The organism is Streptomyces sp. NPDC101776 (genome assembly GCF_044766845.1).
Classification (GTDB): domain Bacteria; phylum Actinomycetota; class Actinomycetes; order Streptomycetales; family Streptomycetaceae; genus Streptomyces.
Genome location: NZ_JBIWMV010000021.1, coordinates 112,930 through 168,828 on the forward strand (window position 1 = coordinate 112,930; position 55,899 = coordinate 168,828).

A 55,899-nucleotide genomic window follows, 5' to 3' on the forward strand; every position below is an offset into this window, starting at 1 on the left:
CCCGCAAGAAGATCAAGGAGATCTCCGACCGCTACGGCCTGAACGTCCGCCCGGACCTGCTCGTCGAGAACCTCGGAGTCGCCGAGCGCCAGCGCGTGGAGATCCTCAAGGTCCTCTACCGCGGCGCCCGCACCCTGATCCTGGACGAGCCCACCGCCGTCCTGGTGCCGCAGGAGGTCGACGCCCTCTTCAGCAACCTGCGCGAGCTGAAGTCCGAGGGCCTCGCCGTCATCTTCATCTCGCACAAGCTGGGCGAGGTGCTGTCCGTCGCCGACGAGATCACCGTCATCCGGCGCGGCACCACCGTCGGCACGGCCGTCCCCTCCGCGACGACCCCCCGCCAGCTCGCCGAGATGATGGTCGGCAGCGAACTCCCCACCCCGGAGACCGCCGAGTCCACGGTCACCGACCAGCCCGTCATCGAGGTGAAGGGCCTCACCGTCTACGCGAGCGGCGGCGCCTCCCTCGGCGCCGAGTCCGAGCCCACGGCCGGCGGACTGCTCGGTGACCTCGCCCCCGCCACCGGCGCCGTCAAGCGTGTCCTGGACGACGTCACCTTCACCATCCACGCCGGTGAGGTCATGGGCATCGCCGGCGTCGAGGGCAACGGCCAGACCGAACTCATCGACGCGCTGATCGGCCTGAAGAACGCCGACTCCGGCACCATCGGCTTCCTCGGCGACGACATCACCCCCTGGGCCACCCGCAGGCGCCGCGAACAGGGCATCGGCTACATCCCCGAGGACCGCCACCGTCACGGCCTCCTCCTGGAAGCCCCGCTCTGGGAGAACCGCATCCTCGGTCACGTCACCGAGAAGCCCAACTCCTTCGGCCGTAGGGGCCTTTGGCTCGACATCAAGGGCGCCCAGGCCGACACCCGCCGGATCGTCGAGGAGTACGACGTCCGCACCCCCGGCATCGACGTCACCGCCGCCTCCCTCTCCGGCGGCAACCAGCAGAAGCTGATCGTCGGCCGCGAGATGAGCCACAAGCCGAAGTTCCTGATCGCCGCCCACCCCACCCGTGGTGTGGACGTCGGCGCGCAGGCCGCGATCTGGGACCAGATCCGCGAGGCCCGCCGCGAGGGCCTGGCCGTGCTGCTGATCTCCGCCGACCTCGACGAGCTGATCGGCCTGTCGGACACCCTGCGCGTGATCTACGACGGCAGGCTGGTCGCCGACGCCGACCCGGCCACCGTCACCCCCGAGGAACTCGGCTCGGCCATGACCGGCGCCGCGTCCGGTCACCTCGAACACGTCGAGGAAGAAGCGGACGGCGCGGAGAGCACCGTAGAAAACGGCGCGGACAGCACCGTAGGAAACGCGGACGACACCGCCGCCCCGGAGGACGAGGCCTGATGAAGAAGTTCGACAAGGAGCGTGTGCTCCTCGCCGTGGCCGGACCGGTCATGGCGCTGGTCGCCGCGATCCTGCTGACCTCGGTGGTGCTGCTCGCCTCGGGCAAGAACCCGATCGAGCCGTACAACCTGATGCTCCAGCAGATCGGGTACTCCGACGTCCAGGTGCTGATCATCAACCAGGCGTCGATGTACTACATCGCCGCCCTGGCGGTCGCCCTCGGCTTCCGGATGAACCTGTTCAACATCGGCGTCGACGGCCAGTACCGGCTCGGCGCCGTGATGACCGCGGTCGTCGGCGCGCACGTGGGCCTGCCGGCCGTCCTCCAGGTGCTGCTGCTGCTCCTGGTCGCGATCCTCACCGGCGCCTTCTGGGCCGGGATCGCGGGTCTCCTCAAGGTCACCCGAGGGGTCAGCGAGGTCGTCGCCACGATCATGCTGAACGCGATCGCCACCAGCCTGATCCTCTACCTCACGCAGACCAACACCTGGGGCGTGCAGGTCGGCAACAACATGACGACCGGCATCATGAAGAAGTCCGGCTGGATCCCGGGCATCGACATGGGCTCGGACGTCGGCGAGATCTACGGCCTGGTCTTCCTCGCCGCGATCATCGGCATCCTGTACTGGCTCGTCCTCAACCGCACCCGCTTCGGCTTCGACCTGCGCGCCACCGGCGAGTCCGAGTCCGCAGCCGCCGCCTCCGGCGTCGACGCCAAGCGCATGACGCTCACCGCGATGCTGATCTCCGGCGGTGTCGCGGGCCTCGCCGGTCTGCCGCTGCTGCTCGGCGACAGCCACACCTACAGCCTCACCTTCCCCGAGGGCCTGGGCTTCACCGCCATCGGCATCGCCCTCCTCGGCCGCAACAACCCGGGCGGCATCGCGCTGGCCGCCCTCCTGTGGGCCTTCCTCGACAAGGCGTCTCCCGCCCTGGACTACGCGACCCCGGTCGCGTACCAGAAGGAGATCGCGACGATCATGCAGGGCCTGATCGTCTTCGCGGTCGTCATCTCGTACGAGGTCGTCCGCACCTGGGGCCTGCGCCGCCAGCAGAGCCGCGTCGGCGCCGAACTCGCGGCCGCCGCCCGGAACAACTCCGAGAAGAAGGAGGTGGCGGCCCGATGAGTACCGCGACCATCGCCAAGCCGCAGGCGAAGCAGCCCGGCAAGGGCGGACGCCGATTCTCTCTCCCCGTGCTCCTGTTGATCATCGCGGGCGCGCTGATCCTCACCTCGATCGTCCGCCTGATCACCGGCGCGGACGGCATCACCTCCACCGGTCAGATGTCCACGGCCCTCAGGGCGGCGGTGCCGATCGGTCTCGCCGGTCTCGGCGGACTGTGGGCCGAGCGCGCGGGCGTCGTCAACATCGGCCTCGAAGGCATGATGATCCTCGGCACCTGGTTCGGCGCCTGGGCCGGCTACCAGTGGGGCCCGTGGGTCGGTATCGTCTTCGGCATCATCGGCGGCTGCCTCGGCGCGCTGCTGCACGCGATCGCCACGGTGACGTTCAACGTCAACCACATCGTCTCCGGTGTGGCCATCAACATCCTGGCACTCGGGACCACCCGCTATCTGTCGAAGTTCACCTTCGCCAACACCGAGCAGGGCTCCGCCAAGCAGTCCCCGCCGATCGACTCCCTGGGCACCTTCGACATCCCGGGACTCTCCAGCTGGCTGGACACGCTCAACGAGAAGCACTGGTTCCTGATCTCGGACCTCGCGGGCCTGATCGGCGGTCTGATCACCGACCTCTCCCCGCTCACCGTCATCGCGGTCGCCCTCGTACCGGCCACCTGGTGGGTCCTGTGGCGCACCGCCTTCGGCCTCCGCCTGCGCTCCTGCGGTGAGAACCCGGTGGCCGCCGAGTCCCTCGGCGTCAACGTCTACAAGTACAAGTACATCGCCGTGATCATCTCCGGCGGCTTCGCCGGCCTCGGCGGCGCCTTCCTGTCGATCGTCGCGTCCAACGTCTACCTCGACGGCCAGACCGGCGGGCGTGGCTACATCGGCCTCGCCTCGATGATCTTCGGCAACTGGATGCCGGGCGGACTCGCCCTCGGCGCGGGCCTGTTCGGCTACACCGACAGCCTCAACCTGCGCGGCGGCTCCACCAACGTGCACGCGCTGATCCTGCTGATCGGCTTCCTGCTGGTCGCGGGCTGCGCGTACATGGTCTGGAAGAAGCGGTACGTCCCGGCCGGCATCACCGCCGCCGTCGCGGCCCTGATGTTCGTCTGGTACGCCACCACCGACTCCGTCCCGACCCAACTGGTCGGCGCCAGCCCGTACATCGTCACCCTGCTGGTGCTCTCGCTGTCCGCGCAGCATCTGCGGATGCCGAAGGCGGACGGCCTGCCGTACCGGAAGGGACAGGGCAAGTGACCACGCCCGCCGCCGAGTTGGCCGTCGACTGGGACGAGCTGCGCGCGGAGGCGCGGGAGGCGATGTCCCACGCGTACGCGCCGTACTCGGGCTATCCCGTGGGGGTCGCCGCCCGCGTCGACGACGGCCGCACGGTCTCCGGCTGCAATGTCGAGAACGCGTCGTACGGCCTCGGCCTGTGCGCGGAGTGCGGGCTCGTGTCCGACCTCCAGCGCACCGGCGGCGGCCGGCTGACGCACTTCACGTGCGTCGACGGCAAGGGCGACACCCTCGTCCCGTGCGGCCGCTGTCGCCAACTGCTGTACGAGTTCGGGGGCCCGGGTCTGCTTCTGGACACGCCGGCGGGGATCCTCGCGCTCTCCGAGATGCTCCCGCAGGCCTTCGGGCCGGACCATCTCACCAGGTAACTCCCGTACGGCCCCGCCGAGTTGGTCCATTCCCCTCGGCGGGGCCGCACATTTTCTGAACGTTCGGAAGGAAAGCCAAGCCATGGCGCAAGTCTCGATGGACGCCATCTCCGTCATCCGCACCAAGCGGGACCGCGGTGAACTGAGCGACGAGCAGATCGACTGGGTCATCGACGCGTACACCCGCGGGGAGGTGGCCGACTACCAGATGGCCGCCCTCAACATGGCGATCCTCCTCAACGGCATGAACCGCCGGGAGATCGCCACCTGGACCGCCGCGATGATCGCCTCCGGCGAGCGCATGGACTTCTCGTCCCTCTCCCGCCCGACCGCCGACAAGCACTCGACGGGTGGCGTGGGCGACAAGATCACCCTCCCCCTGGCTCCGCTGGTCGCCGCGTGCGGCGCGGCCGTCCCGCAGCTCTCCGGCCGCGGCCTCGGCCACACCGGCGGCACCCTGGACAAGCTGGAGTCGATCCCCGGCTGGCGCGCCCTGCTCTCCAACGAGGAGATGCTGTCGGTCCTGGAGGGCACCGGCGCGGTCATCTGCGCGGCGGGCGACGGCCTGGCTCCCGCCGACAAGAAGCTCTACGCCCTCCGTGACGTCACCGGCACGGTGGAGGCGATCCCCCTGATCGCCTCGTCCATCATGTCGAAGAAGATCGCCGAGGGCACGGGCTCGCTGGTCCTGGACGTGAAGGTCGGCACGGGCGCGTTCATGAAGACCATTGAGGACGCGCGGGAGTTGGCGTCCACGATGGTGGGCCTGGGCACCGACCACGGCGTGAAGACGGTCGCCCTCCTGACGGACATGTCGACCCCCCTGGGCCTGACGGCGGGCAACGCCCTGGAGGTCCGCGAATCGGTGGAGGTCCTGGCAGGCGGCGGCCCCTCGGACGTCGTCGAGCTGACGATCGCGCTGGCCCGCGAGATGCTCGACGCGGCCGGCATCAAGGACGCCGACCCGGCGAAGGCCCTGGCGGACGGTTCCGCGATGGACGTCTGGCGCCGGATGATCGCGGCGCAGGGCGGCGACCCGGACGCGGAGCTGCCGGTGGCCCGCGAGCAGCATGTCGTCACGGCCTCGGCCTCCGGCGTTCTCACCCGCCTCGACGCCTACGACATCGGCATCGCGGCCTGGCGTCTCGGCGCGGGGCGTGCGCGCAAGGAGGACCCGGTGCAGGCGGGCGCGGGAGTGGAGATGCACGCCAAGCCGGGCGACGCGGTGACAGCGGGCCAGCCCCTGCTGACCCTGCACACGGACACACCGGAACGCTTCGACTATGCCCTGGAGGCGGTCGAGGGGTCGTACGACATCGGCGCCACGGGATCGCCGTTCACGGCTTCGCCGGTGGTGCTGGAGCGGATTTCCTGATCGGTGGTTGTGGGGGAGGGGGCTCAAGGGGGCCGGGACTTGAGGGTTCCGGCCCCCTTAAGGCTTTTCGGGGTGGCGGCCGAGCTCCAGGATCCCGGCCACCTGCGTCTTCTAGGGGCGCGGGGAACTGCGCGCCCAGCCACAGCGCACCCGCGGCCGAACAACAACCGCACCTACCCAAGCAGTGCCGCGATGACCACAAGCACAGGCACCGACAGCACCGTGGACAGCAGGATCGAGTCCCGGGCCAACCCCTCACCCACGCGGTAGCGACTCGCGTACGTGTACAGATTCTGCGCACCGGGAAGCGCCGAGGTCACCACCACGTCGAGCAACCCCGCCCCACGAATCCCGAACACCCCCATCGCCAGCACCCACGCGACCACCGGCTGCCCCACCGACTTCAGCGCGACCGACAACAACACCGGCCCCCGCTCAACCCCCCGCGCCGGCACCGAACTACCCCGCAACGAGATCCCGAACCCGATCAGCACCGCCGGTACGGCCATGTTCCCGATCAGGGTGAGCGGGTTCATCACCGGGCCCGGCACGTGCACTCCCGCGCCCGCCACCGCGACCCCCGCGAGAGACCCGAGCGCGACCGGATTGCGCAACGGCGTCAACACCCGCACCCACAGCGCCCGTCGCGCCCCCTCGCCCGACAGATCCAGCACCGTGAGCGCGAGCGGGGACACCACGACGAGCTGGAACAGCATCACCGGCGCCACGAGCGAGGCATTGCCCAGGACGTACACCGAGATCGGGATCCCGAGGTTGCCGGAGTTGACGTAACTCGAACAGAGCGCCCCGATCGTCGTACGGCCGACACCCCACCCGCGTACGACCCCGACCGCCACGAACACCCCCGCCACCGCCGCCGTACTCAGCACCGTCACGAGCAGCCCACTGGAGAAGACCACCGACAGATCCGCCCCCGCGAGGGTCGTGAACAGCAGGGCCGGGGACGCGACATTGAACGCCAGCTTGGTCAGCACGTCCCGCCCGTGCTCGCCGAGGGAACCCCGCAGCCCGATCACATACCCGACCGCGATGACCACACCGATCACCGCGAACCCGGTCAACACCCCCTGCACGGCACCTCCTCGGCGGCTGCCGCAGCACACGGGAGGGCGTCGAGGGCGTCGGGTATCCAGGGCGGGGCTGATCCATGGGGCATACAGCAAACCTAGGCGGTCGCCCCCGATGAGTTACGACCGCCCACCCGGTCTACCGATCGTGGACGCCAAGACACCCGCTGTACTCGTGCCGAACCGCCCCGTCACCCGTGACGAGGTGGTGCGACTGTGCGAGGAGGTACGGCGGCTGCTGGAGACGACCGGTGCCGGGGTCGTTCTCGTCGGGATCGAGACCGTGGGGCCCGGGCCGCCGGGGCTCGGTACCGTCGACCTCCTGGCCCGCCTCGAACTGGCCGCCCGGCGGGCCGGTGGCCGGATCAGGCTGCGTGGGCCCAGCCCCGGACTACGCGCCCTCCTCGACCTGGTCGGGCTCCGCTTCGAGATGGAGGGGCAGGTCGAACAGCGGGAACCAGCGCTTGGTGTCCAGGAAGAAGTGGAACCCGGTGAGCCTGCCGTCTGAGATCTCCAGGACCTGGACCGACCAGGGACTGAAACCGCCCGCCTCCGGGTCCGGCTTGTACTGGGCGAAGCCCGGCAGGCCGTTCACCTGCACCGGGATCAGGCGGGAGCCCTCGCAGGCGGCGCCGATCGTCGTCATGAAGCCCGTGATGTCGTCGTGGCCGGTGAGCCACAGGTCGAACGGCGGCATCGTCATGATGGCGTCCTCGTGCAGCAGCGCCGTCAGGGCGGCCATGTCGTAGCCCTCGAAGGCCGCGACGTACCGCTCCAGAAGCTTCTTCTGCTCCTCGTCCAGCGGGTCGGAGACGGCCGCGTCGGCCGCCTTCTCGTCCCGCTCGGCGAGGGTCGCCCGGGCCCGCTGCAACGCGCTGTTGACCGACGCGACCGAGGTGCCGAGCAGCTCGGCGACCTCGTTCGCCCGCCAGGCCAGCACCTCGCGCAGGATCAGCACCGCCCGCTGTTTGGGCGGCAGTTGCTGCAACGCGGCCATGAACGCGAGCCGTACGGACTCCTTGGCGACCGCCGCCTCCGCCGGGTCGGTGACGCTCGGCAGCACGCGCGCGTCCGGCATCGGCTCCAGCCAGGTGTTGTCCGGGCGGGGGGACAGCGCGGCCTGCGCGAGGGGGGTGGAGTCGCTGAGGTCGACGGGCCGCGCCCGCTTGTTGCCCGCGGACAGCATGTCCAGGCAGACGTTCGTCGCGATCCGGTACAGCCACGAACGGAGGCTGGACCGGCCCTCGAACTTCTCGTAGTTCCGCCAGGCGCGGACCATCGTGTCCTGCACCGCGTCCTCGGCCTCGAAGGAGGAGCCGAGCATCCGGTAGCAGTACCCGGTCAGCTCGACGCGGTGTTTCTCCAGCCTGATGTCGAGGTCCGTCGTAGTCACAGCGCTGTCCGTCATGGTCTCGCCCACCCACCCCTGTGGCCGTTCTTCCCTTACCCCGCAACGTAGCGCAGCCCACTGACAATGGCGCGAGGAGTGAGTGAACGCGCAGGTCAGGCTGGGGGGTGTTGGTGTGGGTGCCCCGTGCTGGAAAGCCCCCGGCACGACAGCCCCACCCCCCTCAAGCCGCCGCAGGCATCCTCGCCGCCCGAGACCCGAACACAGTGATCGTCACAACGCCGATCACCGCCAGCACCCCCACCCCGACCGTCCCCGCCCAGCCCCCCGCGTGGAACGCCATCGCGCCGACCGTACTGCCGGTGCTGGACCCGATGTAGTACGCGGACTGGTAGAGCGCCGACGCCTGCGCGCGCCCCGTCGTCGCCGTCTTGCTGACCGCCGAGGACGCGACCGCGTGTCCCGCGAAGAAGCCGGCCGTGATGAGCACCAGGCCCAGCAGGACCAGGGGGAGGGAGTCGGCGAGGGAGACCAGAAGTCCCGCCGCCGTCGTACCGCCCGCCAGGTACAGGGCCCCGCGCCGCCCCAGCCGGCCCACCAGCCGCCCGGCCGTGGACGCGGACACCGTGCCCACCAGATACACCAGAAAGATCGAGCCGATGATGCCCTGGGGGAGGGAGAAGGGGGCCTCGGTGAGGCGGTAGCCGATCACCGTGTAGACGCCGCCGAAGACCGTCATGAACAGGGCGCCGATCGCGTACAGCCGGCACAGCAGCGGGTTCGCGAGGTGGCCCTGGACCGTGCGGGCCAGGACGCGCGGGCGCAGCGAACCCGGCGTGAAGTGCTGAGGGGCGGGCAGCAGGAGGCGGAACGCGACCGCGCAGCCGACCGCGATCACGCCGATCACCGCCACCGCGACCCGCCAGCCCCACTCCTGCGCGACCCAGCCGGTGACGACCCGGCCGCTCATCCCACCGACGCTGTTGCCGGCCACGAACAGGCCGATCGCCGTGACCAGCGCCTTCGGCCGGACCTCCTCCGCCAGATACGCCGTCGCCGACGCGGGCAGCCCCGCCAGCGCGGCACCCTGCAGAAACCGCAACGCCACCAGCGCGCCCAGCGACGGCGCGAACGGGACCAGGACCCCGATGCTCACCGCGACCACCAGCGACGCCGTCATGACCGTACGACGTCCGAAACGTTCCGACAGCGCGCTCATCGGCAGCACGAACACCGCGAGTCCGCCGGTCGCCGCCGCCACCGTCCAGCTCGCCGCGCTCGCGCTCACCCCGAAACCGGAGGAGATCAGCGGCAGCAGCGCCTGCGTGGAGTAGAGCAGCGCGAACGTCGCCACACCCGCGAGGAACAGCGCGAAGCTCATCCGGCGATAACCGGGACCGCCCGGCGTCAGCCGTGAGTCGGAAACGGACGAGGGGGCGGAGGCGGCCACGATCGTGGACGCCCCGGTATCGACGGGAGCCATGCCTCGAAGCTACGTACGTCCCCGCTCATCCGTCCAATGCACGGAAACGCCATAATCGTTCCCATGGCGCATCAGTACAGCTCACAGGCTCATCTGTCACCGTCCGGTGACACAGAAGACATCGTCGCGCTACTGGCGCCCCGCCTCGCCTACTTCGCCGGCGTCGCCCGCACCGAGCACGTCACCCGGGCCGCGCAGGAGATGCAGGTCCCGCAGTCCACCCTGTCGCGCGCGATGGTCCGCCTCGAACAGGACCTGGGCGTCGACCTGTTCGCCCGCAGAGGCCGCACGGTGTCGTTGACCCCCGCCGGCCGCACCTTCCTCACCTCCGTCGAACGCGCCCTCGCCGAGATCGAGAAGGCCGCCGACGAGGTCCGCGCCGACGCCGACCCCGCCACCGGCAAAGTCGCCTTCGGTTTCCTCCACACCCTCGGCTCGGAAACCGTCCCCGGCCTCATCCGGGCCTTCCGCGCCGACCACCCCCGCGTCCGCTTCAGCCTCGTCCAGAACTATGGCGAGGCCATGCTGGACCGCCTGCGCGCGGGCGAACTGGACCTCTGCCTCCTGACGTCCCCCACCCTCGACGCCCCCGACGTCGTCTCCCACCGCCTCGACGTCCAGCGACTCCGCCTCGTCGTCCCCGCCGACCACCGCCTGGCCTCCCGCAAACGCATCCGCCTCGCCGAAGCCGCCGACGAAACCTTCGTCACCCTCGAACCGGGCTACGGCCTCCGCCGCATCACCGACGACGTCTGCAAGGAGGCCGGTTTCCGCCCGAAGATCGCCTTCGAGGGAGAGGAGGCGGAGACACTGCGGGGCCTGGTGGCGGCCGGCCTGGGCGTCGCCCTCCTACCCCCACCAGCCGTACCCCGCCCAGGAGTTGCGGAACTGACGGTCACAGCCCCGAGAGCGGTGAGAGAGATCGGCGTGGCATGGCTGGACGGTCACCCCGACACTCCGCCGGTGGCAGCCTTCAAGCAGTTCCTACTGGCGAGAAAGGGCAACCTGCTACCAACGTAGGCGCATACCCCCCCCAGGGGCGCGGGGAACTGCGCGACCAGCCCCCACCGGCCCGCACCCCGCAACGACCCCTCAACCCCTACGAAGCGACCGCCCAAACCCCGCAGCCAACGGCATCCTCAATCCCAACGGCGGCGGAGCCTGAAGCGCATCCTCGACAGGCCGAGAAAACGCCCGCCCGAACAACGCCCCCATCACGAAGTCCTCGGTCAACGCGTGCACTTCCTGCCGGTGTTGATGCAACCCGTGCCCATCGGAATGCACCTCGAACCGACAGATGTCCCGGTTCGCCTTCTTCGCCCGAGCCGCCAGCCGGAACGACAGTTCCGGATCGGTCCGTTCGTCGTTCGTGCCGTGCACGATCAACACCCGCCGCCCCGCGAGTTGCTTCACCGGTTCGGGTGGTGCGGCGACGTCCTGTTCGGGCAGCCAAGGAGCCAGCGCGACCACGGAGTTGACCGCCTCGTGCCCCGCGGAGCGCAACGCCGCGCGCCCGCCCATGTCGATCCCGGTGAGACACACGGGCACGTCCCCGTACCGCCGTACGACCTCGTCCACCGCCCAGGTCGCGTCGCGCGCGAGAGACGCCTCGCTGCCGTTCCAGCCGCGGCTGCGGTAGTGGACGACATGCGCGGCGAGGCTCTCGCCCTGGCCCGCGCGGGCCAACCTGCGCCCCAGCGTCCGTACCGAAGCCGTCGCCATCATGGGGGAGGGCCTACGCGCGGAGACCTCGTCGCCGCCGGGGAGCAGCAGCACCACGCCGCTCACCGAGGTCGGTTCGGGACCGAGCGCTCTCCCCAGCCGGGCCGTCCGAACCGGCGTCGCTTGCTGTGCCATGACAGAACAGTGTCAGAAGTGGGCGTGTACGCCATCCTTCCGCGCGGTCACCGTTACGTATCGACGGATTCGTACAACGGGTGATCTACGCGCGTAGGAGTTAGAGTGCGGAAATGACGAGCCAGAGCACCCCGAACACCCCGACGCCGGACCAGATCCGCCGGGCGCCGAAGGTTCTGCTGCACGACCACCTCGACGGCGGTCTCCGCCCGGGGACGATCGTCGGACTCGCGCGGGACGCCGGGTACACCGGACTCCCCGAGACCGACCCGGACAAGCTCGGCGTGTGGTTCGCCGAGGCCGCCGACTCCGGTTCGCTGGAACGGTACTTGGAGACCTTCGCGCACACGGTCGCCGTGATGCAGACCCGGGACGCGCTGATCCGGGTCGCGCGCGAGTGCGCGGAGGATCTCGCCGAGGACGGCGTGGTGTACGCCGAGGTGCGGTACGCGCCCGAGCAGCACCTCGACGGCGGGCTCAGCCTCGAAGAGGTCGTCGAGGCCGTCAACGAGGGCTTCCGGCAAGGGGAGTTGCTCGCGAGGGAGAGTGGGCGGCGCATTCGCGTCGGGGCGCTGCTCACCGCCATGCGGCACGCGGCCCGTTCCCTGGAGATCGCCGAACTCGCCAACCGATACCGCGACTTGGGCGGCGGTGGAGTTGTCGGATTCGACATCGCGGGTGCGGAGGCCGGGTTCCCGCCCACCCGGCACCTGGACGCCTTCGAGTATCTGAAGCGCGAGAACAACCACTTCACGATCCACGCCGGTGAGGCCTTCGGGCTGCCGTCGATCTGGCAGGCGTTGCAGTGGTGCGGTGCCGACCGGCTGGGGCACGGGGTGCGCATCATCGACGACATCCAGGTCAAGGAGGACGGTTCGGTCGAGCTCGGGCGGCTCGCGTCGTACGTCCGCGACAAGCGCATCCCGCTGGAGCTGTGCCCCAGTTCCAACCTCCAGACCGGTGCCGCCGACTCCTATGCCGAGCACCCGATCGGGCTGCTGCGCCGGCTGCACTTCCGGGCGACGGTCAACACCGACAACCGCCTCATGTCGCACACCAGCATGTCGCTGGAATTCGAGCACCTTGTCGAGGCGTTCGGTTATTCGCTCGACGACATGCAGTGGTTCTCCGTCAATGCTATGAAGTCAGCATTCATTCCTTTCGATGAACGACTCGCCATGATCAATGACGTGATCAAGCCCGGATATGCCGAGCTGAAATCCGAATGGCTGTTCCGGCAGACGGCTTCCACCAGCGGTTCTGTACCGGAAGAGGGCTGAACGAGGGGGAATGGGGCACGAGAGATGCGGGCGGACGTTCACAATCCGTCCGCATTTCGATGTTTGCGGCGGGCGCCTTCGCGTGTTTACGGTCTTGGACCGCTCACATCCCCGTCATCCATTCAAGGACGCATTCACCATGAAGCAGTCTGCTGCCAAGACCCTCGGTGTCGCCGCCCTCGGTGCTGCCTTCGCTGCCGTAGGCGCGGGTGCCGCGAGCGCGGCTCCGGCGGTGCCGGACGCCACGCAGGCGCTGGGCTCCGTGACCCACACGCTGCCCGCGGAGAACGTCGCCAAGGCGCTGCCGGGTGCCGGCCAGGCGCTGAGCTCGGCGCAGCCCGCGCTCGCGGGTGGCCTGTCCGCCGTGCAGCCGGCCGCCGAGAAGGTGCTGTCCGACGGTCCGACCGCGCCCGTCGCCGGGCTGCTGGGCGGCCTGCCGCTGTCGCAGACGGGCCTGCCCACGCACGGCCTGCCGCTGAACGGCATCCCGCTGGGCTGAGCATCCCGCTGGGCTGAGCCCACCCCGAACGCGCCGATGGGGCGCGCCCCCGGACGAGGGGTGCGCCCCATCGGCGTACCTGCGCGAGGGCCTCACCGGGCTCCGGTCCCTACCAGGCCTCGGTGCGCACCTTGTCCTCGGACGGGAACAGGATCCACAGCGCGATGTAGAGCAGGAACTGCGGGCCGGGCAGCAGACACGAGAGCAGGAAGATCACCCGCATCGTGGTCGCGGAGGTCCCGAAGCGCCGGGCCAGCGCTGCGCACACTCCGCCGATCATGCGGCCTTGGGTGGGGCGGGCAATGGCGGCCATGGTGGCTCCTTCGTGAGCGTCTCTCCGAGGCCTCCCCTGCGGCTGCCTCATCTGACGTCAACGCTACGGACCGGGAGCCGGCCCGGCGTCGCTCTACGGTGCGATGCCGACCCTGGGAATCGTCGGGGTTCGTCCCTGAGTCGCTTCCTCCTGGAGGACGGTCAGGGGGAGGGGGCTCTCAGTCCTGCGGCGGAGCCAGGCGCGGGCGGCGGGGACGAAGGCCGCGTGCGCGAGGGCGACGCCCACCGTGTTCATCAGCAGTGAGTCGATGTCGACGACCTGGCCGGGCACCCCGGTCTGCAGCAGTTCGATGCCCAGGGAGATCAGGGCGCCCGCCGCGACCGTACGGATGAAGGACGCGAGCGGGGAGACATGGAGCCGGCCGCTGACCATCGGGAGCAGGACGCCCAGCGGGGCCAGCAGGGCGAGGCCCTCGCCGATCCGCTTCGCGGCCTCCGGCCAGCCCAGGGTCAGATCGGCCCGGATACTGGCCAGTGGGTGCAGATTCGGGGGCATCACCCAGGGGACGTCCCGGGGACGCAGCGTGACCCAGGCGACGAACACGAGATGTGCGACGAGGAGGACACCTCCTGTCACACGGATGCGAATCGCGGCGCTGCCGCCGATGGAGCCTTGACGCTGCACGTCCCACAAGACGCCCTCTGCGGCACGATCGGTTCCGGGTGGATGCCGGGCACCAGGGTGAGGCCTGCGCCACACGCCCCTTTTCGCGCCCCGTTCACCCCCGAAGCGCCCGCGGCTTCAGCCGCCCGTCACCTCGCTGGACGGCGGTGCCTTGGTGCCGGGGTCGGAACGGACGTCGTCCGTGCACTCGTAGCGGCGCAGGGGCGCCTCGCCCGGGCCGCCCAGGATCACGGAGCCGTCGCCCTCGGCCGCGGCCGAGTCGGAGAACGTACAGACGATCTGGGCGAGCGCGTACGACGTGAGGTCGGCCGGCGAATTGCTCAGCCGCAGCGCGTCCTTGGGGTCCCTGGCGCGCGGCCCGCCGACCGTCATACCGCCGCGCACGTCGGTCGTGTAGCCGGCGTCCTTCTCACCCGAGGACGGCGACTGGGCGAGCTGGTCCAGCAGCCCCTGCGCGACGATCACGCGCCGCTGCACGTCCGCCGTGCCGTCCGGCACCTGTACGGCCCGGTCGACGGTCACCAGCGACGACCCGCACAGCAGGAACACCTGCACGGGCACCCCGCGCGCGGCCTGCGGCGAGGTGTCCGGGTCGGTGAGCGTGCAGGGCACCCGGGACGGCGCGGCCCCGAAGTCGGTCGGCACCTCGGTGGCCCGGATCCCGCACCCGGTGAGCAGCAGGCCGAGGAGCGGAAGGGCCAGGGGGACGGCGTAGCGGCGTCCTGCGGTCATCACGCGGTCTCCTCGGGGCCTGCGCCCTCGGCCTTCTCGCCGTTCTCGGCGCCGGGCTCCTCCGTGAGCGCGGAGGCGTCTCGTGGCAGCCGCAGGGTGAACACCGCGCCGCCCTCGGGGGAGTTGGCGGCGGTGATCTCGCCGCCGTGGATGTGGGCGTTCTCCAGGGCGATGGAGAGGCCGAGGCCGCTGCCCTCGGAGCGGGGCCGGGAGGCGCTCGCCTTGTAGAAGCGGTCGAAGACGTGCGGCAGGACGTCCTCGGGGATGCCGGGGCCGTGGTCGCGGACCGCGATGACGAGGTCGTCGTCCTCCAGCCGGACCGACACCCGCACCGGTGAGCCGCCGTGCTTGAGGGCGTTGCCGATGAGGTTGGCGAGGATGACGTCCAGGCGGCGCGGGTCGAGCACGGAGTGGATGCCGCGCTCGGCGTCCAGGTCCACGGCGTCCAGCCAGGCGCGGGCGTCGATGCACGCGGTGATCTGGTCGGCGAGGTCGACGTCGTCCAACACCAGCCGGGCGGTGCCCGCGTCGAAGCGGGTGACCTCCATCAGGTTCTCCACGAGGTCACCGAGCCGCTTGGTCTCGCTGACGACGAGCCGTACGGCGGGCTCGATCATCGGGTCCACGCTGCCGGTCTCGGCGTCGAGTTCCTCCTCCAGCACCTCCACCACGGCGGTGATGGCGGTGAGCGGAGTCCGCAGCTCGTGCGACATGTCGGCGACGAACCGGCGCGAGGCGTCGTCCCGGGCGGCCATGTCGGCGACCCGCTTCTCCAGCGCCTCGGCGGTCTGGTTGAACGTCCTTGCCAGCTCGGCGAGTTCATCGGTACCGGAGACCCTGAGCCGGGTGTCCAGCTTGCCCTCGCCCAGTCGGCGCGCGGCGATGCCGAGCCGGTGCACGGGCTTGAGGACGGTCGTCGCGGCGGCCTGCGCGAGCAGCGCGGAACCGATCAGCGCGAGCCCGGTGGCGATACCCAGCGACCAGGCAAGGGAGTTGAGGTCCTTCGCCTCCGGCTCAAGAGACTTGAGCATGTAGCCGGTCGGACCGCCGCCGATCATCCGCGTACCGGCCACCAGATACGGCGTGCCGTGCTCGGTGACCCGCTGCCAGTACAGGTGGTACGGCTCCTTGTTGCCGCCCGCGGACACCGACTGCTGCTTGTTCACCGCCGTACGCAGGGACTTGGGCACGTCCTCCAGCGAAAAGCCGTTCAGGCCGCCCGAGTTGCCGTAGACCGTCTTGGCGTCCGTGTCCTCGGCGACCAGCAGGACGCTGAAGCGCTGGCTGCTGTTGGCCATCTGGCCCGCCGTGCGCATCAGTTCGTCCTGCGTGGGGTGCACGGGCAGGGCGCCGGCGCGGTTCTGCATCTCCTGGCGGAAGTCGCGCAGGACGGCGTCCTGGGCGCGGGTGAGGACGGCCTCCCGGTTGAGCCAGTAGGCGATGCCGGACGCGGAGACGGCGGCCGTCAGCGCGACCAGCCCGAACACGACCACCAGCCGCAGCCGCAGGCTGGTGAACCGCAGCCGCCACAGGACTCCCTTACGGCCCGGGCGCCAGCCGCGGATCCCCCCTGGTGCGTCGGTCACTGAGGCGAGTCCAGGCGGTAGCCGACGCCGCGCACGGTACGGATGAGCGTCGGGGACGACGGGATGTCCTCGACCTTGGCACGCAGCCGCTGGACACAGGCGTCCACCAGCCGCGAGTCACCGAGATAGTCGTGCTCCCACACCAGGCGCAGCAACTGCTGCCGGGACAGGGCCTGTCCGGGCCGCCGGCTCAGTTCGAGCAGCAACCGCAGCTCGGTGGGCGTGAGTTGGAGGTCCTCGCCGTTCTTCGTGACGGTCATCGCGGCCCGGTCGATGACCAGCGAACCGAACGAGGCCGCGTCGTTGGCCTCCCGCTCCCCGCGCCGCAGCACGGCCCGGATACGGGCGTCCAGCACGCGCCCCTGCACGGGTTTGACCACGTAGTCGTCGGCGCCGGACTCCAGTCCGACGACGATGTCGATGTCGTCGCTGCGCGCGGTGAGCAGAATGATCGGCAGCTGGTCCGTGCGCCGGATACGACGGCACACCTCGAAACCGTCGATGCCGGGCAGCATCACATCCAGCACGATCAGGTCCGGCCGCTGCTCACGCAACAGCTTCAGACCGTCCTCGCCGCTGGCAGCGGTGGCTACCCGGTGTCCCTGGCGCGTCAGCGAGAGCTCCAGGGCCGTCCGGATGGCGTCGTCGTCCTCGATCAGCAACAGGGAAGGCACGGGGCTCATTCTGGCCCATGTGGGGGTGGGGTTTCGACACCTGTACGGGTACGTCCCCGCAGCGGGTCCGCGGACGTCCCCGTAGCGCCCCATTCTGTGACCGGACTGTCCGTTTTCTGAGGGCAGCCGCAGAGACCCACCCCTGTGACAGGTCTGTGACAGTCGGCGGACACGTCCATGAAGTGACCCCGGCAGGATTTTCGGCACGGGCAAGGAACCACGAGGAACCGAGCCGGAAGATCCGAACACCGGGCAAGTCCACTACGGGGGGCGCGAGATGAACACGCTGCACAGCACCAGCAACAACGCAGTCATCACGCGTCTGCACGACGTGACCCGGGGTTCAGAGAAGTCCGGTGCCGTGAGCGGGCGGGGGTGCGTTCGCGGTGCCGGGCGTCAGCACACCGGTTACATGACGGTGGTTGACGCACACACGGGGGAAGCGCACGGGGGAAGCGCGTACAGGGAGGACACGGGGGAGCGTCGCTCGCTGTCGGAGGCGGAGTTCACCGCCTACGTCCAGGAGCGCCGCGCCTCCCTGTACGCCACCGCGTACCACCTGACCGGCGACCGCTTCGAGGCCGAGGACCTGCTGCAGAGCGCGCTGTTCTCGACGTACAAGGCGTGGGACCGGATCAGCGACAAGGCGGCGGTCGGGGGCTACCTCCGCCGCACCATGACGAACCTGCACATCAGCGCGTGGCGCCGCCGCAAGCTGAACGAGTACCCGACCGAGGAACTGCCGGAGACGCCCGGCGACACGGACGCGATGCGCGGCACCGAACTGCGCGCGGTCCTGTGGCAGGCGCTGTCCCGGCTGCCCGAACTCCAGCGCACCATGCTGGTCCTCCGTTACTACGAGGGCCGCACGGACCCGGAGATCGCGGAGATCCTCGACATCAGTGTCGGCACGGTGAAGTCCAGCATCTGGCGGTCGCTCCGCCGTATGCGCGAGGACGAGGTCCTCAGCTTCGGCCGTGACGAGGAGGACGCCTTCGGGGAGCTGGTCGCCTGAGGGTTCGGGGGGAAAGTAGGTAACACGGGGGATGGTCCGGGGGGACCGCGGGGGATCGGTACCGGGGGGTGCCGACGGGGTCAGAGGGACCATGGGGGGAACAGCACGGGGGAAGCACCACGGGGGAACGGGAGAGCGGGACTGGAGGGCCGGGGGGTCCGTCCAGTCCCGCTTTTTCGTGCCTGCCGTCAGGTGGTGGGCGTGGGTGCGGGAGTCGCCGCCGGGCGCCTGCCCACCGCCGCCGCGGCCAGCCGGCCCAGCGCCTCGTCCTTGTCGCAGGCGTACGCGCCGAGGGTCGTCTGCCGGGCCACGATCGAGCGCTCCAGCCGCATCAGCCGCCAGCCGCGCCGCAACAGGAACGGCACGGACTTACGGCCCTCCCGGAGATCCCGCAGGAAACGGCGCCGGAACGTCCGCACCGGACCCCGGCTCAGGCACAGCGCGTCCGCGAGGACACCGAGCTCCTGGCAGCGGGTGATGACCTCGGCGGCGAAGATGCCCTCCGCTATGAACAGCGGGGTCCGGCCCACGTCGACCGCCTCCGTGCCCGTACGGGCGCTGAGCGAGATGTCGTAGACCGGCACGTCCGTACGGCCCGTGCGGCACAGTTCGACGATCGCGGTGACCGCGACCTCCGCGTCCCAGGACTCGGGGTGGTCCCAGTCGATGTCCGAACTCCCCGCCACCAGTGGCAGCGTCGGGTCGTCGCCCTCTTTGTAGAAGTCGTCGAGCCGCAGCACGGGCAGACCGGACCGGGCGGAGACGAGGGACTTGCCGGAACCCGAGGGACCGCACAGCAGCACGACACGGGCCGGTGACGGCGAAAGGATGCTCACGGGACACCAGTTTGACGTATTCCGTACGTCCTGCCGACCCCGCGGGTCGGCATTGGAACGCGCATCACACGTCAACTACCCTTCGTGCTGACCTGATTACCCTGCGCACCAGAAGGTGGCACCAGCAATGGCACGACACACGTCCCCCCAGCATCCGACCGCCCAGCGCGCCCTGGTCGCCCTCGCGACCGCCGGAGTCGCCCTGGGCGCGGGCGCGGCGACGGCCGCCGCGGACACCGCGCCGGTCGTCGACGTGATGCGGACGCGGCCGACCACGCTCGGCAAGGTCGATCCCGCGGCGGGGCTCGGCGCTTTGACCGGCACGGTCGGCTATGTGACTGGTCCTGTTGCCGGTCTCAAGCCGAATCCGCTGGCGGGTACGGGAGTTGACCCGCTCGACAATGGGGTTGCGACCCAGCTCGCGGACTTTCAACCGTTGGCCTCGCGGGCGTTGACGGGTCCGGTGGCGGAGGCGCAGTCGATCGGGAGCATGCCGGTGGTCGGGCAGGTGACGGGTCTGTTGGGGGGCTGAGCGATTGCGGGGGAGGGGCGGGGGACTCCGGTCTCGTTGCCGGGTGCTGGTCCGTTGTGGCTGGTCGCGCAGTTCCCCGCGCCCCTGAAGGCTCGGCCTTCGGCCTGCCTAGTACGAGGAGCCGCCTGCTCCCAGCGAACCCGTCGGGTGCCAGACCGTCTTCGTTTCCAAGAAGGCTGTCAGGCGGTCGGTGCCGGGAGTCTCCGCGTAATCCACAGGCTGTGGACGGAGGACTCGCTTGAGGTTGTCGGCCGCCGCGATCTCCAGTTCCTTCGCCAGTACGTCGTCGTCCGCGCCCGCGAGGTCGATCGCGTTGACGTCCTGGTGGGCGGCGAGGGGGGCCGCGATCTCCGCCGTCCTGCCGGAGAGGATGTTGACGACACCGCCGGGCAGGTCGGAGGTGGCCAGGACCTCGCCCAACGACAGTGCGGGGAGCGGGGAGTTCTCGCTCGCGATGACGACGGCCGTGTTGCCGGTCGCGATCACCGGGGCGACCACCGAGATCAGCCCGAGGAACGACGACTTCTGGGGGGCCAGGACGGTGACCACTCCCGTCGGCTCGGGGGAGGAGAGGTTGAAGTACGGGCCCGCCACCGGGTTCGCGCCGCCGACCACCTGGGCGATCTTGTCGGTCCAGCCCGCGTACCAGACCCAGCGGTCGATCGCCGCGTCGACTACGGCGGCGGCCTTCGACTTCGACAGGCCCTCCGCGTCGGCCACTTCGCGGACGAACTGGTCCTTGCGGCCCTCCAGCATCTCGGCGATGCGGTAGAGGATCTGGCCCCGGTTGTAGGCCGTGGCGCCGGACCAGCCGCCGAACGCCTTGCGGGCCGCCACGACCGCGTCACGGGCGTCCTTGCGGGAGGACTGCGGCGCGTTCGCGAGCCACTTGCCCTTTGAGTCGGTCACCTCGTACACCCGGCCGCTCTCGCTACGGGGGAACTTGCCCCCGACGTACAGCTTGTAGGTCTTGAAGACGCTCAGACGGTTCTGCTCAGACATCGAGGTACGCCTCCAGGCCGTGGCGACCGCCCTCGCGGCCGAAGCCCGACTCCTTGTAGCCGCCGAACGGCGAGGTCGGGTCGAACTTGTTGAACGTGTTGGACCAGATGACGCCCGCGCGCAGCTTGCTCGCGACGGCGAGGATGCGGGAACCCTTCTCCGTCCAGATGCCGGCGGAGAGGCCGTACTGGCTGTTGTTGGCCTTCGCCACCGCCTCCTCGGGCGTGCGGAAGGTCAGCACCGACAGCACCGGGCCGAAGATCTCGTCGCGGGCGATGGTGTGCGCCTGGGTGACGTTCGTGAAGAGCGTCGGGGCGAACCAGTAGCCGGAGGACGGGAGTTCACACTCCGGGGACCAGCGCTCGGCGCCCTCCGCCTCGCCCTGCTCGACGAGCGTGGTGATCCGGGAGAGCTGCTCGGCGGAGTTGATCGCGCCGATGTCGGTGTTCTTGTCGAGCGGGTCGCCGAGGCGGAGGGTGGAGAGCCTGCGCTTCAGCGAGTCCATCAACTCGTCCTGGATCGACTCCTGTACGAGAAGTCGGCTGCCCGCGCAGCACACTTGGCCCTGGTTGAAGAAGATGCCGGTGACGATGCCCTCGACGGCCTGGTCGATGGGGGCGTCGTCGAAGACGATGTTCGCGCCCTTGCCGCCGAGTTCGAGGGTGACCTTCTTGGTCGTGCCGGCCACCTGGCGCGCGATCGCCTTGCCGACGGCCGTGGAGCCGGTGAACGCGACCTTGTCGACGTCCGGGTGCGCGACGAGCGCGGCGCCCGAATCGCCGTATCCCGGAAGGATGTTGACGACACCCTTGGGGAGGCCGGCCTGGCGGCAGATGTCCGCGAAGAAGAGCGCCGAGAGAGGGGTCGTCTCGGCGGGCTTCAGTACGACCGTGTTGCCGGTCGCGAGGGCCGGGGCGATCTTCCAGGCCAGCATCAGGAGGGGGAAGTTCCAGGGGATGACCTGGCCCGCGACACCGAGGGGCTGGGGGTTCGACCCGAAGCCGGCGTGGTCCAGCTTGTCGGCCCAGCCCGCGTAGTAGAAGAAGTGCGCGGCGACCAGGGGGAGGTCGGCGTCCCTCGTCTCCTTGATGGGCTTGCCGTTGTCCAGGGTTTCCAGGACGGCCAGTTCGCGGCTGCGCTCCTGGATGATCCGGGCGATGCGGAACAGGTACTTCGCGCGCTCGGAGCCGGGCAGTGCCGACCACTTCTCGAAGGCCCTGCGGGCGGCCTTCACCGCGCGGTCGACGTCCGCCTCGCCCGCCTGGGCGATCTCGGAGAGGACCTCTTCGGTGGAGGGGGAGACGGTCTTGAAGACCTTGCCCTCGGCCGCCTCGGTGAACTCGCCGTCGATGAACAGGCCGTAGGAGGGCGCGATGTCGACGACCGAGCGGGACTCGGGCGCCGGTGCGTACTCAAAGGCGGATACGGATGCGGATGCAGATGTGGATGCAGATGTGGATGCCATGTGGGATCAGTCCACCGTCACGTAGTCGGGGCCGGAGTAGCGGCCGGTGGCCAGCTTCTGACGCTGCATCAGCAGGTCGTTCAGGAGCGAGGACGCGCCGAAGCGGAACCAGTGGTTGTCCAGCCAGTCCTCGCCCGCCGTCTCGTTGACGATGACCAGGAACTTGATCGCGTCCTTGGAGGTACGGATACCGCCCGCGGGCTTCACCCCGACCTGGATGCCGGTCTGCGCGCGGAAGTCACGCACCGCCTCCAGCATCAACAGGGTGTTCGCGGGCGTCGCGTTGACGGCGACCTTGCCCGTCGACGTCTTGATGAAGTCCGCGCCGGCCAGCATGCCGAGCCAGCTCGCGCGGCGGATGTTGTCGTACGTCGACAGCTCGCCGGTCTCGAAGATGACCTTGAGGCGAGCCGCTCCGGACGCCTCCTTCACGGCGACGATCTCGTCGTAGACCTTCATGTAGTGGCCCGCGAGGAACGCCCCGCGGTCGATGACCATGTCGATCTCGTCGGCGCCCGCGGCGACCGCGTCGCGCACGTCGGCCAGCTTCACGGCGAGCGCGGCACGGCCTGCCGGGAAGGCGGTGGCGACGGAGGCGACCTTCACGGAGGAACCGGCGACGGCCTCCTTCGCGGAGGCCACCATGTCGGGATAGACACAGACGGCCGCGGTCGAGGGACTCGTCCGGTCGGTCGGGTCGGGGCGGACCGCCTTGGCGCCGAGCGCCCGGACCTTGCCCGGGGTGTCCGCGCCTTCCAGCGTCGTCAGGTCGACCATCGAGATGGCGAGGTCGATGGCGTACGCCTTCGCGGTGGTCTTGATGGAACGGGTCCCGAGCGAGGCGGCGCGCGCCTCCAGGCCGACCGCGTCGACGCCGGGCAGCCCGTGGAGGAAACGGCGCAGCGTACTGTCCGACGCCGTTACCTCGCCGAGTGCGTATGCAGCAGGTGCAGTGGTGGGCATGGTCACCACCCGAGCATATCTACGCGCGTAGCGGCTGTATAGCCCGGGGCTCATCTTGGAGCACCGGTGAGCGACACCCACCGGGGCGCGAGGCTGTATCTATATGCGGCTCCGCCGCGTGGGCGCGACCAGCCCCACAGGGAACCGGCACTCGCAGACGAAGAGGTCCCCCACGGCGAGTAGGCGCACCTCTGAGGCAGAATCGGCACCATGACGACCCCGCAAGCCGAGCCCAAAGACCGCGACCGCACCTATCGATCGTCCGCGGGCATCGTCGGCGGTGTGCTCCTCCTGGCCATCGTCGGCTGGCTCGGTATCGACGCCCTGTTCACCGGCCACGGCCGCTCCCCGTGGCTCGCCCTCGCCGGCCTGATCCTCGCCGTCCCGCTGATCGTCGCGTTCACCCTGCGCCCGGCGGTGTACGCCGGCCCGGACCGCCTCCGGATCCGCAACCCGTTCAGGATCGTCGTCCTGCCCTGGGCCGAGGTCGCCACCCTGCGCTCCGGCTACTCGAACGAGGTCCTCACGAACACGGGCGCCAAGTTCCAGCTGTGGGCGGTCCCGGTCTCGCTGCGCGCCCGCAAGAAGGCCGCGCGGCGCGAGGCACGGGCCATGACGGAGGCGACCGGCGACCGGCGCGGTAGCAGGCCGGGGCTGCTCGGCTCCGGCGGCGGCCGGATGGGCACGTTCGGCGGCGGTGCCGTACAGGGTGGGCCCACGCGCGCGGAGTCCGACCAGATCATGACCGATCTGCGCGAGCTGCTGGAGAGCCGGGGGCAGCACGAGTCGGCGCAGGGCGAGGTCACCGTGCGCTGGGCGTACGAGGTGATCGCGCCGGCGCTCGCGGGTGCCGTAGTGCTGGCGATCCTGCTGGCGACGGGCTGACCGCACCGCACCGCGCCGCCCGCACCCACACCTCTTCTCCACCCACACACCTCTGGGATGTCATGACCACGAACGTCCAGGAGCCCCCACCGCTGCCCGTTTCCGCGATACCCGACGGATGCGTGGCCTGGAGCGGGGAGCACGCGCGCGTGTGGGCCGACGCGGCGGTGCCGTGGTGGGTGCCGGTCCGGCCCCGGCGATGGTCCCTCGAACTGGCCCTCTGGTGTGCCCTGTTGGTCGTCCCCGCTGTGCTGACGACAACAGATCTGCCCCCGGAGCTGATCGCGCTGCTGCCGCTCCAGGTCGTGTGGTGGCTGTGGCGCCCGGAGCTCGTACGACTCTCCGCCCCTGTCCTGGTCGTGCTGGTGGCGGTCCGCTGGACCGAGCTGTCGTGGCCGGTCCGGGTGTGCGCCGCCCTGCTGGTCCTGGCCTCCGTGACGGCCACTGAACTACGGGCACGCGCGCGTACCCGCCAGCGGCGGAGCGTCCTGGCGGCGGCCGACGGGGTCACCGCCCCGCTGCCGGACGCCGACGGTCCGGTACGGCGCGGCGGGCTGTTCCTCCGGTTCGGGGCCGTGGTGGCCGTACCCGGTGTCGTCCTGCTCGCCACCTCGGGTCTGTGGGCGGACCACCGCCGGGAGGCGGTCGCGATCGGCCTGTTCCTGGCCGGGCTGGCCCTCACCCTGCTCCTCTCCGGAGCCCTCGGCCGCCACCGCGCGACCGCCCTGCGCAAGGCACCCGCGCCCGTCCTGCGCGTTCTCGTCGGCAAGGACGACCACGAGGACGCCGTGGTCTACGCGACGGACGACACGACGGCGCTACGGCCCCTGTTCACGGTCGCGATGAGGTCGACAGCCGAGGACGAGGGCGACGACAAAGACAAGGGCGACGACAAAGACAAGGACGACGCCCTGGACGCGGCGGAGCTGGAGGAACTCCTCGACGCGGCGTCCGCGACCGGCGAGCGCACCCCCCTGCGCGAGGCCGTCCTCTACGGCACCCCCGCCGACGGCGCCGAGATCCTGCTGGTCGGCGCGCCGGAGGAGCCCGGCGAGCCGCCGGTGACGGAGTGGTCGACCGGGCCCGTACGACCGCTGGCGGGAGGCGCCGCGCGGCGCCGGACCGCCCGGGAGGCGCGGGCGGAGGCCCGGGCCGCGCGGAACAAGGCGCGGGACGAGGAGCTGGCCGCGACCGTGCGGGCGGGGACCACCGTGGTGCCGGTACGGCGCTGGCGGGCGGGGCCGGTGGACTGGCTGGCGGGCTTCCTGACGGTGCTGTGGTGCACGGGGTATTTCCTGCTGGGCATCGACAACAGCCTCTGGTTCCGAGGCCTGCTGCTCCTCTTCGGCCTGATGTGTGCCGTCCGTGTCCCCGTGAAACTGCGCTGGCGCATCACCGCCGACCGCACCGGCGTCTGGCTGAACCGGCTGCGCGCCCCGCGTCATATCCCCTGGGACGATCTCCGCGCGGCCCGCCGGGACTCCTTCGAACTCCGGCTGCGCGTGGGCGACGGTGACAACTGGGCGGTGGCCGCGCCCCGTTGGCCCTGGCTGCAACGCAGGCGCGGACTGATCCACCCCTACGACGCCCTCGCCGCCGAACTCTCCGCGATGATCGCCGACCCCGCCCTGCGCCCCACCGGCGAGAGCGAGGAGAAGGAGCGCGGGCGCCCGCTGTTGCCGTTCGCCGCGGTCCTCGGTATCGCCTGGATCGCTCTGCTCGTCACCCGGTGGCTGTCCTGACCGTGGTTGCGCGGCGGTGCCAAGGTCACGACGGCGGCCCGCCGGGGAGCATACGGAAGTCCAACTCCCGTTGAATCAGGGCGTATTCAGGCGAGAGTTGCAGATGCCGACCGCTCAGATACCAACCGCTCAGATACCGGCCGCCGCCGACAGGTCCCGCTTGATCGTCGCGAGGGTCTCGGCGGCCCGGGCGCGGGCCGCCGGGAGGTCGGCGTGCGCGGCGACCGGGACCACGACCTCCAGATAGCACTTCAGTTTGGGCTCGGTGCCGCTGGGCCGGACGATGACCCGGGCACCGTCGAGCGTGTAGCGCAGTCCGTCCGTGGGCGGGAGGGTCTCGGTCCCCTCGGTGAGATCCTCGGCCTTGGTAACAGCCAGTCCCGCGAGGTGAGTCGGTGGCCGCTCGCGCAACCGCCGCATGGCGTCGGCGATGACGGACAGCTCCTCGACCCGCACCGACAGCTGATCGGTGGCGTGCAGACCGTGCTCCACGGCGAGATCGTCGAGGAGGTCGAGCAGATCGCGCCCCTCCGCCTTCAGCTCGGACGCCAGCTCGGTGATGAGGAGGGCGGCGGTGATGCCGTCCTTGTCCCGCACACCGTCGGGGTCGACGCAGTAGCCGAGGGCCTCCTCATAGCCGTAGCGAAGCCCCTCCACCCGGGCGATCCACTTGAAGCCGGTGAGGGTCTCCTCGTAGGGCAGGCCCGCCTTCTCGGCGATACGGCCGAGGAGGGACGAGGAGACGATCGACTCGGCGAAGGTGCCCCGGGCGCCGCGCCGCACGAGGTGCGCGGCGAGCAGCGAGCCGACCTCGTCGCCGCGCAGCATGCGCCAACCACCGTTCTGCGTACGGTCTTTCACGGCCGCGGCGCAGCGGTCGGCGTCCGGGTCGTTGGCGATGATCAGGTCCGGGTCCGTGGCGCGTGCCCGGGCGAAGGCGAGGTCCATCGCGCCGGGCTCCTCCGGGTTGGGGAACGCGACGGTCGGGAAGTCCGGGTCGGGCTCCGCCTGTTCGGCGACGAGCACGGGTTCGGGGAACCCGGCGCGGGCGAACGCGGCCAGCAGCACGTCCTTGCCGACGCCGTGCATCGCCGTGTAGACGGTGCGGGCGGTGCGGGGGGAGCCGGGGGAGAGGACGGCGTCCGTGCGGGCGAGGTAGGCGTCCAGGACGGCGTCGTCGAGGGTCTCCCACCCGTCCTCCGGGCGGGGCACGTCGTGCAGGGAGTCGATCGCGTCGATCTCGGCGGCGATCTCCGCGTCGGCCGGGGGCACGATCTGGGAGCCGTCGCCGAGGTAGACCTTGTAGCCGTTGTCCCGGGGCGGGTTGTGGCTGGCGGTGACCTCCACGCCGGCGATCGCGCCCAAGTGCCGTATGGCGAAGGAGAGTACGGGGGTGGGAAGGGGGCGGGGCAGCACGGCGGCCCTGAGCCCCGCGCCCACCATCACGGCGGCGGTGTCGCGGGCGAAGTCGGCGGACTTGTGCCGGGCGTCGTAGCCGATGACGACGACTCCGTCGGCCGCGCCGTTCTTCTTGAGATACGCGGCGAGTCCGGCGGCGGCCCGGATGACGACCGCGCGGTTCATCCGCATGGGCCCGGCGCCGAGTTCGCCCCGCAGGCCGGCGGTGCCGAACTGGAGCGTCCCGCGGAATCGGTCGGTGAGCTCGGCGACGTCCCCGGCTTCGATGAGCTTCCCCAGCTCCTCACGGGTGTCCGCGTCGGGGTCCTCGGCGAGCCAGGTCCTGGCCCGCGCGATGAGATCGTCGTCGTGCACGTCGGGGATACCTCTCGTGGGGTAAGCGGGTGGGTGGGAAACTTCCGGGGGTTCCAGGGGGCGGGAGCCCCTGGGCACGGCGCCTACAGCCGGCCGAGCACCTGGGACAGCAGCGACCCCATCTGCGTGGCGGAATCCCGGCCCGCCTGAAGAACCTCCTCGTGGTTCAGCGGCTCACCCGTCATCCCCGCGGCAAGGTTCGTCACCAGCGAGATACCCAGCACCTCCGCACCCGCCTCACGCGCGGCGATCGCTTCCAGCACCGTGGACATCCCCACCAGGTCCGCCCCGATCACCCGGGCCATCCGAATCTCCGCCGGAGTCTCATAGTGCGGCCCGGGGAACTGCGCGTACACACCCTCCTCCAACGCCGGGTCGATCTCCTTGCACAGGGCGCGCAGCCGAGGCGAGTACAGATCGGTCAGGTCCACGAAATTCGCGCCGACGATCGGGGACGTGGCCGTGAGGTTGATGTGGTCGCTGATCAGCACAGGCTGCCCGGGCCGCATGCCCTCGCGGAGCCCCCCGCAGCCATTGGTCAGCACGATGGTCTTGCAGCCCGCGGCGACGGCCGTACGAACTCCGTGCGCGACGGCGGCGACACCCCGCCCCTCGTAGTAGTGGGTACGGCCGAGAAAGACCAGCGCCCGCTTGTCACCGATGCCGTACGAGCGGATCCGCCCGCCGTGGCCCTCGACGGCCGGCGGCGGGAAGCCGGGCAGCTCGGTGACGGGGAAGTCGGCCGCGGGGACGCCGAGGGCGTCGACGGCCGGTCCCCAGCCGGAGCCCATCACAAGGGCGACGTCGTGGGTCTCGGCGCCCGTCAGTTCGCGCAGGCGCGTGGCGGCGGCGTCAGCGGCGGCATGGGGGTCGCCCTGGATGTCGTCCGGAAGAAGAGATGCGTTCACGCCGCTGAGCGTAGCCGGTCCGGGCCTACGCGCGTAGATGACAGAGCGCACGGGATGGCGATCGTTGTCTTGTCGTTTCCAACGAGACCTGTGACGGGCGTTATGTGTGGGAAACCCTCAGCCCAAGCCGGCTGAACCCTCAGCAGGGCCGTTTCCGCAGCTCCATCACATAGTCGTGCGGCGCGCCCGCGGACTCCGCTGCATCCGCCAGCTCCCCGAGATAACGAGCGGACGGCAGTCCCCCCTCGTACCCGTTCAGGACGTACACCCAAGCGGGTTCCTCGCCCTCCAGGGTGTGCACCCGGACCCGCATGCGCCGGTAGACGTCGAGGCCGACGCCCTCCCACCGGTCCATGGACTCCTCGTCGGGCGGCGCGATCTCGTACAGCGCGATGAAGACCTGGGAGCGCGGCGCCTCCACGATCGTCGCGAGCGCACCCTCCCAGCCCATGTGCTCGCCGCCGAAGGTCAGCCGCCACCCGTTCAGCCAGCCCGTGGCGCGCAACGGCGAGTGCGGGGCGCGGCGGGTCATCAGCCGCGCGTCGAGATTGCCGGCGTACGCGGCGTAGAGCGACATGCTTCGAGAGTACGGCAGCGAACCCACCCGCCACTCCCGTAACCGGGGGTACCGGAACCCACCGCCGGCAGCACCCCCGAGGCCCTCGCCGACGGCACCCCCGTCGCCCCCGGGCGGAAGCACCTTGAAGCGTGCGAGACAATGGGGTACGTGACTCGGATCGTGATCATCGGTGGCGGACCCGGCGGCTATGAAGCGGCGCTGGTGGCAGCGCAGCTCGGCGCGGAGGTGACCGTCGTCGACTGCGACGGTCTGGGCGGGGCGTCGGTGCTGACCGACTGCGTGCCGTCGAAGACCCTTATCGCGACGGCCGAGGTGATGACCACCTTCGACTCGTCGTACGAGGAACTCGGCATCATCGTCGCCGACGACACCCCACCCCTGGAGCAGGCCGCCAGGGTCGTGGGCGTGGACCTCGGCAAGGTGAACCGGCGGGTGAAGCGCCTCGCGCTCGCCCAGTCGCACGACATCACCGCGTCCGTGACCCGGGCCGGCGCCCGTGTCATGCGCGGCCGGGGCCGGCTCGACGGCATGCAGGGGATCGACGGTTCCCGCAAGGTCATCGTCAAGGCGGCCGACGGCACAGAGGAGACCCTCGTCGCGGACGCGGTGCTCATCGCGACCGGCGGCCACCCCCGCGAGCTGGACGACGCCCGCCCCGACGGCGAGCGCATCCTGAACTGGACCCAGGTCTACGACCTCACCGAACTCCCCGAAGAGCTGATCGTGGTCGGTTCCGGTGTCACCGGCGCCGAGTTCGCCGGCGCCTACCAGGCCCTCGGCTCCAAGGTCACCCTCGTCTCCTCCCGCGACCGCGTCCTGCCCGGCGAGGACCCGGACGCCGCCGCCGTACTCGAAGACGTCTTCCGGCGCCGCGGCATGAACGTCATGGCCCGCTCCCGCGCCCAGTCCGCCAAGCGCGTCGGCGACAAGGTCGAGGTCGTCCTCGCCGACGGCCGCGTCATCACCGGCTCGCACTGCCTGATGGCCGTCGGCGCCATCCCGAACTCCGCGGGCATGGGCCTGGAGGAGGCCGGCGTCCGGCTGCGCGACTCGGGCCACATCTGGACCGACAAGGTCTCGCGTACGACCGCTCCGGGCGTGTACGCGGCCGGTGACGTCACCGGCGTCTTCGCGCTCGCCTCGGTGGCCGCGATGCAGGGCCGGATCGCGATGTACCACTTCCTGGGCGACGCGGTGGCCCCGCTCAACCTGAAGACGGTCTCCTCGAACGTCTTCACCGACCCCGAGATCGCGACCGTCGGCTACAGCCAGGCCGACGTGGACGCGGGCAAGATCGACGCACGCGTGGTGAAGCTCCCCCTCCTCCGCAACCCGCGCGCGAAGATGCAGGGCATCCGGGACGGCTTCGTCAAGATCTTCTGCCGCCCCGGCACCGGCATCATCGTCGGCGGTGTGGTCGTGGCGCCCCGCGCCTCGGAACTGATCCACCCCATCTCGATCGCCGTCGACAACAACCTGACGGTCGAACAGATCGCGAACGCCTTCACCGTCTACCCGTCTCTTTCCGGCTCGATCGCCGAAGTCGCCCGGCAACTGCACACGCGGAAGGCGACGGGCGAAGTCTGACGCCGAAGTGGACTCCCCGCTGGTCACGGGGAGTTGGCGACCATTCGTACGGCATAGGCGGCGAGACTAGGCTCTATACCACTTCCCGTCCTGCTGTACGAACAACTTCCGTTATTCGGCGCAAACACCTGAAAGCAGACGGTCGTTGGGGTTACTGTCAGTTTCGTGTTCGCTGCAGAACGTCGCCAATTGATCCTCGAAATGGTGCGAGCGAATGGGGCTGTATCGCTCCGTGAGCTCGCCCGCGTCGTCCAGACCTCCGAAGTGACCGTACGGCGGGACGTGCGCGCACTGGAGGCAGAAGGACTCCTCGACCGCCGGCATGGCGGTGCGGTATTGCCGGGCGGGTTCACGCGGGAGTCCGGCTTTCCGCAGAAATCTCATCTCGCGACCGCCGAGAAGACGGCCATCGCCGATCTCGCCGCCAGCTTCGTCGAAGAGGGCGAGGCCATCGTGGTGGGGGCGGGAACCACGACCCAGGAGCTGGCCCGCCGGCTCGCCCGGGTACCCGGACTGACGGTCGTCACCAACTCCCTGTTGGTGGCCCAGGCGTTGGCCCATGCCAACCGCGTGGAGGTCGTGATGACCGGGGGCACCCTGCGCGGTTCCAACTACGCGCTGGTGGGCAGCGGGGCCGAGCAGTCCCTCCAGGGTCTGCGCGTCTCCCGGGCCTTCCTCTCCGGAAGCGGGCTCACCGCCGAGCGTGGCCTGTCCACGTCCAACATGCTCTCGGCGTCCGTCGACCGGGCCCTGGTCCAGGCGGCCGCCGAGGTCGTCGTCCTCGCCGACCACACCAAGCTCGGCACGGACACCATGTTCCAGACCGTGCCCACGGACGTGATCACCCGCCTCGTCACCGACGAGCCCCCGGGCCACGACGACCGCGCGGCCACGGAGTTGCAGGCGCTGGCCGACCAGGGGGTGCAGATCGCCGTGGCCGGCGGCGCATCGGGAAACCAGGGGGGTGAACAGGCCCCGCCTCGGGACCAACGCCGCCGGGACGTGCCCCTGCCGGCCCCGCGACGGGGTCAAGTGCCGGGTGGGGGGCCGGGGTTGAGGGCGGCGGGTGTCCTGGGCGGGGAGTCTCCTGAGCGGGAGCGTGCGGCGAGGGTGGCGGATTTGCGCAGGCGTTGATCGGGGGTTCGGTTTTCGAGTGCAGGCCGGTGAGGGCTGGTCGCGCCCACGCGGCGGAGCCGCATATCGATACAACCCCGCGCCCCTTAAACGCAGGTCGGCTGAAACGGCCCGTCTTTTTGGGGGCGCGGGGAACTGCGCGACCAGCCACGACGGCGCGGCAGACGAAGTACTACGGCTTCAACCCGCGCAACGTCAACGTCAGCAACCGATCCGCCAGTTCAGGGTCCCCCGGGTTCCCCTCCGCCGCGAGGGCAATCGCATGGGTCAGCTGAAGCAGGTCGCCGATCTCGACATCACCCCGCACATCACCGGCGGCCTGCGCTCGGCAGAGCAACGTACCCCCCGCCTCCTGGATGGGACTGCTGCACCGGGCCAGCGCAGACGTCTCGTCCTGGCCCGCCGCCATCAGCGCCCGGGCCAGCCCCCGGTACTCACCCGCGTGCGCCACCATCTCGCGCAACCAGCTCACCAGTGCCACACACGGCTGCGGCGCGGACTGCAACTCCCGTGAGCGCGCGAGGAGTTCACCCACCGCGTCCTCGAAGACCGCGCTCATCAGGGCCTGCCGGTTCGGGAAGTGGCGATACAACGTGCCGATCCCGACCCCCGCCCGCCGCGCCACGTCCTCCAGGGACGTGTCCGTACCGTGCGCCGCGAAGCACACCCGGGCCTCGGTAACCAGCCGCTCGTAGTTGCGCCGGGCGTCGGCACGCAGCCCCGCCGGCGGCCCGCCCGCGCTGGCCATGGGTCCCACCCGCCCTCCTCGGCGCGCTACGGCATTGTCCCGTCACATTACAGAGGTGCCCGGCGGACAGGCTGTCCCTGTCGGCCGGGCACCTCTGGACGTGCGGTCGGATCAGTCCTTGATCTCGCAGATCGCCGCGCCCGACGTGACGGACGCACCGACCTCCGCGCCGAGGCCCTTGACCGTCCCCGACTTGTGCGCGTTCAGGGGCTGTTCCATCTTCATCGCCTCGAGTACGACGATGAGGTCGCCCTCCTTGACCTCCTGGCCCTCCTCGACCGCGACCTTGACGATCGTGCCCTGCATCGGCGAGGCGAGGGTGTCGCCGGAGGCGACGGGGCCGGACTTCTTGGCCGCGCGGCGCTTCGGCTTGGCGCCCGCCGCGAGGCCCGTGCGGGCCAGCGACATGCCGAGCGAGACCGGGAGGGAGACCTCCAGGCGCTTGCCGCCGACCTCGACGACAATCGTCTCGCGGTCCGCGTCCTCGTCCGCCTCGGCGTCCGTGGGGGCCGCGAAGGGCTTGATCTCGTTGACGAACTCGGTCTCGATCCAGCGGGTGTGGACCGTGAACGGGTCCGCCGAGCCGGTGAGTTCGGGGGCGAACGCCGGGTCCCTCACCACCGCGCGGTGGAACGGGATCGCGGTCGCCATGCCCTCGACCTGGAACTCGTCGAGCGCCCGCGCCGCACGCTGGAGTGCCTGCTCGCGGGTCGCGCCGGTGACGATCAGCTTGGCCAGGAGCGAGTCCCAGGCCGGACCGATGACGCTGCCCGACTCGACACCGGCGTCCAGCCGGACACCCGGGCCCGACGGCGCCGCGAACGTGGTGACGGTGCCGGGCGCGGGCAGGAAGCCGCGGCCCGGGTCCTCGCCGTTGATGCGGAACTCGAAGGAGTGGCCGCGCAGTTCGGGGTCGCCGTAGCCGAGTTCCTCGCCGTCGGCGATGCGGAACATCTCGCGGACGAGGTCGATGCCGGCGACCTCCTCGGTGACCGGGTGCTCCACCTGGAGGCGGGTGTTGACCTCCAGGAAGGAGATCGTGCCGTCCTGGCCGACGAGGAACTCGACGGTCCCGGCGCCGACATAGCCGGCCTCCTTGAGGATCGCCTTCGAGGAGGCGTACAGCTCGGCGACCTGGGCGTCGGAGAGGAACGGCGCGGGCGCCTCCTCGACGAGCTTCTGGTGCCGGCGCTGGAGGGAGCAGTCACGCGTGGACACGACGACCACGTTGCCGTGGGAGTCGGCCAGGCACTGCGTCTCCACGTGCCGCGGCTTGTCGAGATACCGCTCGACGAAGCACTCGCCGCGACCGAAGGCGGCGACCGCCTCGCGCACCGCGGAGTCGTACAGCTCGGGAACCTCTTCGAGCGTGCGGGCCACCTTCAGACCGCGACCGCCGCCACCGAAGGCGGCCTTGATCGCGATGGGCAGCCCGTGCTGCTCGGCGAACGCCACGACCTCGTCCGAGCCCGACACCGGGTCCGGCGTACCGGCCACCAGCGGGGCACCGGCGCGCTGGGCGATGTGTCGGGCGGCGACCTTGTCACCGAGGTCCCGGATCGCCTGCGGCGGCGGCCCGATCCAGATCAGGTCCGCGTCGAGCACCGCCTGGGCGAACTCGGCGTTCTCCGACAGGAATCCGTAGCCGGGGTGGATGGCGTCGGCACCGGACTCGCGGGCCGCGGCCAGGACCTTGCCGATGTCCAGGTAGCTGCTCGCCGGTGTGTCACCGCCCAGGGCGAACGCCTCATCCGCGGCGCGGACATGCAGAGCGTCCCGGTCCGGGTCGGCGTATACGGCCACGCTCGCGATCCCGGCGTCCCGGCAGGCCCGGGCTACACGGACAGCGATTTCGCCACGATTGGCGATGAGCACCTTGCGCACGATTGAGGCTCCCTCCTTGAAACAAGCCGAGTTTAGGGACTGCCGACACGGCGCATCGACCCGTCCCCAATGGTGAGCTTGCCCACACGGAGCGTGATTCGAGGCTCGCTCGACCCGCGAAATCCCTTGTCGCACCTAGGTACGCAGGACTCCTCGTGGAAACCCTAGTCCCCCGATGTGGTCAAGGTCTCTGTGAGAGCGTGCCGCGCCCCACTCCGTTTCTTTGTGGAGTCCCTACGAATGGCCCAACGATTCTTTGCCCCCATCACAACCCTTGTCCCGGGGTTTACCCGTTAGTAGCGTTCGGGTTGTCTCGAACGGAAGTGGGTGGGGGCGGGTGGTCCGCAGACCGGTGGCATGGATCGTGGCGATCGTCCTCTTCGTGGAGGCGCTCGGGGTGGCCGCGCTGAACTGGTTCCTCGGGATCGTCGTCGACCGTCAGCAGATGTCGCTGGCCGGGCTCGACCCGGACGCGATGTCCGTCGGTTCGAAGGCGGGCGGCATCGTCTTCGGTCTCTACTTCGCCCTGTGCGGCGTGGTCGCCCTGCTCGTCGCCCTGCGCGACCGGGCCCCGGCCGGCTTCGGCCGCATCCTGCTGATCAGCGTGGCCGTGGTGCACGCCCTGCTGGGCGCCTTCGCGTGGGGCCTGGTGGGCCCGGGAGCGTTCGCGTTCATGGTGGTGGTCCTCGGCCTGGTCGTCCTGCTCCTGATGACCTACGACCGCCTGGAGGGCCCTTCCGGGCAGAGCCCCGAGCCACCGCCCGGCAAGGACCCAGCACCGGCCCTCCCGCCGGCCGCCCCCAGCCCCTCCTGATCACCCGGCAGAGGTCACCCGTCAGAGGTCACCCCTCCGAGGTCGTCCTTCTGAAGTCATCCTTCTGAGGGTGTCCACAACTCCGTGATGCCGACGCCCAGTTGGGCCAGCAGTCGGCGAACGAGCGGCAGGCTGATGCCGATCACGTTGCCGTGGTCGCCGTCGATGCCCTCGATGAACGGCGCCGAACGGCCGTCGAGGGTGAACGCCCCGGCGACGTAAAGGGGTTCGCCCGTGGCGACGTACGCGGCGACCTCGGCGTCGGTCGGTTCGCCGAAGCGGACGACGGTGGACGCGGTCGCCGAGACGTACCGGCCGCTCGTCGTGTCGTAGACGCAGTGGCCGGTCCGGAGCGTGCCGGCCCGGCCGCGCATCGCCTTCCAGCGGGCGGTGGCCTCCTCGGCGTCGGCGGGCTTGCCGAGGGCTTCGCCGTCCAGGTCGAGCACGGAGTCGCAGCCGATCACCAACGCGCCCTTGACCTCTGGCTTCGCGGCGACGACGGAGGCCTTGGCCTCGGCGAGGGCGAGGGCGAGTTCGGCCGGGGTGGGGGCGCTGACGGCGTCCTCGTCCACGCCGCTCACGATCACCTCGGGGTCCAGGCCGGCCTGGCGCAGCAGGCCCAGGCGGGCGGGGGACTGGGAGGCGAGCACGAGGCGGCGGCGCGGGTGAGCTGTCATGCGGTCAGGGTATCGGCGTGGTCCTGGGCGTTCACGTCAGGCCGATCACGATCATCGCCAGGACCATCGCGAGTGCCATGAGGATGCCGAGCCGCCGCAACATGACCTGCATCTCCCGCATTTCCTCGGGAGGCTCGTTGTCGGGGTCGGACCACAGCATGCCACCAGCGTGGGGCTTGGCGGAGGGCGGCGCCTGAGTACGGGTACTTAAATTCGTGCCCGGAATTGTTCCTCTGTGCGCCGCTCCCCGCGCCCCTGAAGAACAACCCTAGCCCGGCCAGAAGGTGCGGGTCCACGCACTCGGGCTCGGGTGGGGCAGCCTCGCGCTCGCGATGCGGGACGGGTCGGACCACGCGTCGCGTTGCCTCGGTGCGCCGGGCGGGGTTGTCGTCGCCGCCGCGGCGCGGGCCCTGACCACTGCCAGGGCGGCGGCCAGCTCCTCCGGGGTCGGGTTGCCCCGGACTACCTTGATCGTCACAGCGGCTCCTCTAGAGGGGGATGTTGCCGTGCTTCTTGGGGGGCAACGACTCGCGCTTGGTGCGGAGTTGGCGTAGGCCCCGGACCACGTGGCGGCGGGTGTCGGAGGGGAGGATCACCGCGTCGATGTAGCCGCGTTCGGCCGCGATGTACGGGTTGAGGAGGGCGTCCTCGTACTCCTGGATGAGGCGGGCCCGGGTCGCGTCCAGGTTGCCGGCCGCCTCCGCCTCGGCGATCGTGCGGCGGTGCAGGATGTTGACCGCGCCCTGGGCGCCCATGACGGCGATCTGGGCGGTCGGCCAGGCGAGGTTGAGGTCGGCGCCCAGGTGCTTGGAACCCATGACGTCGTAGGCGCCGCCGAAGGCCTTGCGGGTGATGACCGTGATGAGCGGGACCGTCGCCTCCGCGTACGCGTAGATCAGCTTCGCGCCCCGGCGGATGATGCCGTAGTGCTCCTGGTCGACGCCCGGGAGGAAGCCGGGGACGTCCACGAAGGTGATGACCGGGACGTTGAACGCGTCGCAGGTGCGGACGAAGCGGGCCGCCTTCTCGGACGCGTCGATGTCCAGGCAACCCGCGAACTGCATGGGTTGATTGGCGACGATGCCCACCGGTCGGCCCTCCACCCGGCCGAAACCGGTGAGGATGTTCGGCGCGAACAGCGCCTGCGTCTCGAAGAACTCGGCGTCGTCCAGGACGTGTTCGATCACCGTGTGCATGTCGTACGGCTGGTTCGCGCTGTCCGGGACCAGGGTGTCCAGCTCGCGGTCCTCGTCCGTGAGGCTGAGGTCCGCCTCCTCCGGGAACACCGGGGGTTCGCTGAGATTGTTGGACGGGAGGTACGACAGCAACTGCTTGACGTATTCGATCGCGTCCTTCTCGTCGCCCGCCATGTGATGGGCCACACCGGAGACCGCGTTGTGGGTGCGCGCCCCGCCCAGCTCCTCGAAGCCGACGTCCTCGCCGGTGACCGTCTTGATGACGTCAGGGCCGGTGATGAACATGTGCGAGGTCTGGTCGACCATCACCGTGAAGTCGGTGATCGCGGGGGAGTAGACGGCTCCGCCCGCGCACGGGCCCACGACGAGGGAGATCTGCGGGATCACCCCGCTCGCGTGCGTGTTGCGGCGGAAGATCTCGCCGTACGCGCCGAGCGAGGCCACGCCCTCCTGGATGCGGGCGCCGCCGGAGTCGTTGATGCCGATGACCGGACAGCCCGTCTTCAGCGCGAAGTCCATCACCTTGACGATCTTCTGGCCGTAGACCTCGCCCAGGGCGCCGCCGAACACCGTGAAGTCCTGCGAGAACACGGCGATCGGGCGGCCGTCGACCGTGCCGTAGCCGGAGACGACTCCGTCGCCGTAGGGGCGGTTCTTCTCCAGGCCGAAGTCCGTGGACCGGTGCCGGGTCAACTCGTCGAACTCGACGAAGGACCCCTCGTCGAGGAGCAGCTCGATCCGCTCACGGGCCGTCAACTTGCCCTTGGCGTGCTGTTTTTCGACCGCGCGTTCCGAGCCCGCGTGCGTCGCTTCCTGGATGCGGCGCTGAAGATCCGCGATCTTCCCGGCGGTTGTGTGGATGTCGATCTCTTGAGGCGCTTCCGGCTCGGACATCGGGATTGCGGCTCCCTGCCTGCTCAAAAGGGGGGACGGTTACTCATTCGTAGAGTAGTGGCGGGCCTACCGATCGGCAGTGCGGCGTACAACACACCTAGGGTGGCTTGCATGACGCCGCGAGATGCCTCAGACGACAGCAGCCGTTGGTCCGATCTGGAACGGCCGCCCCTCAACGCGGGCGCGCTGCGCCGCGGACTGGTGCGGGCGGGCGGGCTGTGGACCGGCGTGGAGGTCGTGCAGTCCACCGGGTCCACCAACTCCGACCTCGTCGCCCTGGCCGCCGCCGGCAAGGCGGCCGAGGGCACCGTCCTGGTCGCCGAGGAGCAGACCTCCGGGCGCGGGCGGCTCGACCGGCAGTGGTCGGCGCCGGCCCGCTCCGGTCTCTTCTTCTCCGTCCTGCTGGAGCCGAGCGACGTCCCCGTGGCCCGCTGGGGCTGGCTCCCGCTGCTGACCGGCGTCGCCGTCGCCACGGGCCTGTCCCGGGCGGCCGGCGTCGACACGGCACTCAAGTGGCCCAACGACCTCCTGGTCACTGTGGGTGGTGAAGAGCGCAAGGCCGGCGGCATCCTCGCCGAGCGCGCCGGTGACAGCGCTGTGATCGTCGGCGTCGGCATCAACGTCACCCTGCGCGAGGACGAGCTGCCCGTGCCCCAGGCGGCCTCCCTGGCCCTGGCCGGAGCCGTCACCACGGACCGAGATCCCCTCCTGCGGGCCGTTCTGCGGTCCCTGGAGCACTGGTACGACAAGTGGCGCGCGGCGGGCGGCGACCCGGCCGCCAGCGGCCTCCAGGAGACCTACGCGGCCGGCTGCTCGACGCTCGGCCGGGTCGTGCGGGCCGAACTGCCCGGGGACCGGTCGATCACCGGGGAGGCCGTGGCGATCGACGGGGACGGGCGGCTCGTCCTCGCCACGGAGGACGGCGTGCAGGAGCCCGTGGGGGCGGGCGACATCGTCCACCTGCGCCCCGCGTGACCCCGACCGCTCTTGTGGCGGCTCGGTCCGTGTGACTCAGGGAGTGAGCTGGCCCACACCTGCCGTAGCATTGGGCCCGGTCGATACCTGACCGTGGCAGATCGGAAGGGCAGCAGGCGTGACCGTCGACGACACGGGCTCCGGCGCGGACGCGGACGGCCGGGTAGCCCCCGATGCCGCCGAGCCCGGTGAGAACCCGCTCGCGCTGCGGCTCGAAGGGCTCATCCTCGGCGCCGAGCGCCGCTACACCCCCTTCCAGGCGGCCCGCACGGCCGGCGTCTCCATGGAGCTGGCGACGCGCTTCTGGCGCGCCATGGGCTTCGCCGACGTCGGCCAGGCCAAGGCGTTCACGGAGGCCGACGTCCTCGCGCTGCGCCGCCTGGCCGGTCTCGTCGAGGCGGGGCTGCTGAGCGAGGCGATGGCCGTGCAGGTGGCCCGCTCCACCGGGCAGACCACCGCCCGGCTGGCCGGCTGGCAGATGGACTCGTTCCTGGAGGGCCTGACCGAGCCGCCCGAGCCGGGCATGTCCCGCACCGAGGTGACGTACCCGATCATCGAGCTGCTGCTGCCCGAACTGGAGGAGTTCCTCGTCTACGTCTGGCGGCGCCAGCTCGCCGCCTCGGCCGGCCGGGTCGTGCAGGCGGGCGACGACGAGGAGATGGTCGACCGGCGGCTCGCGGTGGGCTTCGCCGACCTGGTCGGCTTCACGCGCCTGACCCGCCGCATGGAGGAGGAGGAACTCGGCGAACTCGTCGAGGCCTTCGAGACCACCGCCGCCGACCTGGTGGCCGCGCGCGGCGGCCGGCTCATCAAGACCCTCGGCGACGAGGTCCTCTTCTCGGCGGACGACGCCGGGGTCGCCGCCGAGATCGCGCTGCGCCTCATCGAGACGATGGCGGGCGACGAGACGATGCCCGAACTGCGCGTCGGCATCGCCTTCGGCACGGTGACGACCCGCATGGGCGACGTCTTCGGTACGACGGTCAACCTCGCCTCGCGGCTCACCTCGATAGCTCCCCGCGACGCCGTCCTCGTCGACAGCGCCTTCGCCGAGGAGCTCATCCGCAGCGGCGAGGCCCCCGCCTCCGAGGCGGAGGCCGCCGAAGCCGCGGCCACCGCCGAGAAGGAGGGCGAGGAGCCGCCGACGTACCGTTTCGCGCTCCAGCCGATGTGGCAGCGGCCGGTGCGCGGTCTCGGCGTGGTGGAACCTTGGCTGCTGACGGGGCGGGGCAGTACGTCAGCCCCGTGATCCGGCCGCACGGACCGCCTCCCTCGATCGGTCCCGGGTCGTGGCGGAGCCGCTCGGACGCGACGGCGTAGGGAGCGGCCCACCACTCGGGGACATGGCCGTCGCCGCAGCACACGTAACGCGTGCCGTCCGGCAGCTCCACCTCGGCGCTCTCCAACAGGCCGTGGGCCACTTTCACACGGAGTCCCCGCGTCAGGGGTGTCCGGGGCGGCCCTTCACGGCGTTCCCACGCAGAGCCCGATGATCGGCACGCACAGATTCGGCCGACTCGGCGCCGGGGCGGGGGAGTTGGGGGTCCGGCTCGGGGGCGGCGTGGGTGTCGGCTCCGGGGCAGTGCTTGTCGTGGGTGCGTGGGGGGCCGGTGCGGTGGTCGGTGCCTGGGGCTGTGGGGTGTCGGCCCCTGTCGTCGTCTCCGGGACGGTCGTGGCGGTCTCCGTCGCGTACGGAGTCGGTACGACGCCGGAGGTCGTCGTCGGGGTCGGGCTCGCGGTGCCCATAGTCGAGGTCGCCGAGGGGATCGCGGCCGGGTTCGCGCTGATGGTGGCGGCGGCGTTGGCCGGGCGGTCGGCGCTCCGGCTCGCCTCCGCGCTGGGCTCGGCCTCCGCCGTGCCCAGGCCGCCGACTCCCGACTCGGGCGCCAGTCGTACGAGGCTCAGCACACCGGCGGCCACGGCGAGGCCACCGACGGCGAGCAGGATCTTGCGGGGCCGGGGGCGGCGGTGCCGGCCCCGGGGGAGCGGCGGTGCTATGTCCGGGGTGTCCTCGGCCGGCTCCGCCTTCGTGGTCGTCGTCACGATCCCTCCCCTGTGGTGTGGCGGACGCACGTTATGCGCTTCTGCGGGCGGTGCGGCGGGAGTTGGGCGGGATGTCACCCGAACGGGGAAGGCCCGTGCGATGATCGGGGCGAGTTCTGTTAACCCGCGTTAACCAGGAGGCTGTCATGGGCGAGGAGCGGTTCGGGGAGTTCGTGCTGGTGCGGCGGCACGAGCATGTCGCGGAGCTCGTCCTGGACCGGCCCAAGGCCATGAACGCCGTCTCCACCGCGATGGCCGGGTCCATCGCCGCGGCCTGTGCGGCGCTGGCGGCCGACCGGGACGTACGCGTGACCGTGGTGACCTCCTCGCACGAGCGGGCGTTCTGCGTCGGCGCGGACCTGAAGGAGCGCAACTCCCTCACGGACGCGGAACTCGTACGGCAGCGGCCGGTCGCCCGGAGCGCGTACACGGGCGTCCTCGAACTTCCCATGCCGACGATCGCCGCCGTGCACGGCTTCGCCCTCGGTGGCGGCTTCGAACTCGCCCTGTCCTGCGACCTGATCGTGGCGGACGGTACGGCTGTGGTGGGCCTGCCGGAGGTGTCGGTGGGGGTGATTCCGGGGGGTGGGGGTACGCAGTTGCTGCCTCGGCGGGTGGGGGCTGCTCGGGCGGCCGAACTGATCTTCACGGCGCGGCGGTTGGAGGCGGCGGAGGCGGCGGGGCTGGGGCTGGTGGACGTCCTGGTGGAGACGGGTCGGGATCGTGAGGAGGCGTTGGCGCTGGGGGCGCGTATCGGCGCGAATTCGCCCGTCGGGCTGCGGGCGGCCAAGCGGGCGTTGCGGTTGGGGCAGGGGCTGGATCTGCGGGCCGGGCTTGAGGTCGAGGATGCGGCGTGGCGGTCGGTGGCCTTCTCCGGGGATCGGGCGGAGGGGGTGGCGGCGTTCAATGAGAAGCGGGCGCCGGTGTGGCCGGGGGAGTAGCGGAGTAGGAAGAGGGGGCTTGGGCTGTCTGCGGGTGCGGGTGCGGGTGCGGGTGCGTTGTGGCTGGTCGCGCCCGCGCGGCGGAGCCGCAGATGGCATGGCCCCGCGCCCCTAGGGGGTTCGGGTTGGCGGTGTTGGTGAGCGGGCCTGTGCCGGTCGCGGTGGCGCGGCGGAGCCGCAGGCGGTGTTGGCGATTGGGCCTGTATTGGGGTGCTCTGGAAGTACCCGTTCGCCCCACTGATATCCCCATATGTTCCTAATGTCCCTAGCCTGGAGTGATGGGTGAGGACAGGCGGCTGGCGGCCGTGGTGGAGCTGGCGCAGGGGATGGCGGCGGCGCACACCCCGCGGGAGTCCTGGCGGGCGGCGGCGCTCGGCGCGTGTCGGGCGCTGGACGGGAGTTTCGCGGCGCTGTCGGTGTGGGAGCGGGAGCTGGGCCGGCTGCGGGTCCTGGTCAACGTGGGGGAGCGGGCGGCGGGCGAGGAGGAGTTTCCGGACGGCGAGACCTATCCGGTGCACCAGTTCCCGGAGATCACCGAGTTCCTGCACGAGCGCTGGGCCGGCGGCGGCGAACCGAACGCCTGGGTCGAGACCGCCGAGGGCCCGGCCGCGGGCAGCCCCGGGTACTGCCACCAGCGCGTGGCGGCGCTACGGCGTCGTAGGCGCGGATGTTGTGTGGTCGCCCCGATCGTGCTGCACGGGCGGGCCTGGGGGGAGTTGTATGTGGCGCGGCCGGTCGGTGCGCCCGTCTTCGATCGGGGGGACGCCGATTTCGCCACCGTCCTGGCCTCCGTCGTGGCGGCGGGAATCGCGCAGACGGAGCGGCTGGAGGAGGCGCGGCGGTTGGCGTTCACGGACGCGCTGACCGGGCTCGCCAATCGTCGTGCGGTCGATGTGCGGCTCGACGAGGCGGTCGAGCGGCATCGGCGTGAGGGGGTCGTGGTCAGTCTGGTTGTGTGCGATCTGAACGGGCTCAAGCGCGTCAACGACACCCGGGGGCATGCGGTCGGTGACCGGCTGCTGGAACGCTTCGGGTCGGTGTTGTCGCTGTGCGGCGCGATGCTCCCGGGTGCGCTCGCCGCGCGGCTCGGCGGTGACGAGTTCTGTCTGCTCGCGGTCGGGCCGCCCGCTGATGAGGTGGTCGACGCGGCTACCGAACTCTGCCGCAGGGCCGCCGAGTTGGAGCTGGGCGAGGGTGTGGCGTGTGGGGTCGCGTCCACCGAGGATCCGATCGGGGCGGTACGGTCCGGGCGGCGGCTGTTCCGGCTCGCGGACGCGGCTCAGTACCGGGCGAAGGCACTGCGGGCGGACCGGCCGGTGGTCGCCGGACGCGACGGGCCGGATGATCCGGTGGTGCGGCTTGCCGACTCCCCGACGCCGGAGATGCCTGCGGAGCGGCGGCGGTTCCGGGGGCGGCGGGCGTGATGGGTGGGGCGCCCGGGGTGCGTTGTGGGTATCCGTCCTCGAAACGGCGCGGAATCGGTCACTCGGGAATGTGGCGGCGTTGACGCGCCAACCGCCGCGGGCGGCCCCTGACGCGGCACCTTGCCGCCGTACGCGAGTGGCGGGTCGTACGGCTCCTCGACTCCGGCGCGGTGACCTATCTGTAAGGGGCTCAGTGGGTATCCGGTAGTGACACTGCCGCATTCAATGCGTACGCTCCTGAATATGGATATGCACACTGTGGTGGTGGGGACGTCCGGGGTCACCGCGTCCGACGTTCTTGCCGTGGCGCGTGGAGGCGCCCGGATCGAGCTTTCGGGCGAGGCCGTCTCGGCGCTCGCCGCGGCGCGGGAGATCGTGGACGCGCTCGCGGCCAAGCCGGAGCCCGTGTACGGCGTGAGCACCGGGTTCGGGGCGTTGGCGTCCCGGCACATCAGCCCGGAACTGCGGGCCCAGTTGCAGCGCAACATCGTTCGTTCGCATGCGGCCGGGATGGGGCCCCGGGTGGAGCGGGAGGTCGTACGGGCCCTGATGTTCCTGCGGCTCAAGACCGTCTGCTCGGGGCACACCGGTGTGCGGCCCGAGGTCGCGCAGACCATGGCCGACGTGCTCAATGCCGGGATCACTCCCGTCGTCCACGAGTACGGCTCCCTCGGCTGCTCCGGTGACCTCGCCCCGCTCTCGCATTGCGCGCTCACGCTCATGGGCGAGGGGGACGCCGAGGGTCCTGACGGGGGCGTACGGCCCGCCGGTGAGCTGCTGGCGGAAGCGGGGATCGCGCCTGTCGAGCTGCGGGAGAAGGAGGGGCTCGCCCTTCTCAACGGGACCGACGGCATGCTCGGGATGCTGGTCATGGCCCTTGCCGATCTGGACATGCTCTACAAGTCCGCCGATGTGACTGCGGCGTTGAGCCTGGAGGCGCTGCTCGGGACCGACAAGGTGCTCGCGCCCGAGCTGCACGCCATCCGCCCACACCCGGGGCAGGGTGCCAGCGCCGCCAACATGCTTGCCGTGCTTGCCGGTTCGGAGCTCACCGGGCATCACCAGGACGGTGCGCCCCGCGTTCAGGACGCCTACTCCGTGCGGTGTGCTCCGCAGGTCGCGGGTGCGGGACGGGACACCATCGCGCACGCCCGGCTGGTTGCGGAACGGGAGTTGGCGTCCGCCGTCGACAACCCCGTTGTGCTGCCCGACGGTCGGGTCGAGTCCAACGGCAACTTCCATGGCGCGCCGGTGGCTTACGTCCTCGACTTCCTCGCCATCGCTGTCGCCGACCTCGGCTCGATCGCGGAACGCCGTACCGACCGGCTGCTCGACAAGAACCGTTCGCACGGGCTGCCGCCGTTCCTCGCGGACGACGCCGGTGTCGACTCCGGGCTGATGATCGCCCAGTACACCCAGGCCGCGCTGGTCAGCGAGATGAAGCGACTGGCCGTGCCGGCGTCCGCCGACTCGATCCCGTCCTCCGCGATGCAGGAGGACCACGTCTCGATGGGGTGGTCGGCCGCGCGCAAGCTGCGTACCGCCGTGGACAACCTGACCCGGATCATCGCCGTCGAGCTGTACGCGGCCACGCGCGCCGTGGAGTTGCGCGAGGGACTGGCGCCGGCGCCTGCCTCCCGTGCGGTCATCGACGCCGTACGGGCGGCGGGAGTCGAGGGTCCGGGGCCGGACCGGTTCCTGTCGCCCGACCTCGCCGCCGCGGACGCGTTCGTGCGCGGCGGGCATGTCGTCGAGGCCGTGGAGAAGGTCACCGGGCCGCTGCGGTAAGGCAGTTGGGGCCCGGTCATGGCAACGGCCGGGCCCCGTACGTCACTTCAGCTTGGCGGACTGCGCGTCGATCACGACGGACGGAATCGTGTAGGCCTTCTGCGACATCAGGGCGCCGAGGTTGACCGTGTAGTACGTGACGAGCGTGGAGCCGTGCCGCACGACCTCGGTGTGCACGGTGCCCGTCTGGCCGTCGGTGTCCTCCATCACGGCGGTCGCGCCGAACGCCACCGACTCGTCACCCGTGTTGGAGGCCTTCTCGGCCGCGACCTTGGTGTACTTCGTGCCGTCGGAGCCCGGGACGAGAGTGAAGCCGCCGGCGCAGCTCTTGACCGCGTCGGAGATGGTCCTGAACGTCTTCTCGGCGCCGTCGCCGTCGTACGAGGACAGCCCGACGACGGTGGTCGTACGGTCCAGCGCGGCACCGAACGCGTCGGCGAACTCGTCCTCGGTCAGGTCCTCCACGGACTTGGACGGGGTGGCTGAGGTCTTCTTCGCCTCGGTGACCAGCTTGTTCGTGGCCGCGGCCGCGTCACCCGGCGCCTGCCCGGCCATCGCCCAGGCCAGCGGGCGGCACTGCGCCTTGTCGACGGTGACGGCGCTCTTGGTCGCGGGGTACGTCTTGCCGACCGACCCGACCTCGTAGCCGACGACATCGCCCTTGGCGATGGCCAGCTTCGTCAACTCGGCGGCGCCGAGCGCCTTCGCGGAGTTCTGGGAGGTGCCTTCGGCGTCGCTCTTGCCGCCGGTGCTCTTCGCGTCGTCCGAACCGCCGTCGGAGCAGCCGGTGATGAGGGCCAGCGACAGGGCGCTCACCGCGACGGTGACGCACAGCCGTATGCCCGATGATCTCTTCATGAGCGGACTATGAAGCTTAAGTCAAAGAAACGTCAAGCGAGTTAAAAGCCGAGCCTTTCCCGTCGTACCGAATACGCCACGAAACCGGCGCCGAGGCCGAGGAACACCGTGCCGCCGATGATGTACGGAGTGGTGTTCGGGCTGCCGGTGTCGGCGAGTTGGGTGTCGTCGGAGTAGGTGGTGACGGCCGTCGACGTCACCCGTGCCTGCTGGGTGACCTGGGAAGTCGGGGTCGCCGAAGTCTCCACTCTGGCCTGGTCGGTCACCGTCGCGTTGGCGGAGGGGACGAACCAGAGAGCACCCAGCAGGGTGCCCGCGGCGGTGGCGGTCAGCATCGTTCGGCGAGCGGTTGACACGGAATATCGATCCCCTTGTGGCGCTGGCGAATTGGCCGTGTGGAGCGATGCTAATGAACTGTGCGGGTCGCGGGAAAGTCACGGGAGCCGTGGGCCGTACGCTCCCGGCATGAGCACTCCAGAGACATCACGTTTTGTACGCCTTCGTGTCGAACTCGTTCTTGAAGTGGAGAACGAGGACGCCGTGACCAAGGCCGCGCTGGCCAAGATCGCCGACGATCCCGAGCTGCCCGGCGACGAGCGCGGGCATGCCGAGACCGCTGTGACGGAAGACACCGCCGAGGCGCTCGCCTATCTCGTGGACCCGTTCGACCTGGTCGGCGAGATGCCCGGGGTCGAGCTGGCCCAGGCCTCGTGGAGCAGTGAGGAGATCGACTACGACCCGGATTCGCCGGATTGGGACCTCGACGAGGATGATGTCGACGGCGATGAGGAAGCGGACGGGGTGGCCGTGGTCGGCTGAGCCGTGCTGGGGAGAACGTGACCCCGGGCGGCAACCGCTGCCCGGGGTTTCGTCGTCTCATCTGTTCCACGGGGCACGGTGGACGTGGTGTGCCCCACATCTGGTGGGTAGGCGGAACGGGACGCCCCGGTCGTAGCGTTGGTTTCTTAAGAAACTGGTTAACGGGGTGCTCGGGTTTTTCGGGGATTCGGCAACGATGGAGAAACGTGTGATGACGGACAGTAAGCGGCGCAAGAGCCTCATGGCCGCGTCCGCACTGCTCGGCGGTGTGCTCGTGCTCACGGCGTGTTCCGGCAGCGACGACAAGTCGTCCGGCAGCGACTCGAGCCAGAGCTCACAGTCGAAGGCCGACGAGGCGGCGGCGAAGAAGTCGTCCGAGGCCCAGATCAAGATCACACCGGCGGACGGTTCGGACAACGCCTCCATCAACAACTCGGCCGCGGTCACCGTCAGCAAGGGCACGCTCACGGCCGTGACGATGACGACCGCGGACGGCAAGGCCGTCGCGGGCACCATCGCCGCCGACAAGCTCAGCTGGAAGCCCAGCGCCCAGCTCGACCGCTCCACCACGTACAAGGTCGCCGCGACCGCCAAGGACTCCGCGGGCCTCGCCGCCCACGAGAACGCGTCCTTCACCACGGTCTCCCCGACGAACAGCTTCATAGGGAACTTCACGCCCGAGGACGGTTCGACGGTCGGCGTCGGCATGCCGGTCTCGATCAACTTCAACAAGGCGATCAGCAACAAGGCCGCCGTCCAGAAGGGCATCACGGTCACCTCCACCAGCGGCCAGGAAGTCGTCTGCCACTGGTTCAACACCCAGCGCATGGACTGCCGCCCCGAGGACTACTGGAAGGAGAACTCCACCGTCACGCTGAAGCTCGCGCTCGACGGCGTCGAGGGCGCCTCCGGGGTCTACGGCGTGCAGCAGAAGACGGTCACCTTCCACATCGGCCGCAACCAGGTCTCGTACGTCGACGCGAAGTCGAAGCAGATGAAGGTCGAGCAGGACGGCAAGGTCGTCAAGACCATCCCGATCTCGGCCGGTTCGCCCGAACACACCACGTACAACGGCCAGATGGTGATGTCGGAGAAGTTCACGCAGACCCGGATGAACGGCGCGACGGTCGGCTTCACGGACGACGACGGCAAGGGCGAGTACGACATCAAGGACGTCCCGCACGCCATCCGTCTCACCAGCTCCGGCACGTTCATCCACGGCAACTACTGGGGCTCGCCCTCGGTCTTCGGCAGCGTCAACACCAGCCACGGCTGCGTCGGCCTCCAGGACGTGAAGGGCGCGGGCGACAAGAACATGCCGGCGGCCTGGTTCTACAACAACTCCATCGTCGGCGACGTCGTGGTCATCTCCAACACCGGCGACAAGACGGTGTCCCCGGACAACGGCCTCAACGGCTGGAACATGGACTGGACCCAGTGGAAGGCCGGTTCGGCGGTCTGACCTGACCTGTCAACCCTGGCTTACCTGAAGGCGGTTGCCCCTGACCGGGGGTGACCGTCTTTTCGTTGCCCTGCCGGCAGGTGACGCGGACCACAGGAACTCCCCCCGCTCCGTGGAGAGAAGAGAGTGTGGACGAGGGTGTGAGGGATTCAGAGGACGACGTGCGTCGCCGCGTCCGTGAGGGCGACCGCGCGGCGTTCGCCGAGTTGTACGAGGAGTTCGCCCGGGCCGTGTACAACCACGGGTTGCGGCTGACCGGGGACTGGTCGACGGCCGAAGAGGTCATGTCCGAGACGTTCCTGGCCGCTTGGCGGACACGTGCGCGGGTGCGGGAGGACGGTGGGTCGTTGCTGCCCTGGCTGTTGGGCATCGCCACGCACAAGGCGGACAACGCCCGGCGGAGCGTGCGCCGGCGCCAGTCGTTCCTGGCGCGGCAGCCCCGGCCGCCGAGCGTGGAGGACTTCGCGCCCCAGCTGGCCGGACGCATAGACGACGCGGCCCGTCTGCGTGCCGTACAGGCCGCCCTGGACCGGCTGAGACGCCAGGAGCGGGAGGTGCTGGCCCTCTGCGTGTGGTCCGGTCTTGACTACCGGCAGACGGCCGAGGCGCTGGGCATCGCGGTCGGGACCGTACGTTCCCGGCTCTCGCGGGCCCGCAAGAAACTCGCCCGGCTCGCGGAGGAGAACCTGGAACCGGGCGCCGCCCGCGGAGAGATGACAAGTGCGGCCGCGATCGCGGCCCTGCCCGTGCGGGAGGAGCTCACATGAACGACAGGACCACCTCCGCTTCCCCGGAGTGGCGCGACGACCGCGAGGAGATCGCCCGTCTGCTGCCGCCCCCGGCCGACCGCGACGTCCCGCACGAGCAGCACCTCCGTCACAAGGATCTGCTGATGCACACCATCGACCGCGAACAGGCCGAACAGGCCGCGCGTATCCCGCTGGCCCGCCGGCTGCTGCGGCCCGCGCTGCTGGCGCCGGCCACCGCGCTGGCCCTGGCCTGCGCGCTGACCGCGGGAATCGCCCTGACCGACAGCGGCGACAAGGGGTCGCACGGCGCGGCCTCGGACATGCGGCCCGCCGCCGCCCTCCTCGGCCGGATCTCCGCCGCCGCCGGGGAACACCCTGCCCTCACCGTGCGGGACGACCAGTTCGTCTACACCAAGGAGAAGACCCAGGGCGCCGACGTGACCACCGGCAAGGCCGTCCTCGACCCGCTGCTGGACCGCGAGGTCTGGTACGCCCAGGAACCGGGGCCCATGCTCAAGCTCGGCCTGATCCGGGAGGACGGTGAGACCCTTCCCATCAACGCCGAACTCGGCGACACACATGGCACGGCGGCCGGCATCAGCCGCCCCACCTACCACTGGCTCAGCTCCCTCCCGACCGACCCCGACAAGCTGCTGACCTACCTGTACGCGAACACCCCGTTCGCCACCGGCCGCGAGCGCGACCAGGCGGTGTTCGAGCAGATCGGCTCGCTGCTCGGCGGGCTGATGCCGCCCCGCACCGCCGCCGCCCTCTACCGGGCCGCGGCGAAGATCCCCGGCGTCACCCCGGCCCCGAAGGCCCGCGACGCCATCGGCCGCCAGGGCCTCGGCATCGCCCGTGACGACACCCGCTACGGCGTCAGGACCGAGTGGGTCTTCGACAAGAAGGACTACGCCTTCCTCGGCTCCCGCAGCTACCTGACCAGGGACGGCTCCTACGGAAAGTCCGGCACCCTGCTGTCCAGCAGCGCGGAGCTGGCCCACGCGGTCGTCGACAAGGCAGGCGAGTCGCCCACGGCCGGGTGACGGACGCGACGCGTACCTGACGGGCGGGTCCGGCACTGTCGCCGGGCCCGCACGGCGACACAAAAGCCGTGAAAGCCCTTAACCCGCAGCCGCGTTGACAGCCCCGCGCATGGCCATTCTTTGGCCACGGACAGCCTTCTCATCGTTCTCTTATGTCGGCCTTATGGCATCATCACGCGCTGTACCTAGCTTGCGGGCCATGTTCTTCACCTACCTGAGGCGCGAGTTGCGCCGCCGCAGAAAAGCGGCCCTCGTCGTCGCCTCCGGCCTCGCCCTGGGCATCGCGCTGGTCATCGTGGTCAACTCCGTGTCCTCCGGCATGGGGAAGGCCCAGGACAAGGTCCTCCAGTCGCTGTACGGACTCGGTACGGACATGACCGTCACCAAGGCGGCCACGCCCACCGCGAGCAGCTCGCAGCAGCCGCGGTTCCAGTTCGACGCGAACAACAACGACGACAGCAAGACGCAGAGCAGTGACCGCGTCATGGTCCAGGGCTTCACCACCCTGGCCTCCACCACCGTCACCAAGGTGGCGGGGCAGAAGGGTGTTTCCGACGCCGTCGGCGGGCTCAGCCTCAACGTCGTCAAGGTCGATGGCCAGTTCACCCGCGGCCAGTTCCAGCAGGACCAGGGGAGTGGCACCGGGGGCGGCAACCGCGGCGGCGGCACGGGCGCGCCGCAGGGCTCGGTCACCGGTGGTGGCGCCAACTTCAACATCAACTCGTACTCGGTCTACGGCACGGACGTCACCAAGCCCGCGCTCGGTCCGCTGACCTCCTCGAAGATCACCAGCGGCCGGACCTTCACCACCGCCGAGGCCAATTCCAAGGTCGTCGTCGCCGACTCGGCGTACGCCAAGGAGAAGAAGCTCAAGGTCGGTTCGACCGTCACCATCAAGAGCGTCAAGTACAAGGTCATCGGGATCGCCACCGCCACCAGCGGGGACGCCGCGGCCAACCTGTACATCCCGCTGACGCAGGCGCAGACCCTGAGCGGTGACAAGAACAAGGTCACCACGATCTACGTCAAGGCGACCGACTCCAAGCAGATCTCGGCGGTCAAGAAGACCATCACGAGCAATGTCTCCGGTACGACGGTCACCACGTCCGCCGATCTCGCCGACACCGTCTCCGGGTCCCTGTCCACCGCCTCCTCCCTCGCCACCAGCGTCGGCAAGTGGCTGTCGATCGCGGTCCTGATCGCCGCGTTCCTGGTCGCCGGTCTGCTCACCTCCTCGGCGGTCTCCCGCCGGGTGCGGGAGTTCGGCACGCTGAAGGCGCTCGGCTGGAAGTCCGGCCGGGTCACCCGGCAGGTGGTCGGCGAGGCCGTCGTCAACGGTCTGGTCGGTGGTGTCCTCGGCATCGCGCTCGGCCTGGCGGGCGCGTACGTCGTGACCGCGATCAGCCCGACCCTCTCGGCCTCCCTCGGCAACACCGCCGCCGGTGGCCGCGCGGGCGGCGGACCCGGTGGTGGCGGCGGCTTCGGCGGCGGCCGGCAGGCCGCGGCCAAGACGCTCGACGTCGCCCTCACCGCACCCGTCAACGCCACCACCATCGGCCTCGCGGTCGGCCTGGCCGTGGCCGGCGGGCTGATCGCCGGCGCCTTCGGCGGCTGGCGCGCTTCCCGACTCCGTCCCGCGGACGCCCTCCGCAGAGTCGAGTAGCCGATCGAATCGTCGGAGCGGGTCCGCCGTGGTGGGCAGCAGCGGTACTGCAACCCCCCAAGGGGCGCGGGGAACTGCGCGACCAGCCACGACGGACCCACAGACGACTGACGGCGTAACGGGCCATGTCCAGCGCAGCGCACCGGCCCCAACCCCCTTTACTTCTCCAGGAGTTGGACCATGTACGAACTAAGAGGCGTCACCAAGCTCTACTCCCGAGGCAAGGAAACCGTCCACGCCCTGGACGGCATCGACCTCACCATCGGCGACGGCGACCGCCTGGTCATCCAGGGCCCCACCGGCGGCGGCAAGTCCACCCTGCTCCAGATGATCGGCGCCCTCGACCGCCCCACCGCCGGCGAAATCGTCCTGGACGGCGTCGACTTGGCGAAACTCTCCGAGGCCAAGCTCACCAAGGTGCGCAGCGAGAACATCGGCTTCGTGTTCCAGTCCTTCAACCTGATCCCGACGCTCACCGCGCAGGAGAACGTCGAGACCGCCCTCGTACCCCTGGGCATGAAGGCGAAGATCCGGCGGGAACGGGCCGCCGAGGCGCTGGTCTCGGTCGGCCTGGGCGAGCGGGCCAACCACCTCCCCGGCGAGATGTCCGGAGGACAGCAGCAGCGCGTCGCCATCGCCCGCGCGCTCGTGAAGCAGCCCAAGGTGCTGCTCGCCGACGAGCCCACCGGCAACCTCGACGAGTCGATGCGCGACGAGATCATGGACGTACTGGAGCGCATGTGGAAGGAGCACGGGCTGACCTTCATCATGGTCACCCACGACTCCGCCATCGCGAAGAAGGCGCCGCGTCTCGCCACCATCCGCAAGGGCAAGATCACGGTGAAGGAGAACGCGGCATCCAAGTAACTCGGTTGCCGCACAAGGGAGTTCGGCGGGTCCGGCGGCCCTCTACCCGAGTTCTCGCGGGCTGCACCCGACGACTGCGTAACGGAGTTCGTGCGGCCGCGTAACATTCCGCGGCCGTGCGTTCTTACCCTCCTCTCATCTCTTGAGAGGGTGATCGCCCCTCGGCATACTGCGTATTCCGGGGGAGATCACGTACGGCTGTGCGGGCAATCCCCCGGCCGGGTGAACGGGGAATTCGCCCGGTACTTCAGCTCCAGGGGGAGTCTTGCGCAGACACGTCAGAAGAGCGTGCGTGGCCACCGTGGCCGCGTCCGCCGCCGTCGCCCTCGCCGCAGGCATGACCAGCCCGGCGTCGGCGAAGTCCGAACAGAGCGCGGGCAGTTCGGCGGGGAGCGCGGCCACCGCCGCGAAGGCCCGGCTCGCGGGCAGCCACCACATCACCCTGATCACCGGCGACCGCGTCACCCTCGACGCCAAGGGCCGGGTGGTGGGCTTCCAGGCGGCAAAGGGCCGTCAGCACATACCTGTTCAGGTGCGAAAGGCCGACGGGCACACGCTCGTCGTACCCGCCGACGCGGCTCGACTGGTCGCGTCCGGCAAGCTCGACCAGCGGCTCTTCGACGTCACCGAGCTCAACAAGTCCGCCGAGCGCGCCGCCCAGAAGTCCGGCCTGCGGGTCATCGTCGGCTACCAGGGTGCCGCCACCGCCGCCAAGGCCGACGTGCGGGACGCGGGCACGCTGCGCCAGTCCCTGAAGACCCTGAACGCCGACGCCGTGCAGACCCCGCGGCAGGACGCGCCGGAGCTGTGGAAGGCCGTCACCGACGGCGACCGTACGGCCGCCGGTATCGCGCACGTCTGGCTCGACGGTGTCCGCAAGGCCAGCCTCGACAAGTCCGTGCCGCAGATCGGCGCCCCGAAGGCGTGGGCGGCCGGCTACACGGGCAAGGGCGTCAAGATCGCCGTACTGGACACGGGAGTCGACGCCGACCACCCGGACCTGAAGACCCAGGTGATCGAGTCCAAGAACTTCTCCACCGCCGCCGACGCGAACGACCACTTCGGGCACGGCACGCATGTCGCGTCCATCGCGGCGGGCACCGGCGCGAAGTCGAACGGCAAGTACAAGGGCGTCGCGCCCGACGCGAAGATCCTCAACGGCAAGGTCCTCGACGACAACGGCTCCGGTGACGACTCCGGCATCCTCGCCGGCATGGAGTGGGCGGCCGGGCAGGGCGCCGACATCGTCAACCTGAGCCTCGGTGGTCAAGACACCCCGGGGATCGACCCGTTGGAGGCGGAGGTCAACAAGCTCTCCGCCGAGAAGGGCATCCTGTTCGCGATCGCGGCGGGCAACGAGGGCCCGCAGTCGGTCGGTTCGCCCGGCAGCGCGGACGCGGCCCTCACCGTCGGCGCCGTCGACGGCAACGACAAGCTCGCCGAGTTCTCCTCCACCGGCCCGCGCGTCGGCGACGGCGCCATCAAGCCGGACGTCACCGCGCCCGGCGTCGACATCACCGCCGCCGCGGCTCCGGGCAGCGTCATCGACCAGGAGGTCGGCGAGAACCCGCCCGGCTACCTGACCATCTCGGGTACGTCGATGGCGACCCCGCATGTCGCGGGCGCCGCCGCGATCCTCAAGCAGGAGCACCCCAGTTGGGGGTACGCAGAGCTGAAGGGCGCGCTGACCGGCTCCGCGAAGGGCGGCGCCTACACGCCGTTCGAGCAGGGTGCGGGCCGTATCGCCGTCGACAAGGCCATCAAGCAGAGCGTGATCGCCGACCCGGTCTCGGAGAGCTTCGGCATCCAGCAGTGGCCGCACACCGACGACTCCCCGGTCACCAAGCAGGTCACCTACCGCAACCTCGGCACCACGCCCGTCACCCTCAAGCTGACCGTGGCGGCCACCAACCCCAAGGGTCAGCCGGCTCCTTCGGGCTTCTTCAAGCTCGCCAACACCTCGGTGACCGTCCCGGCCGGCGGCAGCGCCTCGGTCGGCCTGACCGTCAACACCAAGCTGGGCGGCACGCTCGACGGTGCCTACTCCGCGTATGTGACGGCGACGGGCGGCGGGCAGAGCGTCCGGACGGCCGCGGCCGTGGTGCGCGAAGTGCAGTCGTACGACCTCACGTTGAAGTTCGTCAACCGTGACGGCACACCCGCCAAGTACTACTCCGCCTCGCTGGTGGGCCTGTCCGGCCTCGGCGCCGGCGGCTACTTCAGCCCCTACGACGCCTCGGGCACCGTCAAGGTCCGTGTCCCCAAGGGCGGTTACGTCCTCGACACCGGGATCTTCGTGGACCCGGAGGACTTCACCAAGGGCGCCGACTGGCTGGCCCAGCCCAAGCTGGACATCAGCAAGAACACCTCGATCACGATCGACGCCCGCAAGGCCAAGCCGGTCGACATCACGATCCCGGACAGCGGCGCCCAGTCCTCCTTCGCGTCACCGGCCTACTCGGTCGAGACGGCCGACGGGGGCGCGTCCTTCACCTGGTTCCTGGACACGTTCACCAACTTCCGCTCCGCGCACCTCGGTCCGCAGATCACCGACGGTTCGCTCTCCGAGCAGTGGGACGCGCACTTCGTCAAGGGGACCGACCAGCAGTACGACACCACGACCGGCGGCAAGGTCAAGCAGCTCGCCACCGGCTACACCAAGCACTACAAGGCGAGTGAACTCGCCACGGTGAAGGGCCGCTTGGGCGCCGCGGCGAGCGGCAAGACCGGTCTGCTCTACGCCTTCGGCTATCTGCCCGACGGCGACGGCGCGACCGCCACCGCCCGCGCACAGCAGATCCCCTCCACCCGCACGCTGCATGTCTCCACCGTCAACGGCGTCAAGTGGGAGCTGGACTTCGAGCAGGACGCCGGAGTCGACGCGGACGGCTTCCCGATCGCGGAGGCGTTCTACGTCTCGAACGGCCTGCAGAGCTTCAAGGGCGGCCAGAGCTACACCAGGACCTTCAACACGGCGGTGTTCGGCCCGCACCTCGACGCCGACTACGGCGTGTTCCGCTACGGCAACGAGATCGTCGGCGCGCTGCCGCTGTTCGCCGACGGCCAGAAGAACGCGGGTTCGTCGCTGTTCACCTCGGTCAACACGACGCTGTACCGCAACGGCACCAAGGTGGGCTCCAACAAGGATCCCCTGTTCGGCGGCGAGACGTTCAAGGTCCCGGCCGCCAACGCCTCGTACAAGCTGACCACTTCGGTGATCCGCAGCGTCAAGGTCGCCGCCGCCTCCACCCGGATCGACGCGAGCTGGACGTTCTCCTCGAAGCAGCCGTCCGGGAACACCGTCGCGCAACTCCCGGTCTCCACCGCCCGGTTCAACGCGGTCACCGGGCTGGACAGCCGTGTCGAGGCGGGCAAGAAGGTCACCTTCCCGGTCACCGTCGAGGGCGCGGCAGCCGGCCGCAACCTCAAGTCCCTCGGCGTGTGGGTGTCGTACGACTACGGCCAGACCTGGAAGAAGGTCAACGTCGTCAACGGCAAGATCACCGTCACCAACCCCGCCAAGGGCAAGGCCATTTCGTTCCACGCGAAGATCGCCGACAAGAAGGGCAACAAGTCGACGGTCTCGATCTACAACGCG

At 70.3% G+C, this 55,899-nt stretch carries 53 protein-coding genes (2 of these 53 cut by a window edge); 28 read left to right on the plus strand and 25 right to left on the minus strand.

Going from position 1 to position 55,899, the window contains the following annotated elements; all coding sequences use genetic code 11:
* The 5 genes from ACIRRY_RS42010 to ACIRRY_RS42030 all read left to right on the plus strand — a co-directional run.
* Positions 1-1,358, plus strand: the 3' portion of a protein-coding gene (locus ACIRRY_RS42010) for an ABC transporter ATP-binding protein (protein WP_403984086.1). The gene continues 376 nt to the left of window position 1, outside the view; the window shows 1,358 of its 1,734 coding nt (coding positions 377-1,734); its start codon lies off the left edge, out of view; its stop codon occupies positions 1,356-1,358.
* Entirely contained in the window at positions 1,358-2,485 is a 1,128-nt protein-coding gene (locus ACIRRY_RS42015) for an ABC transporter permease (protein WP_403983936.1), read from the plus strand. The genes ACIRRY_RS42010 and ACIRRY_RS42015 overlap by 1 nt, the downstream gene beginning before the upstream one ends.
* Positions 2,482-3,744 carry an ABC transporter permease gene (locus tag ACIRRY_RS42020; RefSeq protein WP_403983938.1) on the plus strand — a complete coding sequence of 421 codons (1,263 nt, stop codon included), beginning with the start codon at positions 2,482-2,484 and terminating at the stop codon, positions 3,742-3,744. Before ACIRRY_RS42015 ends, ACIRRY_RS42020 begins: the two co-directional genes overlap by 4 nt.
* The gene (locus ACIRRY_RS42025) at positions 3,741-4,151 is read left to right on the plus strand and encodes a cytidine deaminase (RefSeq protein ID WP_403983940.1); all 411 of its coding nucleotides are present in this window, start codon (positions 3,741-3,743) and stop codon (positions 4,149-4,151) included. The genes ACIRRY_RS42020 and ACIRRY_RS42025 overlap by 4 nt, the downstream gene beginning before the upstream one ends.
* An 82-nt stretch (positions 4,152-4,233) precedes the next feature.
* Entirely contained in the window at positions 4,234-5,526 is a 1,293-nt protein-coding gene (locus ACIRRY_RS42030) for a thymidine phosphorylase (protein WP_403983942.1), read from the plus strand.
* Positions 5,527-5,699: 173 nt separating this feature from the next.
* Here ACIRRY_RS42030 and ACIRRY_RS42035 read toward each other — a convergent pair whose 3' ends face one another.
* Complete coding sequence (locus tag ACIRRY_RS42035; RefSeq protein ID WP_403983944.1) at positions 5,700-6,620, minus strand: AEC family transporter; 921 nt, start codon at positions 6,618-6,620, stop codon at positions 5,700-5,702.
* A gap of 109 nt (positions 6,621-6,729) precedes the next feature.
* Between ACIRRY_RS42035 and ACIRRY_RS42040 the strand changes: the two genes are divergently transcribed.
* Positions 6,730-7,122 (plus strand): STAS domain-containing protein, encoded by a 393-nt coding sequence (locus ACIRRY_RS42040; protein ID WP_403983946.1) that lies wholly within the window; start codon positions 6,730-6,732, stop codon positions 7,120-7,122.
* Here ACIRRY_RS42040 and ACIRRY_RS42045 read toward each other — a convergent pair.
* Both ACIRRY_RS42045 and ACIRRY_RS42050 read right to left on the minus strand, forming a co-directional pair.
* A complete protein-coding gene (locus tag ACIRRY_RS42045) occupies positions 7,006-8,022 on the minus strand; it encodes a sigma-70 family RNA polymerase sigma factor (RefSeq protein WP_403983948.1) in 1,017 nt (338 codons plus the stop codon). The two genes, ACIRRY_RS42040 and ACIRRY_RS42045, sit on opposite strands and share 117 nt — an antisense overlap.
* A 163-nt stretch (positions 8,023-8,185) precedes the next feature.
* Positions 8,186-9,445, minus strand: a complete 1,260-nt coding sequence (locus ACIRRY_RS42050; protein ID WP_403983950.1) for an MFS transporter — start codon at positions 9,443-9,445, stop codon at positions 8,186-8,188.
* Positions 9,446-9,508: 63 nt separating this feature from the next.
* On the opposite strand from ACIRRY_RS42050, the gene ACIRRY_RS42055 reads away from it, so the two are divergent.
* A complete protein-coding gene (locus ACIRRY_RS42055) occupies positions 9,509-10,465 on the plus strand; it encodes a LysR substrate-binding domain-containing protein (RefSeq protein ID WP_403983952.1) in 957 nt (318 codons plus the stop codon).
* Between the two features lie 72 nt (positions 10,466-10,537).
* On the opposite strand, the gene ACIRRY_RS42060 is transcribed toward ACIRRY_RS42055, so the two are convergent.
* Positions 10,538-11,302: a dienelactone hydrolase family protein gene (locus tag ACIRRY_RS42060; RefSeq protein ID WP_403983954.1), complete on the minus strand. Its 765-nt coding sequence runs from the start codon at positions 11,300-11,302 to the stop codon at positions 10,538-10,540.
* 113 nt (positions 11,303-11,415) lie between these two features.
* Between ACIRRY_RS42060 and ACIRRY_RS42065 the strand changes: the two genes are divergently transcribed.
* A complete protein-coding gene (locus tag ACIRRY_RS42065) occupies positions 11,416-12,582 on the plus strand; it encodes an adenosine deaminase (RefSeq protein WP_403983956.1) in 1,167 nt (388 codons plus the stop codon).
* A gap of 139 nt (positions 12,583-12,721) precedes the next feature.
* Entirely contained in the window at positions 12,722-13,081 is a 360-nt protein-coding gene (locus ACIRRY_RS42070) for an ATP-binding protein (RefSeq protein WP_403983958.1), read from the plus strand.
* A 109-nt stretch (positions 13,082-13,190) separates the two neighbouring features.
* Here ACIRRY_RS42070 and ACIRRY_RS42075 read toward each other — a convergent pair whose 3' ends face one another.
* The 5 genes from ACIRRY_RS42075 to afsQ1 all read right to left on the minus strand — a co-directional run bounded on the left by ACIRRY_RS42075 (position 13,191) and on the right by afsQ1 (position 17,031).
* Entirely contained in the window at positions 13,191-13,394 is a 204-nt protein-coding gene (locus ACIRRY_RS42075; RefSeq protein WP_019055767.1) for a PspC domain-containing protein, read from the minus strand.
* A 93-nt stretch (positions 13,395-13,487) separates the two neighbouring features.
* On the minus strand, positions 13,488-14,039 hold the full coding sequence (locus ACIRRY_RS42080; RefSeq protein ID WP_403983960.1) for a VanZ family protein: 552 nt from the start codon (positions 14,037-14,039) through the stop codon (positions 13,488-13,490).
* A gap of 117 nt (positions 14,040-14,156) precedes the next feature.
* Positions 14,157-14,771, minus strand: a complete 615-nt coding sequence (locus tag ACIRRY_RS42085) for a hypothetical protein (RefSeq protein ID WP_403983962.1) — start codon at positions 14,769-14,771, stop codon at positions 14,157-14,159.
* Positions 14,771-16,357, minus strand: a complete 1,587-nt coding sequence (locus ACIRRY_RS42090; RefSeq protein WP_403983964.1) for an ATP-binding protein — start codon at positions 16,355-16,357, stop codon at positions 14,771-14,773. Before ACIRRY_RS42090 ends, ACIRRY_RS42085 begins: the two co-directional genes overlap by 1 nt.
* Complete coding sequence (gene afsQ1 / locus ACIRRY_RS42095) at positions 16,354-17,031, minus strand: two-component system response regulator AfsQ1 (RefSeq protein WP_019055771.1); 678 nt, start codon at positions 17,029-17,031, stop codon at positions 16,354-16,356. Before afsQ1 ends, ACIRRY_RS42090 begins: the two co-directional genes overlap by 4 nt.
* 277 nt (positions 17,032-17,308) lie before the next feature.
* Between afsQ1 and ACIRRY_RS42100 the strand changes: the two genes are divergently transcribed.
* On the plus strand, positions 17,309-18,046 hold the full coding sequence (locus ACIRRY_RS42100; protein WP_393761828.1) for a SigE family RNA polymerase sigma factor: 738 nt from the start codon (positions 17,309-17,311) through the stop codon (positions 18,044-18,046).
* 188 nt (positions 18,047-18,234) lie between these two features.
* Here the strand turns inward: ACIRRY_RS42100 and ACIRRY_RS42105 are convergent, their stop codons facing one another.
* Positions 18,235-18,882, minus strand: coding sequence for a uridine kinase (locus ACIRRY_RS42105; protein ID WP_403983966.1), 648 nt, complete (start codon positions 18,880-18,882; stop codon positions 18,235-18,237).
* Positions 18,883-19,009: 127 nt separating this feature from the next.
* Here ACIRRY_RS42105 and ACIRRY_RS42110 point away from each other — a divergent pair, with 127 nt between their 5' ends.
* Positions 19,010-19,414, plus strand: a complete 405-nt coding sequence (locus ACIRRY_RS42110; RefSeq protein WP_403983968.1) for a hypothetical protein — start codon at positions 19,010-19,012, stop codon at positions 19,412-19,414.
* A 108-nt stretch (positions 19,415-19,522) separates the two neighbouring features.
* On the opposite strand, the gene ACIRRY_RS42115 is transcribed toward ACIRRY_RS42110, so the two are convergent.
* The 3 genes from ACIRRY_RS42115 to deoC are packed head-to-tail and all read right to left on the minus strand — an operon-like array spanning position 19,523 to position 22,844.
* Positions 19,523-20,416 carry an aldehyde dehydrogenase family protein gene (locus tag ACIRRY_RS42115; protein ID WP_403983970.1) on the minus strand — a complete coding sequence of 298 codons (894 nt, stop codon included), beginning with the start codon at positions 20,414-20,416 and terminating at the stop codon, positions 19,523-19,525.
* On the minus strand, positions 20,409-21,881 hold the full coding sequence (locus tag ACIRRY_RS42120; protein WP_403983972.1) for an aldehyde dehydrogenase family protein: 1,473 nt from the start codon (positions 21,879-21,881) through the stop codon (positions 20,409-20,411). The genes ACIRRY_RS42115 and ACIRRY_RS42120 overlap by 8 nt, the downstream gene beginning before the upstream one ends.
* Positions 21,882-21,887: 6 nt before the next feature.
* Positions 21,888-22,844 (minus strand): deoxyribose-phosphate aldolase, encoded by a 957-nt coding sequence (gene deoC / locus ACIRRY_RS42125; protein ID WP_403983974.1) that lies wholly within the window; start codon positions 22,842-22,844, stop codon positions 21,888-21,890.
* Between the two features lie 210 nt (positions 22,845-23,054).
* Between deoC and ACIRRY_RS42130 the strand changes: the two genes are divergently transcribed.
* Entirely contained in the window at positions 23,055-23,729 is a 675-nt protein-coding gene (locus ACIRRY_RS42130) for a PH domain-containing protein (RefSeq protein ID WP_403983976.1), read from the plus strand.
* Positions 23,730-23,791: 62 nt separating this feature from the next.
* A complete protein-coding gene (locus ACIRRY_RS42135; RefSeq protein WP_403983978.1) occupies positions 23,792-25,471 on the plus strand; it encodes a hypothetical protein in 1,680 nt (559 codons plus the stop codon).
* A 129-nt stretch (positions 25,472-25,600) separates the two neighbouring features.
* Here ACIRRY_RS42135 and ACIRRY_RS42140 read toward each other — a convergent pair whose 3' ends face one another.
* The 3 genes from ACIRRY_RS42140 to ACIRRY_RS42150 all read right to left on the minus strand — a co-directional run bounded on the left by ACIRRY_RS42140 (position 25,601) and on the right by ACIRRY_RS42150 (position 28,729).
* The gene (locus ACIRRY_RS42140) at positions 25,601-27,253 is read right to left on the minus strand and encodes a phospho-sugar mutase (protein WP_403984088.1); all 1,653 of its coding nucleotides are present in this window, start codon (positions 27,251-27,253) and stop codon (positions 25,601-25,603) included.
* A gap of 74 nt (positions 27,254-27,327) precedes the next feature.
* The gene (locus ACIRRY_RS42145) at positions 27,328-28,152 is read right to left on the minus strand and encodes a purine-nucleoside phosphorylase (RefSeq protein WP_403983980.1); all 825 of its coding nucleotides are present in this window, start codon (positions 28,150-28,152) and stop codon (positions 27,328-27,330) included.
* A gap of 139 nt (positions 28,153-28,291) precedes the next feature.
* On the minus strand, positions 28,292-28,729 hold the full coding sequence (locus ACIRRY_RS42150; protein WP_200689797.1) for a gamma-glutamylcyclotransferase: 438 nt from the start codon (positions 28,727-28,729) through the stop codon (positions 28,292-28,294).
* 141 nt (positions 28,730-28,870) lie between these two features.
* On the opposite strand from ACIRRY_RS42150, the gene ACIRRY_RS42155 reads away from it, so the two are divergent.
* On the plus strand, positions 28,871-30,319 hold the full coding sequence (locus ACIRRY_RS42155; RefSeq protein WP_403983982.1) for an NAD(P)H-quinone dehydrogenase: 1,449 nt from the start codon (positions 28,871-28,873) through the stop codon (positions 30,317-30,319).
* A 165-nt stretch (positions 30,320-30,484) separates the two neighbouring features.
* Complete coding sequence (locus tag ACIRRY_RS42160) at positions 30,485-31,453, plus strand: DeoR/GlpR family DNA-binding transcription regulator (RefSeq protein WP_403983984.1); 969 nt, start codon at positions 30,485-30,487, stop codon at positions 31,451-31,453.
* 172 nt (positions 31,454-31,625) lie between these two features.
* Here ACIRRY_RS42160 and ACIRRY_RS42165 read toward each other — a convergent pair whose 3' ends face one another.
* The gene (locus tag ACIRRY_RS42165; protein ID WP_403984090.1) at positions 31,626-32,201 is read right to left on the minus strand and encodes a TetR/AcrR family transcriptional regulator; all 576 of its coding nucleotides are present in this window, start codon (positions 32,199-32,201) and stop codon (positions 31,626-31,628) included.
* A gap of 111 nt (positions 32,202-32,312) precedes the next feature.
* Positions 32,313-34,085: an acetyl/propionyl/methylcrotonyl-CoA carboxylase subunit alpha gene (locus ACIRRY_RS42170; RefSeq protein WP_403983986.1), complete on the minus strand. Its 1,773-nt coding sequence runs from the start codon at positions 34,083-34,085 to the stop codon at positions 32,313-32,315.
* 337 nt (positions 34,086-34,422) lie between these two features.
* On the opposite strand from ACIRRY_RS42170, the gene ACIRRY_RS42175 reads away from it, so the two are divergent.
* On the plus strand, positions 34,423-34,899 hold the full coding sequence (locus tag ACIRRY_RS42175; RefSeq protein WP_403983988.1) for a hypothetical protein: 477 nt from the start codon (positions 34,423-34,425) through the stop codon (positions 34,897-34,899).
* A gap of 56 nt (positions 34,900-34,955) precedes the next feature.
* Here ACIRRY_RS42175 and ACIRRY_RS42180 read toward each other — a convergent pair whose 3' ends face one another.
* From ACIRRY_RS42180 to ACIRRY_RS42195, 4 genes are all read right to left on the minus strand, one after another.
* Complete coding sequence (locus ACIRRY_RS42180; RefSeq protein ID WP_403983990.1) at positions 34,956-35,576, minus strand: Maf family protein; 621 nt, start codon at positions 35,574-35,576, stop codon at positions 34,956-34,958.
* A gap of 31 nt (positions 35,577-35,607) precedes the next feature.
* Positions 35,608-35,736 carry a morphogenic membrane protein MmpB gene (gene mmpB / locus ACIRRY_RS42185; protein WP_403983992.1) on the minus strand — a complete coding sequence of 43 codons (129 nt, stop codon included), beginning with the start codon at positions 35,734-35,736 and terminating at the stop codon, positions 35,608-35,610.
* A gap of 108 nt (positions 35,737-35,844) precedes the next feature.
* Complete coding sequence (locus ACIRRY_RS42190) at positions 35,845-36,054, minus strand: acyl-CoA carboxylase epsilon subunit (protein ID WP_403983994.1); 210 nt, start codon at positions 36,052-36,054, stop codon at positions 35,845-35,847.
* A gap of 10 nt (positions 36,055-36,064) precedes the next feature.
* The gene (locus ACIRRY_RS42195) at positions 36,065-37,666 is read right to left on the minus strand and encodes an acyl-CoA carboxylase subunit beta (RefSeq protein WP_403983996.1); all 1,602 of its coding nucleotides are present in this window, start codon (positions 37,664-37,666) and stop codon (positions 36,065-36,067) included.
* A gap of 111 nt (positions 37,667-37,777) precedes the next feature.
* On the opposite strand from ACIRRY_RS42195, the gene ACIRRY_RS42200 reads away from it, so the two are divergent.
* Positions 37,778-38,641: a biotin--[acetyl-CoA-carboxylase] ligase gene (locus ACIRRY_RS42200; RefSeq protein WP_403983997.1), complete on the plus strand. Its 864-nt coding sequence runs from the start codon at positions 37,778-37,780 to the stop codon at positions 38,639-38,641.
* Positions 38,642-38,759: 118 nt separating this feature from the next.
* Positions 38,760-39,890, plus strand: a complete 1,131-nt coding sequence (locus ACIRRY_RS42205; protein WP_403983999.1) for an adenylate/guanylate cyclase domain-containing protein — start codon at positions 38,760-38,762, stop codon at positions 39,888-39,890.
* A gap of 215 nt (positions 39,891-40,105) precedes the next feature.
* On the opposite strand, the gene ACIRRY_RS42210 is transcribed toward ACIRRY_RS42205, so the two are convergent.
* Positions 40,106-40,684, minus strand: coding sequence for a hypothetical protein (locus ACIRRY_RS42210; protein ID WP_403984001.1), 579 nt, complete (start codon positions 40,682-40,684; stop codon positions 40,106-40,108).
* 146 nt (positions 40,685-40,830) lie between these two features.
* Between ACIRRY_RS42210 and ACIRRY_RS42215 the strand changes: the two genes are divergently transcribed.
* The 3 genes from ACIRRY_RS42215 to hutH all read left to right on the plus strand — a co-directional run bounded on the left by ACIRRY_RS42215 (position 40,831) and on the right by hutH (position 44,837).
* A complete protein-coding gene (locus ACIRRY_RS42215; protein ID WP_403984003.1) occupies positions 40,831-41,625 on the plus strand; it encodes an enoyl-CoA hydratase/isomerase family protein in 795 nt (264 codons plus the stop codon).
* 278 nt (positions 41,626-41,903) lie between these two features.
* A complete protein-coding gene (locus ACIRRY_RS42220) occupies positions 41,904-43,049 on the plus strand; it encodes a diguanylate cyclase domain-containing protein (RefSeq protein WP_403984005.1) in 1,146 nt (381 codons plus the stop codon).
* Positions 43,050-43,298: 249 nt separating this feature from the next.
* Positions 43,299-44,837, plus strand: a complete 1,539-nt coding sequence (gene hutH / locus ACIRRY_RS42225) for a histidine ammonia-lyase (RefSeq protein ID WP_403984092.1) — start codon at positions 43,299-43,301, stop codon at positions 44,835-44,837.
* Positions 44,838-44,879: 42 nt separating this feature from the next.
* Here hutH and ACIRRY_RS42230 read toward each other — a convergent pair whose 3' ends face one another.
* Positions 44,880-45,695: a hypothetical protein gene (locus ACIRRY_RS42230; RefSeq protein WP_403984007.1), complete on the minus strand. Its 816-nt coding sequence runs from the start codon at positions 45,693-45,695 to the stop codon at positions 44,880-44,882.
* Positions 45,696-45,736: 41 nt separating this feature from the next.
* The gene (locus ACIRRY_RS42235; RefSeq protein WP_403984094.1) at positions 45,737-46,030 is read right to left on the minus strand and encodes an LPXTG cell wall anchor domain-containing protein; all 294 of its coding nucleotides are present in this window, start codon (positions 46,028-46,030) and stop codon (positions 45,737-45,739) included.
* 130 nt (positions 46,031-46,160) lie between these two features.
* Between ACIRRY_RS42235 and ACIRRY_RS42240 the strand changes: the two genes are divergently transcribed.
* From ACIRRY_RS42240 to ACIRRY_RS42270, 7 genes are all read left to right on the plus strand, one after another.
* Positions 46,161-46,514 (plus strand): hypothetical protein, encoded by a 354-nt coding sequence (locus tag ACIRRY_RS42240; RefSeq protein WP_329256361.1) that lies wholly within the window; start codon positions 46,161-46,163, stop codon positions 46,512-46,514.
* A gap of 211 nt (positions 46,515-46,725) precedes the next feature.
* Positions 46,726-47,976, plus strand: coding sequence for an Ig-like domain-containing protein (locus ACIRRY_RS42245; protein WP_403984009.1), 1,251 nt, complete (start codon positions 46,726-46,728; stop codon positions 47,974-47,976).
* 161 nt (positions 47,977-48,137) lie between these two features.
* The gene (locus ACIRRY_RS42250) at positions 48,138-48,743 is read left to right on the plus strand and encodes an RNA polymerase sigma factor (protein WP_403984096.1); all 606 of its coding nucleotides are present in this window, start codon (positions 48,138-48,140) and stop codon (positions 48,741-48,743) included.
* Complete coding sequence (locus ACIRRY_RS42255; protein WP_403984011.1) at positions 48,740-49,771, plus strand: CU044_5270 family protein; 1,032 nt, start codon at positions 48,740-48,742, stop codon at positions 49,769-49,771. The genes ACIRRY_RS42250 and ACIRRY_RS42255 overlap by 4 nt, the downstream gene beginning before the upstream one ends.
* 199 nt (positions 49,772-49,970) lie before the next feature.
* A complete protein-coding gene (locus ACIRRY_RS42260) occupies positions 49,971-51,434 on the plus strand; it encodes an ABC transporter permease (RefSeq protein ID WP_403984013.1) in 1,464 nt (487 codons plus the stop codon).
* A 180-nt stretch (positions 51,435-51,614) separates the two neighbouring features.
* Entirely contained in the window at positions 51,615-52,301 is a 687-nt protein-coding gene (locus ACIRRY_RS42265; protein WP_266861382.1) for an ABC transporter ATP-binding protein, read from the plus strand.
* A gap of 337 nt (positions 52,302-52,638) precedes the next feature.
* Positions 52,639-55,899: the 5' portion of a S8 family peptidase gene (locus ACIRRY_RS42270; protein WP_403984098.1), read on the plus strand. Its footprint extends 15 nt past the window's final position; 3,261 of the gene's 3,276 nt are visible here — the first part of the coding sequence; its start codon is at positions 52,639-52,641; its stop codon lies off the right edge, out of view.

Excerpts from the sequence above, each read along its gene's own strand:
- ACIRRY_RS42165 (WP_403984090.1), bottom strand. The coding sequence starts at position 32,201 with ATGGCCAGCGCGGGCGGGCCGCCGGCGGGGCTGCGTGCCGACGCCCGG.
- ACIRRY_RS42200 (WP_403983997.1), top strand. The coding sequence starts at position 37,778 with ATGACGCCGCGAGATGCCTCAGACGACAGCAGCCGTTGGTCCGATCTG.
- ACIRRY_RS42055 (WP_403983952.1), top strand. The coding sequence starts at position 9,509 with ATGGCGCATCAGTACAGCTCACAGGCTCATCTGTCACCGTCCGGTGAC.
- ACIRRY_RS42260 (WP_403984013.1), top strand. The coding sequence starts at position 49,971 with ATGTTCTTCACCTACCTGAGGCGCGAGTTGCGCCGCCGCAGAAAAGCG.
- ACIRRY_RS42075 (WP_019055767.1), bottom strand. The coding sequence starts at position 13,394 with ATGGCCGCCATTGCCCGCCCCACCCAAGGCCGCATGATCGGCGGAGTG.
- ACIRRY_RS42245 (WP_403984009.1), top strand. The coding sequence starts at position 46,726 with ATGACGGACAGTAAGCGGCGCAAGAGCCTCATGGCCGCGTCCGCACTG.
- ACIRRY_RS42180 (WP_403983990.1), bottom strand. The coding sequence starts at position 35,576 with ATGACAGCTCACCCGCGCCGCCGCCTCGTGCTCGCCTCCCAGTCCCCC.
- ACIRRY_RS42100 (WP_393761828.1), top strand. The coding sequence starts at position 17,309 with ATGAACACGCTGCACAGCACCAGCAACAACGCAGTCATCACGCGTCTG.
- ACIRRY_RS42130 (WP_403983976.1), top strand. The coding sequence starts at position 23,055 with ATGACGACCCCGCAAGCCGAGCCCAAAGACCGCGACCGCACCTATCGA.
- ACIRRY_RS42235 (WP_403984094.1), bottom strand. The coding sequence starts at position 46,030 with ATGCTGACCGCCACCGCCGCGGGCACCCTGCTGGGTGCTCTCTGGTTC.
- ACIRRY_RS42240 (WP_329256361.1), top strand. The coding sequence starts at position 46,161 with ATGAGCACTCCAGAGACATCACGTTTTGTACGCCTTCGTGTCGAACTC.
- ACIRRY_RS42265 (WP_266861382.1), top strand. The coding sequence starts at position 51,615 with ATGTACGAACTAAGAGGCGTCACCAAGCTCTACTCCCGAGGCAAGGAA.
- ACIRRY_RS42050 (WP_403983950.1), bottom strand. The coding sequence starts at position 9,445 with ATGGCTCCCGTCGATACCGGGGCGTCCACGATCGTGGCCGCCTCCGCC.
- hutH (WP_403984092.1), top strand. The coding sequence starts at position 43,299 with ATGCACACTGTGGTGGTGGGGACGTCCGGGGTCACCGCGTCCGACGTT.
- ACIRRY_RS42015 (WP_403983936.1), top strand. The coding sequence starts at position 1,358 with ATGAAGAAGTTCGACAAGGAGCGTGTGCTCCTCGCCGTGGCCGGACCG.
- ACIRRY_RS42065 (WP_403983956.1), top strand. The coding sequence starts at position 11,416 with ATGACGAGCCAGAGCACCCCGAACACCCCGACGCCGGACCAGATCCGC.
- ACIRRY_RS42060 (WP_403983954.1), bottom strand. The coding sequence starts at position 11,302 with ATGGCACAGCAAGCGACGCCGGTTCGGACGGCCCGGCTGGGGAGAGCG.
- ACIRRY_RS42070 (WP_403983958.1), top strand. The coding sequence starts at position 12,722 with ATGAAGCAGTCTGCTGCCAAGACCCTCGGTGTCGCCGCCCTCGGTGCT.
- ACIRRY_RS42110 (WP_403983968.1), top strand. The coding sequence starts at position 19,010 with ATGGCACGACACACGTCCCCCCAGCATCCGACCGCCCAGCGCGCCCTG.
- ACIRRY_RS42150 (WP_200689797.1), bottom strand. The coding sequence starts at position 28,729 with ATGTCGCTCTACGCCGCGTACGCCGGCAATCTCGACGCGCGGCTGATG.
- ACIRRY_RS42195 (WP_403983996.1), bottom strand. The coding sequence starts at position 37,666 with ATGTCCGAGCCGGAAGCGCCTCAAGAGATCGACATCCACACAACCGCC.
- ACIRRY_RS42135 (WP_403983978.1), top strand. The coding sequence starts at position 23,792 with ATGACCACGAACGTCCAGGAGCCCCCACCGCTGCCCGTTTCCGCGATA.
- ACIRRY_RS42045 (WP_403983948.1), bottom strand. The coding sequence starts at position 8,022 with ATGACGGACAGCGCTGTGACTACGACGGACCTCGACATCAGGCTGGAG.
- deoC (WP_403983974.1), bottom strand. The coding sequence starts at position 22,844 with ATGCCCACCACTGCACCTGCTGCATACGCACTCGGCGAGGTAACGGCG.
- ACIRRY_RS42115 (WP_403983970.1), bottom strand. The coding sequence starts at position 20,416 with ATGTCTGAGCAGAACCGTCTGAGCGTCTTCAAGACCTACAAGCTGTAC.
- ACIRRY_RS42230 (WP_403984007.1), bottom strand. The coding sequence starts at position 45,695 with ATGAAGAGATCATCGGGCATACGGCTGTGCGTCACCGTCGCGGTGAGC.
- ACIRRY_RS42215 (WP_403984003.1), top strand. The coding sequence starts at position 40,831 with ATGGGCGAGGAGCGGTTCGGGGAGTTCGTGCTGGTGCGGCGGCACGAG.
- ACIRRY_RS42120 (WP_403983972.1), bottom strand. The coding sequence starts at position 21,881 with ATGGCATCCACATCTGCATCCACATCTGCATCCGCATCCGTATCCGCC.
- mmpB (WP_403983992.1), bottom strand. The coding sequence starts at position 35,736 with ATGCTGTGGTCCGACCCCGACAACGAGCCTCCCGAGGAAATGCGGGAG.
- ACIRRY_RS42030 (WP_403983942.1), top strand. The coding sequence starts at position 4,234 with ATGGCGCAAGTCTCGATGGACGCCATCTCCGTCATCCGCACCAAGCGG.
- ACIRRY_RS42085 (WP_403983962.1), bottom strand. The coding sequence starts at position 14,771 with ATGACCGCAGGACGCCGCTACGCCGTCCCCCTGGCCCTTCCGCTCCTC.
- ACIRRY_RS42220 (WP_403984005.1), top strand. The coding sequence starts at position 41,904 with ATGGGTGAGGACAGGCGGCTGGCGGCCGTGGTGGAGCTGGCGCAGGGG.
- ACIRRY_RS42040 (WP_403983946.1), top strand. The coding sequence starts at position 6,730 with ATGAGTTACGACCGCCCACCCGGTCTACCGATCGTGGACGCCAAGACA.
- ACIRRY_RS42020 (WP_403983938.1), top strand. The coding sequence starts at position 2,482 with ATGAGTACCGCGACCATCGCCAAGCCGCAGGCGAAGCAGCCCGGCAAG.
- ACIRRY_RS42255 (WP_403984011.1), top strand. The coding sequence starts at position 48,740 with ATGAACGACAGGACCACCTCCGCTTCCCCGGAGTGGCGCGACGACCGC.
- ACIRRY_RS42155 (WP_403983982.1), top strand. The coding sequence starts at position 28,871 with ATGGGGTACGTGACTCGGATCGTGATCATCGGTGGCGGACCCGGCGGC.